General features: G+C 57.8%; 46 protein-coding genes and 6 pseudogenes (2 of these 52 only partly in view). 33 read left to right on the forward strand and 19 right to left on the reverse strand.

Features of this window, described 5'->3' with window-relative positions; all coding sequences use genetic code 11:
* From ACVWW3_RS00755 to ACVWW3_RS00765, 3 genes and pseudogenes are all read right to left on the reverse strand, one after another.
* Positions 1 to 639, reverse strand: the 5' portion of a protein-coding gene (locus ACVWW3_RS00755; RefSeq protein ID WP_456647454.1) for a MaoC/PaaZ C-terminal domain-containing protein. 267 nt of this gene lie to the left of the window's left edge; 639 of the gene's 906 nt are visible here — the first part of the coding sequence; it begins with the start codon at positions 637 to 639; its stop codon lies beyond the left edge, outside the window.
* Positions 640 to 674: 35 nt separating this feature from the next.
* A pseudogene (locus ACVWW3_RS00760) lies at positions 675 to 1,808 on the reverse strand (IS3 family transposase).
* Between the two features lie 542 nt (positions 1,809 to 2,350).
* On the reverse strand, positions 2,351 to 4,057 hold the full coding sequence (locus ACVWW3_RS00765) for a DEAD/DEAH box helicase (RefSeq protein WP_456647555.1): 1,707 nt from the start codon (positions 4,055 to 4,057) through the stop codon (positions 2,351 to 2,353).
* A 45-nt stretch (positions 4,058 to 4,102) separates the two neighbouring features.
* On the opposite strand from ACVWW3_RS00765, the gene ACVWW3_RS00770 reads away from it, so the two are divergent.
* A protein-coding gene (locus ACVWW3_RS00770; protein WP_247350894.1) for an IS3 family transposase occupies positions 4,103 to 5,289 on the forward strand; the annotation gives its coding sequence in 2 pieces (ribosomal slippage) (positions 4,103 to 4,355 and positions 4,355 to 5,289; 1,188 coding nt in all).
* A 144-nt stretch (positions 5,290 to 5,433) separates the two neighbouring features.
* Here ACVWW3_RS00770 and ACVWW3_RS00775 read toward each other — a convergent pair.
* The gene (locus ACVWW3_RS00775) at positions 5,434 to 6,288 is read right to left on the reverse strand and encodes a HamA C-terminal domain-containing protein (RefSeq protein ID WP_456647455.1); all 855 of its coding nucleotides are present in this window, start codon (positions 6,286 to 6,288) and stop codon (positions 5,434 to 5,436) included.
* A gap of 1,265 nt (positions 6,289 to 7,553) precedes the next feature.
* Here ACVWW3_RS00775 and ehuB point away from each other — a divergent pair.
* The 5 genes from ehuB to ACVWW3_RS00800 all read left to right on the forward strand — a co-directional run bounded on the left by ehuB (position 7,554) and on the right by ACVWW3_RS00800 (position 11,712).
* Positions 7,554 to 8,393: an ectoine/hydroxyectoine ABC transporter substrate-binding protein EhuB gene (ehuB, locus tag ACVWW3_RS00780; RefSeq protein WP_456647456.1), complete on the forward strand. Its 840-nt coding sequence runs from the start codon at positions 7,554 to 7,556 to the stop codon at positions 8,391 to 8,393.
* Positions 8,380 to 9,132, forward strand: a complete 753-nt coding sequence (gene ehuC, locus ACVWW3_RS00785; RefSeq protein ID WP_456671803.1) for an ectoine/hydroxyectoine ABC transporter permease subunit EhuC — start codon at positions 8,380 to 8,382, stop codon at positions 9,130 to 9,132. The genes ehuB and ehuC overlap by 14 nt, the downstream gene beginning before the upstream one ends.
* 1 nt (position 9,133) lies before the next feature.
* Positions 9,134 to 9,805 (forward strand): ectoine/hydroxyectoine ABC transporter permease subunit EhuD, encoded by a 672-nt coding sequence (gene ehuD / locus ACVWW3_RS00790; protein WP_456647458.1) that lies wholly within the window; start codon positions 9,134 to 9,136, stop codon positions 9,803 to 9,805.
* Positions 9,805 to 10,620 (forward strand): ectoine/hydroxyectoine ABC transporter ATP-binding protein EhuA, encoded by an 816-nt coding sequence (gene ehuA / locus ACVWW3_RS00795; RefSeq protein WP_456671804.1) that lies wholly within the window; start codon positions 9,805 to 9,807, stop codon positions 10,618 to 10,620. The genes ehuD and ehuA overlap by 1 nt, the downstream gene beginning before the upstream one ends.
* Before the next feature lie 354 nt (positions 10,621 to 10,974).
* Positions 10,975 to 11,712 carry a GntR family transcriptional regulator gene (locus ACVWW3_RS00800; protein WP_456647460.1) on the forward strand — a complete coding sequence of 246 codons (738 nt, stop codon included), beginning with the start codon at positions 10,975 to 10,977 and terminating at the stop codon, positions 11,710 to 11,712.
* Between the two features lie 201 nt (positions 11,713 to 11,913).
* On the opposite strand, the gene ACVWW3_RS00805 is transcribed toward ACVWW3_RS00800, so the two are convergent.
* The 8 genes and pseudogenes from ACVWW3_RS00805 to ACVWW3_RS00840 all read right to left on the reverse strand — a co-directional run bounded on the left by ACVWW3_RS00805 (position 11,914) and on the right by ACVWW3_RS00840 (position 23,293).
* Positions 11,914 to 12,678 carry a hypothetical protein gene (locus tag ACVWW3_RS00805; protein ID WP_456647461.1) on the reverse strand — a complete coding sequence of 255 codons (765 nt, stop codon included), beginning with the start codon at positions 12,676 to 12,678 and terminating at the stop codon, positions 11,914 to 11,916.
* Between the two features lie 189 nt (positions 12,679 to 12,867).
* Entirely contained in the window at positions 12,868 to 14,034 is a 1,167-nt protein-coding gene (locus tag ACVWW3_RS00810) for a M20/M25/M40 family metallo-hydrolase (protein WP_456647462.1), read from the reverse strand.
* Between the two features lie 586 nt (positions 14,035 to 14,620).
* Complete coding sequence (hutI, locus tag ACVWW3_RS00815) at positions 14,621 to 15,853, reverse strand: imidazolonepropionase (RefSeq protein WP_456647463.1); 1,233 nt, start codon at positions 15,851 to 15,853, stop codon at positions 14,621 to 14,623.
* A 99-nt stretch (positions 15,854 to 15,952) separates the two neighbouring features.
* Positions 15,953 to 17,038, reverse strand: coding sequence for an FAD-dependent monooxygenase (locus ACVWW3_RS00820; RefSeq protein ID WP_456647464.1), 1,086 nt, complete (start codon positions 17,036 to 17,038; stop codon positions 15,953 to 15,955).
* A gap of 567 nt (positions 17,039 to 17,605) precedes the next feature.
* Positions 17,606 to 18,950: pseudogene (locus tag ACVWW3_RS00825) on the reverse strand (IS1380 family transposase).
* A 204-nt stretch (positions 18,951 to 19,154) separates the two neighbouring features.
* Complete coding sequence (locus ACVWW3_RS00830) at positions 19,155 to 19,949, reverse strand: hypothetical protein (RefSeq protein WP_456671805.1); 795 nt, start codon at positions 19,947 to 19,949, stop codon at positions 19,155 to 19,157.
* A gap of 206 nt (positions 19,950 to 20,155) precedes the next feature.
* Positions 20,156 to 21,616, reverse strand: coding sequence for an N-6 DNA methylase (locus ACVWW3_RS00835; RefSeq protein WP_456671806.1), 1,461 nt, complete (start codon positions 21,614 to 21,616; stop codon positions 20,156 to 20,158).
* 544 nt (positions 21,617 to 22,160) lie between these two features.
* A protein-coding gene (locus tag ACVWW3_RS00840) for an IS3 family transposase (protein ID WP_456647380.1) occupies positions 22,161 to 23,293 on the reverse strand; the annotation gives its coding sequence in 2 pieces (ribosomal slippage) (positions 22,161 to 23,038 and positions 23,038 to 23,293; 1,134 coding nt in all).
* A gap of 303 nt (positions 23,294 to 23,596) precedes the next feature.
* Here ACVWW3_RS00840 and ACVWW3_RS00845 point away from each other — a divergent pair.
* The 12 genes and pseudogenes from ACVWW3_RS00845 (at position 23,597) to panC (ending at position 36,122) form a co-directional block, all read left to right on the forward strand.
* Positions 23,597 to 24,208: a flavin reductase family protein gene (locus ACVWW3_RS00845; RefSeq protein ID WP_456647468.1), complete on the forward strand. Its 612-nt coding sequence runs from the start codon at positions 23,597 to 23,599 to the stop codon at positions 24,206 to 24,208.
* A gap of 57 nt (positions 24,209 to 24,265) precedes the next feature.
* Positions 24,266 to 25,591, forward strand: a complete 1,326-nt coding sequence (locus ACVWW3_RS00850; RefSeq protein WP_456647469.1) for an LLM class flavin-dependent oxidoreductase — start codon at positions 24,266 to 24,268, stop codon at positions 25,589 to 25,591.
* A gap of 447 nt (positions 25,592 to 26,038) precedes the next feature.
* Positions 26,039 to 27,091, forward strand: coding sequence for an extracellular solute-binding protein (locus ACVWW3_RS00855; protein WP_456647470.1), 1,053 nt, complete (start codon positions 26,039 to 26,041; stop codon positions 27,089 to 27,091).
* Between the two features lie 613 nt (positions 27,092 to 27,704).
* Positions 27,705 to 28,577 carry an ABC transporter permease gene (locus ACVWW3_RS00860; protein WP_456647471.1) on the forward strand — a complete coding sequence of 291 codons (873 nt, stop codon included), beginning with the start codon at positions 27,705 to 27,707 and terminating at the stop codon, positions 28,575 to 28,577.
* The gene (locus ACVWW3_RS00865; RefSeq protein WP_456647472.1) at positions 28,574 to 29,416 is read left to right on the forward strand and encodes an ABC transporter permease; all 843 of its coding nucleotides are present in this window, start codon (positions 28,574 to 28,576) and stop codon (positions 29,414 to 29,416) included. The genes ACVWW3_RS00860 and ACVWW3_RS00865 overlap by 4 nt, the downstream gene beginning before the upstream one ends.
* Before the next feature lie 15 nt (positions 29,417 to 29,431).
* On the forward strand, positions 29,432 to 30,526 hold the full coding sequence (locus ACVWW3_RS00870; RefSeq protein WP_456647473.1) for an ABC transporter ATP-binding protein: 1,095 nt from the start codon (positions 29,432 to 29,434) through the stop codon (positions 30,524 to 30,526).
* 656 nt (positions 30,527 to 31,182) lie between these two features.
* Positions 31,183 to 32,511 (forward strand): LLM class flavin-dependent oxidoreductase, encoded by a 1,329-nt coding sequence (locus ACVWW3_RS00875; protein WP_456647474.1) that lies wholly within the window; start codon positions 31,183 to 31,185, stop codon positions 32,509 to 32,511.
* 82 nt (positions 32,512 to 32,593) lie between these two features.
* A pseudogene (locus tag ACVWW3_RS00880) lies at positions 32,594 to 32,760 on the forward strand (4Fe-4S ferredoxin); the annotation flags it as partial.
* Between the two features lie 561 nt (positions 32,761 to 33,321).
* Positions 33,322 to 33,606, forward strand: coding sequence for a helix-turn-helix domain-containing protein (locus tag ACVWW3_RS00885; RefSeq protein ID WP_456647475.1), 285 nt, complete (start codon positions 33,322 to 33,324; stop codon positions 33,604 to 33,606).
* Positions 33,603 to 33,851, forward strand: coding sequence for a hypothetical protein (locus ACVWW3_RS00890; protein ID WP_456647476.1), 249 nt, complete (start codon positions 33,603 to 33,605; stop codon positions 33,849 to 33,851). Before ACVWW3_RS00885 ends, ACVWW3_RS00890 begins: the two co-directional genes overlap by 4 nt.
* Positions 33,852 to 34,267: 416 nt before the next feature.
* Positions 34,268 to 35,150, forward strand: a pseudogene (gene panB, locus ACVWW3_RS00895) (3-methyl-2-oxobutanoate hydroxymethyltransferase).
* Between the two features lie 2 nt (positions 35,151 to 35,152).
* Positions 35,153 to 36,122 (forward strand): annotated as a pseudogene (panC, locus tag ACVWW3_RS00900) (pantoate--beta-alanine ligase).
* 24 nt (positions 36,123 to 36,146) lie between these two features.
* On the opposite strand, the gene ACVWW3_RS00905 reads toward panC, so the two are convergent.
* Entirely contained in the window at positions 36,147 to 36,296 is a 150-nt protein-coding gene (locus ACVWW3_RS00905) for a hypothetical protein (RefSeq protein ID WP_456647479.1), read from the reverse strand.
* 702 nt (positions 36,297 to 36,998) lie between these two features.
* On the opposite strand from ACVWW3_RS00905, the gene ACVWW3_RS00910 reads away from it, so the two are divergent.
* Positions 36,999 to 37,196 (forward strand): hypothetical protein, encoded by a 198-nt coding sequence (locus ACVWW3_RS00910; protein ID WP_456671807.1) that lies wholly within the window; start codon positions 36,999 to 37,001, stop codon positions 37,194 to 37,196.
* 26 nt (positions 37,197 to 37,222) lie between these two features.
* Positions 37,223 to 37,516 (forward strand): hypothetical protein, encoded by a 294-nt coding sequence (locus tag ACVWW3_RS00915; RefSeq protein WP_456671808.1) that lies wholly within the window; start codon positions 37,223 to 37,225, stop codon positions 37,514 to 37,516.
* A 408-nt stretch (positions 37,517 to 37,924) separates the two neighbouring features.
* Here the strand turns inward: ACVWW3_RS00915 and ACVWW3_RS00920 are convergent.
* The 4 genes and pseudogenes from ACVWW3_RS00920 to ACVWW3_RS00935 form a co-directional block, all read right to left on the reverse strand.
* Positions 37,925 to 39,238: pseudogene (locus tag ACVWW3_RS00920) on the reverse strand (IS5 family transposase); the annotation flags it as partial.
* A gap of 68 nt (positions 39,239 to 39,306) precedes the next feature.
* Complete coding sequence (locus ACVWW3_RS00925; protein ID WP_456671809.1) at positions 39,307 to 39,561, reverse strand: hypothetical protein; 255 nt, start codon at positions 39,559 to 39,561, stop codon at positions 39,307 to 39,309.
* 35 nt (positions 39,562 to 39,596) lie between these two features.
* A complete protein-coding gene (locus tag ACVWW3_RS00930; protein WP_456647481.1) occupies positions 39,597 to 40,640 on the reverse strand; it encodes a Fic family protein in 1,044 nt (347 codons plus the stop codon).
* 628 nt (positions 40,641 to 41,268) lie between these two features.
* On the reverse strand, positions 41,269 to 41,559 hold the full coding sequence (locus ACVWW3_RS00935) for a hypothetical protein (RefSeq protein WP_456647482.1): 291 nt from the start codon (positions 41,557 to 41,559) through the stop codon (positions 41,269 to 41,271).
* 406 nt (positions 41,560 to 41,965) lie between these two features.
* Between ACVWW3_RS00935 and ACVWW3_RS00940 the strand changes: the two genes are divergently transcribed.
* Together ACVWW3_RS00940 and ACVWW3_RS00945 are read left to right on the forward strand one after the other, a co-directional pair.
* On the forward strand, positions 41,966 to 42,259 hold the full coding sequence (locus ACVWW3_RS00940; protein ID WP_456647483.1) for a helix-turn-helix domain-containing protein: 294 nt from the start codon (positions 41,966 to 41,968) through the stop codon (positions 42,257 to 42,259).
* 130 nt (positions 42,260 to 42,389) lie between these two features.
* On the forward strand, positions 42,390 to 42,596 hold the full coding sequence (locus ACVWW3_RS00945) for a hypothetical protein (protein WP_456647484.1): 207 nt from the start codon (positions 42,390 to 42,392) through the stop codon (positions 42,594 to 42,596).
* 451 nt (positions 42,597 to 43,047) lie between these two features.
* Here ACVWW3_RS00945 and ACVWW3_RS00950 read toward each other — a convergent pair whose 3' ends face one another.
* Positions 43,048 to 44,388: an LLM class flavin-dependent oxidoreductase gene (locus ACVWW3_RS00950; protein ID WP_456647485.1), complete on the reverse strand. Its 1,341-nt coding sequence runs from the start codon at positions 44,386 to 44,388 to the stop codon at positions 43,048 to 43,050.
* Positions 44,389 to 44,512: 124 nt separating this feature from the next.
* On the opposite strand from ACVWW3_RS00950, the gene ACVWW3_RS00955 reads away from it, so the two are divergent.
* The 11 genes from ACVWW3_RS00955 (at position 44,513) to ACVWW3_RS01005 (ending at position 56,504) form a co-directional block, all read left to right on the forward strand.
* Positions 44,513 to 44,908 (forward strand): hypothetical protein, encoded by a 396-nt coding sequence (locus tag ACVWW3_RS00955; RefSeq protein ID WP_456647486.1) that lies wholly within the window; start codon positions 44,513 to 44,515, stop codon positions 44,906 to 44,908.
* Between the two features lie 111 nt (positions 44,909 to 45,019).
* Positions 45,020 to 45,949 (forward strand): TauD/TfdA dioxygenase family protein, encoded by a 930-nt coding sequence (locus ACVWW3_RS00960; RefSeq protein WP_456647487.1) that lies wholly within the window; start codon positions 45,020 to 45,022, stop codon positions 45,947 to 45,949.
* Positions 45,950 to 45,977: 28 nt separating this feature from the next.
* Positions 45,978 to 47,033 (forward strand): ABC transporter substrate-binding protein, encoded by a 1,056-nt coding sequence (locus tag ACVWW3_RS00965; RefSeq protein ID WP_456647488.1) that lies wholly within the window; start codon positions 45,978 to 45,980, stop codon positions 47,031 to 47,033.
* Positions 47,030 to 47,896 (forward strand): ABC transporter ATP-binding protein, encoded by an 867-nt coding sequence (locus ACVWW3_RS00970; protein WP_456647489.1) that lies wholly within the window; start codon positions 47,030 to 47,032, stop codon positions 47,894 to 47,896. Before ACVWW3_RS00965 ends, ACVWW3_RS00970 begins: the two co-directional genes overlap by 4 nt.
* Positions 47,889 to 48,764: an ABC transporter permease gene (locus tag ACVWW3_RS00975; protein ID WP_456647490.1), complete on the forward strand. Its 876-nt coding sequence runs from the start codon at positions 47,889 to 47,891 to the stop codon at positions 48,762 to 48,764. Before ACVWW3_RS00970 ends, ACVWW3_RS00975 begins: the two co-directional genes overlap by 8 nt.
* Positions 48,765 to 49,418: 654 nt before the next feature.
* Entirely contained in the window at positions 49,419 to 50,768 is a 1,350-nt protein-coding gene (locus ACVWW3_RS00980) for a pyridoxal-phosphate dependent enzyme (RefSeq protein WP_456647491.1), read from the forward strand.
* 3 nt (positions 50,769 to 50,771) lie between these two features.
* On the forward strand, positions 50,772 to 51,482 hold the full coding sequence (locus ACVWW3_RS00985; protein WP_456647492.1) for a VTT domain-containing protein: 711 nt from the start codon (positions 50,772 to 50,774) through the stop codon (positions 51,480 to 51,482).
* Between the two features lie 129 nt (positions 51,483 to 51,611).
* Positions 51,612 to 52,043: a hypothetical protein gene (locus tag ACVWW3_RS00990; RefSeq protein ID WP_456671810.1), complete on the forward strand. Its 432-nt coding sequence runs from the start codon at positions 51,612 to 51,614 to the stop codon at positions 52,041 to 52,043.
* Positions 52,024 to 52,506, forward strand: a complete 483-nt coding sequence (locus tag ACVWW3_RS00995) for a hypothetical protein (RefSeq protein ID WP_456671811.1) — start codon at positions 52,024 to 52,026, stop codon at positions 52,504 to 52,506. Before ACVWW3_RS00990 ends, ACVWW3_RS00995 begins: the two co-directional genes overlap by 20 nt.
* 80 nt (positions 52,507 to 52,586) lie before the next feature.
* Complete coding sequence (locus tag ACVWW3_RS01000) at positions 52,587 to 55,328, forward strand: putative bifunctional diguanylate cyclase/phosphodiesterase (protein ID WP_456671812.1); 2,742 nt, start codon at positions 52,587 to 52,589, stop codon at positions 55,326 to 55,328.
* A gap of 939 nt (positions 55,329 to 56,267) precedes the next feature.
* A complete protein-coding gene (locus tag ACVWW3_RS01005) occupies positions 56,268 to 56,504 on the forward strand; it encodes a hypothetical protein (RefSeq protein ID WP_456647496.1) in 237 nt (78 codons plus the stop codon).
* Positions 56,505 to 56,562: 58 nt separating this feature from the next.
* Here the strand turns inward: ACVWW3_RS01005 and ACVWW3_RS01010 are convergent.
* Positions 56,563 to 57,671, reverse strand: a protein-coding gene (locus tag ACVWW3_RS01010) for an IS3 family transposase (RefSeq protein ID WP_247396284.1) whose coding sequence is annotated in 2 segments (ribosomal slippage) — positions 56,563 to 57,440 and positions 57,440 to 57,671 — 1,134 coding nt in all (it continues 24 nt past the right edge of the window). Because the reading frame shifts where the segments join, the coding sequence is not laid out codon by codon here.

Consider the following 57,671-nt stretch of genomic DNA (forward strand, 5'->3'; position numbering starts at 1 on the left):
GAAGTCTGGATCGGAATGAAGCGGATTGAGATCGCCGTTTAGCCGATAGAGCAGCGCCTGGTCCGGTCGGGTGTCTAACGAAACCGACACATCCGGCTTGCGCCCGGGCACAAGGTGAGGCTCGGGTGCGCCCGACGACGGCCCGCCAAACCCTCCGTCACCGCGGGCGAAGGTGGAGGCGGTGAGGGTGGCAATCTTCTCGCCCTTGTCGTCGATCCACGTGGTCTCGTCGATGACAACCGCCCCCTTGTCCCCGCCTTTGTCGTAGGCGCCGATGGTGCGGCTAGTGGCCGTGAACGAGCCAGACGACGGCAGCGGCTTGTGTAACTCGACCTTCTGCTCGCCATGCACTAACATCAGCATGTTGAGGCGGCTGATCCGGATACCTGGCTTCTGCTCCATCTCAGGTCCGGCAGGACGCCCCTTGCAGGAACCTAGCACTGTGGCAGCTGTCGGCGCGACCCTGATATCCTTTTCGTATACGAACGACAACTCGCGCTCGTTCATTGGATCGCGGCCCATACCGATCCCGAGCGCATACAGCATCACGTCCTTCTCACTATAGGTAAAGTGGCGCTGCTCGGTCTTCTGCTCCAGGATGTCAGGGTAATAGAGAGCTGGTCCCGGTTGTCTGAACAAAATCTCCGCGTCGATAAGTGGAGCGTCTGCCGGGGTTAGGCCGCCATGCGGATTGGCGGCTGGTTGAAGTAGGCTTGATCCGGTGTGCTGCCGTCAAGGCTCGAGTGTGGACGTCGGCCGTTGTAGAAGTCGAGATAGCGGCCAATCGAAGCTCGCGCCTCGCCGACCGTTTCGTAAGCTCGCAGATAGACCTCTTCATATTTGACGCTGCGCCACAGCCGTTCGACGAACACATTGTCCCGCCAAGCCCCTTTGCCGTCCATGCTGATGGCGATGGCTTGGTTGGTGAGCAGGCCCGTGAAGGCCGCGCCAGTGAACTGCGAGCCCTGATCCGTGTTGAAGATTTCGGGCTTGCCGTGACGCGCCAAAGCATCCTCCAGGGTCTCGACGCAGAAGGCCGCCTCCATCGTGATCGACAACCGCCACGAGAGAACCCGGCGGGTTGCCCAATCCAGCACGACAGCGAGATACACGAAGCCGCGCGCCATCGGGATATACGTGATGTCCATCGCCCAGACCTGGTTCGGCCGTGTGATCTCCATGCCGCGCAGCAGATACGGATAGATCTTGTGACCGGGCTCTGACTTGGTCGTGCGCGGACGGCGATAGAGCGCCTCTATCCCCATCCGCCGCATCAGCGTCTTCACATGCCGGCGGCCGACCTTGCACCCCTCGGCAGCCAGCAGGCCGCGCAACATACGCGAACCGGCGAAGGGATACTCCAGATGCAACCGATCGAGCCGTTGCATAATCGCGAGGTCGGCGGAGGGCACCGGACGCGGCAGGTAATAGACGCTGCCACGGCTGATGTTCAGAGCTTCCGCTTGCCTAGTGATCGACAGATCGTGCTCACGGTCCGATCATCGCTTTGCGCTCAGCAACCCCGCCTTGGTGAGCGCTCCTTCTAAAAAATCGTTCTCCAGCGTCAGCTCTCCGATCTTGGCGTGCAACGACTTCACGTCGATGGCCGGCCCGGCAGATGCCGCGGGACCTGCCCCGAAAACGTCAGAGGCACCGCCCTCCAGTTGGGCCTTCCACGCCGTGATCTGATTGGGGTGGACATCAAAGTGCTCGGCCAACTGCGCCAGCGTTCGATCGCCCTTGATGGCGGCCAGCGCTACTTTCGCCTTGAAGGCCGGGGAATGGGTTCGGCGGGATCGTCTGCTCATCGTCGCTCCTGTCTGCGGCAACTATCGCCGCATTCAGGCAGAAACTCCACTTATCGCGATGTTCAGATTTCTGAGACCAGCTGTTAGATCGGCATGGAATGTCCTGCGGAATTTGTACGAAGATCGAGAATGCAGCCGAGCGGCAAACCGCACGCGACCGCGGGAAGCGCTACGGATACATCATCAAAATAGGCCCGTTTGGCCTTGAGCACGTCTTTCTGAGGTCATCCCGTCAATGCGCAAGCCTACACGTTTGTGGAACACCGTCAGAGCTAATTCACTAATGCCTCCACAATCCAGCGCTTCTCAAATGCTGTCAGCGTGGCGCGCGAGCTCTGCGCCTCTCGGATCAAGCGCTTGCGCAGGGTATCGATTGTGTCACCGCTCCGCAGATAACGCTCCGAGATTTGAACCGGGACGCCTTGTTCGTCCAGGTTCTTGAGCACTTCTGCCCTGAACCATCGAGGCATCTCCGCACTAAACAGGCTGTAGTTCGTTCCCGGTTGGATACGCTTTGCGAAGAGTTCGACTACTGAAAAGAGCTAGGGCAGTCCGTATTCGCAGGCACGTAGGAATTTGAAGACGTTATCCTGTCGCTGCGGATCCCCTTTGTAGGATCCGCTATGCCAACGGAAGAACCCTCGTAACGTGCCATTGTTGCGCAGGTTATTGAGGTACATGGCAAGTTGCTTGGCACTGAATACGCCGAACTCGTTTGCCTGGCGCACCTCGCAAAGCACCCGGCACACCGCAAGTACTTCACCGTATTTCGGAGATCCGGTCCAGTGGATCCGTTCGCCGCGCCGGGAAGCGGCCTGCGTACATTGCTTCAGCGCAGCAGCGTCTTCTAAGCCGACCGACGATGCCAAGCGGAGCTCTTCGGCGCTGAGCCCCATGGTGCGCGCGAGCTCGGCAACACGGTCACTTATAGCTGGGGTGTTATCGTCATCCGAAATGTGGACCACCAACTCGTCCGGAGCTTCATCCAAGTCGCCGAACAGTGGCGGCTCAACCTCTACCGTTTCCTGGGTCGGAGGCGCGTGGAACAGGTACACGGCTCCCACGTGGTGCTGACCGAGCCTGCCGGCACGGCCTCGTATGTTTGAGAACGTGAAAAAGTCATAGTCGCGACCGGCGATTTTCTTATCGTAGATTAGGACTGACTTTGCAGCCGTGTTCACTCCTTCAATAAGCGTCGATGTGAAGATCAGAATGGGGATCTCGCCGCTATTGAACATGCGGACGAATTGTGAAGCGAGCGAGCGCGGGATCCGGCCATGGTGCACCGCCACGCCTGCTGCGACCGCTTCACTCAAGTCCCAGCCCTCTCCAAAGTTATCGTCGATCCAGTTGGACATGTCGTCCACTTCTGCGAACCTGACATCCTCAGTCAGACTATTTGCGAGAGAGTTTGCGCGGTCGGGAGAGGAAATGAATACAAGAGCCGGCCAATTACCTTTCTTCGTCAGCTCCTGCGTAAGCCGCTCTTCTTTGTTTTTGATGCGGGTCAGATCAAAGGTGTCGACCGCGACCGTGGAGAACCGCGTGTGCAGGAACTCAAATTTCCAGCGAGTATCTGCAGAGTAACGAACGGCTTCAATGTTGGGTCCCAGAAAGAAGAACTGGTTAGATCGGCGAAGGAGCTGATAGACCGCCGCATTCAGCGTTGCGCTTCGGTCGTCTTGGCGAGTTGGATCGAGCTTATAAAATTCGTCGACTACGGCAAGATCAATCCGCCCAAGATCTTTTCGATTGATCAGTCGCTCTTGAGTACCGAGAAAGATCACGTTGCCTTCAGCCGGCGCGGGTTGTGAGTGATACATGATCAGCGCAAACCGATCCGCGAGGCGGCGCTCTATTCGACGACGGAACTCATCAAGCAAAGCAATCGTGGGCAGCACGATCGCTACACGGTGGTATCGACCGGACGCGAGGAGCGCGTCGATGAGCAGACTCTTCCCGAAGCTTGTTGGCGCGCTCAGCACGAGATTATTGCCCAAAAGCAATGTGTTCAGAGCGGCGATTTGCTCACGGTGAAAGGTGATGCCGTTGAGCTCCGCGGACGTGACCGCGTCTGCGACCGCGGCGTCGCGATAGTCCGCCGTATCCTTATCTATGTAGTTCCACAGACCGACAGCGCGCGCGAGCGAGCTAACGACTTCGCGATACGACTCCAGCTCGAGGTGCGTCTCTAGGAGACCAGCAAGTCGCGGAACGACATTGAGGACTCCTGACCTGCCCCTGCCGATTTCCTCCGGTTGAAGTTAGAGTCCGGCCTTCTGAAGGACGGACAGATGAAGCGAGCCAGGTTTACGGAAGAACAGATTATCGGTGTGCTGCGCGAACATGAGGCCGGTGCGAAGGCGGCCGATTTGGCGCGTAAGCACGGCATCTCGGAAGGGACGCTGTACAATTGGAAGGCCAAATTCGGCGGGATGGACGTTTCGGAGGCCAAGCGGCTGCGGCAGCTTGAGGACGAGAACGCCAAGCTGAAGAAGCTACTGGCCGAGCAGATGTTGGATGCCGCCGCGTTGCGCGAGCTTCTGTCAAAAAAATGGTAGGGCCCGTCGCCAAGCGCGAGGCTGTCGCGCATCTGCAGGCCGAACTGGGCCTGTCAGAGCGGCGGGCCTGCTCAATCGTTAGCGCCGACCGCAAGATGATCCGCTATCGGTCGTGCCGGCCGCCGGATACCGAACTGCGCGTCCAATTGCGCGAGCTTGCCAATGCTCGCAGGCGCTTCGGCTATCGCCGGCTGTTCGTCCTGCTGCGCCAACATGGCGAGCCGTCCGGGCTAAACCGAATCTACCGTCTCTATCGGGAGGAAGGCCTCAGCGTCCGCAAGCGCCGGACCCGCCGCCGCGCGGTGGGTGTTCGGGCGCCAATCCTGGTCGAGGCTCGGCCGAATGCCCGTTGGTCGCTGGATTTTGTCCATGACCAGTTCGCCAGTGGTCGCCGCTTCCGGATCCTGAACATCGTCGATGACGTGACCCGGGAATGCCTGGCGGCAATCCCCGACACCTCGCTCCCGGGACGGCGGGTGGCGCGCGAACTGACGGCGCTGATCGCCCGTCGCGGCAAGCCTGGCATGATCGTCTCGGACAACGGCACCGAGTTCACCTGCAACGCCATGCTGACCTGGTCGGAAGACCACCAGATCGCCTGGCACTTCATCGCACCGGGAAAGCCGATGCAGAACGGCTTCTGTGAAAGCTTCAACGGCCGGATGCGCGACGAGCTTCTCAACGAAACTCTGTTCTTAGGCCTCGATCACGCCCGGGCCAGAATTGCCGCTTGGGCCGCCGACTACAACAGCCAACGCCCGCATTCTTCGCTGGGCTACCTGACGCCTGCGGCCTATGCCGCCAACCTCACCGCAACGTGCGACCGGCTGCGCAACCCCGACCAGCTCCGCCGATCGCACGTTGCTCACCCCGCGCCAAACGGCGTAACATCCGCTGAGGCTCTAATCGCCACTGGATGAAACTTCGGAGGCAGGTCACTCCGGGATCGTCAACGGCTAGCTTCTGTATGTCGCGCGCGGTCTCTTGCAGGATAGAGAACACGCGTTTCTTCAGGGCCGCTCCCTGCAACACATCGATTTCATGCCACTGCTCCTGGGTTACTGTCATTGCAGCCCCTTTAGTTTCGTATCAAACGATGTGACGAATCCGTCCTTGTCAGCGAGAGGTACGTATATCAACACCACCCGGATGTTCTTCGTCAGTCCAGACTCTGCGAGCTTTTTTCCGATCTCAGCGAACTCTGTCTCCAGTGCAGCCCTGTACTTTGCATCGATTTTGGTCGCTGCATCGCACGCAGCGCCCGTCGACAGGATGCCGATCACAAATACGGCAGAAGAGATGAATTTATCTAAGCTCGCTTGGGGCTCGAACAGCTCCATCAGCTCGCCGTACCGAAGCGTGCTCTTCGGGATCTGCGGCCCAAGGATCAACTTCTGTTCTCTCAGAAACCCCTGTTGTAGATGCTCCGTGACCGACTTGATCGCCTCGGCAATCAAGTCCTTCGTGTCCTTATAGAGCTTGGATTCACCGAGCCAAAGCTCAACCCCACCACCACCGTCCGGAAATCGTGCGTGCACCATGTCGAATGCTTTGACCACGTCGTTCGATGCGCTTTTGTAGAAGACGCGGTTAGAAATTGGCAGTGTACCAAAGTAGTCGCGACAAATTGCGTGCAGCGCGATCTCTCCGGCCTCGCCACGCTTCTTGTACTTCTCGCTGGTGTAGACACGGATCGCCGCCTGCTTAAGCTTGACGTACATGTTGCCGTGATTAACCGAGAGCTCATCTTCCGGCAGCGCGTATTCAGGAAGCCACTCGATCAGGTGCTCTGCGAACGGCACACAGCGCCAGGCCTTCAATTCGAAACCGGCACAACAGATTCCATCGACTGGGTTGTCCCCGTCCTTGAAGTAAAGCCTCTCAAGAAAGCGCTTCGGTTTGTTGACGTATGTGGTCAATCCGACTCATTCCCCGCCCATTTCCATAGCATTGCGTATGGTTGTGTCGAAGGCAATCGAAGGTAGGGGCTGCAACAGCAATATTGGCCCGGCTAGCACATGTGGAAATCCGTTGGCTAGGGCACGCTGACCGGGGGATCGGGGCCGCCCGATGCAGCACCAAAACCCCTCGGTGCTGGCCTGGGATCGCCAAGATTATCGCAGAGAGCACGAACAGAAGCACGGAATCGCGCATGCAGAACGATTGCTCCAAAACAGCTTGATTGCAATTATATGAAACGGGTCGCAGAACCACGACGGCTCGTCGCCTCTATGCTGCGCATTTCCCCTCAGTTGCGCTGAAAAACTGCAATACATAACAAACAACAGCAGGAAGTGTGCGCCCAATTGGAATAATAATTGAGGCTCATCAGAGCGAAGCAGCTATCACCCGCTTCTGTTCGACGCAGCAAATGAGGGCGTCCATGTGCAATCATGACCTTGTCGCGGATAGCTTCTTGGGAATAACCGCAGCTGGGCTCGCACTACTTTGCTCCAGCCTTCTTGCCCTTGCCCTCATGTAGGGCGACACACTCCACTTCGGCACATCCATACCGTCCCCGAGCCGTCCGCTCCTGACGCAAGGTCCATAAGCCAGCTGTTGACAGCCATGCAGAGCGTTTGTGGTCACTCGCAGCCGCTCTTGATTCAGGCGCAGTTGTGGGGCAGCGCACGACAAGTCGACAACACGACCGAGACTTGGACGACCCCATTCGGTCAGGCCCTAACATGCGTGAACTCTCAAGCCTCGTGCGACGTTCCACACGACGAAGACTCTATGGTTCGCTCAGGTGCGCCCACACACATGTTGGCGCGTGCATGGAGCCCGTGCTACTGCGCTCCTTTCTCCACCGACATTTTGACCACGACATTGGTCTATATACATCGTAAATGGATTTGTATTATCGCCTTTACAATTCACCTCCTAACTCGTATGAATAAGGCTGCGAGGGGTGAGGCCGTGTCTTATGATGATCCTGAAGCGACGTCCGCCGGTCTAAGAGGACTGACGGATGAAACGGTCGCTGCTTAAGAAAGCTTTCCCGAGAAGCTGGCATGCGGTTCATTGCATCGAGTAAAAATATGCGAGCTCCCAGTGAGACCGCATCGAGGTCTGAATGAAGGCAAAGGTGGTTACGTCCTGAGTATGTCAGGCAAACACAATCGATCCCTGCAACAGGGGGCAGGTCAACTTAACCAGCCACGTTCAAAGAGGGAATGAATTTATGAAACTCAAGATTTCCGCATTCGTAGCTGCAGTACTATTCAGTCTGACCGCGACCGCTGCTTCCGCGGGACCGTTAACCAGTCGCTTAGAGTCGGGAGCAGCGATCCGTATAGGCTTTGCCAACTCGCCGCCCTATGCGTTCGTCGGGCCGGGTGGCGAGCCCGCTGGGTTCATGAACGCTTATGTCATCAACCTTTTGAAAAAGATGGGGTTCACTAAACTCGAGGTGGTGACTTCCGACTTCTCCGGCTTGATACCTGCCCTTCAAGCAGGCCGAATCGATATCGTCACATCTGGTTTGTACATCAAGAAGGACCGATGCAGCACGATCGCCTTCACTGACCCGATGCTGAAAACCGCTGATGCTTTGCTTGTTCCTAAGGGCAATCCGAAAGGCCTTCAGAACTACGAGGACATTGCCAAGAGGAACGCAACAATGACAGCAGTTGTTGGCTATGCAACCATTGACAGCGCAAAAAAGTTCGGCGTCCCCGCGGATCGTATTATGCAGCTTCCTGATGGGCCATCGGTCTTGGCAGCAGTGAGATCGGGACGCGCAGACGCCGCAGCAAATTCGGATCTATCTCTCCAAGCCCAGGCCAAGGGCGCCGACGGTTCCGTCGAGGTTACTGATTCCAGTAAAATGCCGGAATCAACGTTCAACTGGGTTGCATTCGGCTTCCGAAAAACCGATTCTGACTTCATCTCGAAGTTCAACGCCGCTCAAAAGGAGTTTCTCGGTTCGCCCGAAATGCTCTCTGCGGTCGCGCCCTTTGGCTACAGCGAAAAGCAGCTTCCTGGTTCGACTTCGCTCGAATGGATCTGTGAAAACCGCTGATCTGCCGGAATGGGCCATGAACGGGCAGCAGGCTCGTTCATCGGGTTTACTCGCTGAGCGTCAGGAGCATACATGTCCCTTTGGTTTTTTTTGGAGCAGTATGGGATCAAGATATCTCAGCGGCAGCTTGGTGACGGCCAGTCAATTTGTTCTTGCTTCGCTTGTAACAGTCGTACTCGCGGTCACTTTCGGGCTGTTGCTATTATCGAAAAATCATTGGCTTCGCGCATTTGCAGCTGCCTACATCGAATTTTTCCGCGGTAGTTCTTTGGTCGTACAAATATACTGGATCTTCTTTGTACTGCCGCTCCTAGGATTGAGCCTTTCTCCCTTTACCGCCGGCTTTTTGGCCGTGGGACTCAATACAGGCGCATATGGCGCGGAAGTCGTGCGGGGAGCGATTCTTGCAGTGCCGAAGGGACAATGGGAGGCGGCTTATGCGCTTTCGATGTCACCTGCAAAGCTCATGTACCGTATCATCTTTCCGCAGGCATTTCTGATTATGCTACCCCCGTGGGGCAACCTGTTGATTGACGTCTTAAAGGGCACCGCCCTCGTTTCCTTAATTGGGCTGGCGGAGCTCATGTTTCAGGCAAAGCAGATCAACAATCTTACCTTCCTTTCAGCGCAAGCGTTCGGCGCTGCGCTAGCGATTTACTACCTGCTAGCGCGCTTCCTTATTACACCGGCTGTGCGCGGTCTTGAGTCGAGATTACGGCGAAAGATGTCGAGGACGTGATATGGAGCTAGATTGGAGCTGGCGCTTCGCCTGGGAAATACTGCCCGATTTGCTCGCCGGCACATTAAAGACACTTGCCGCGGTTGGCGTCGGCTATTCGATCGCCATTGTTGGCGGCCTTATCCTCGCTCTTCTGCAAAGAACACGTAGCCGGCTCTTGTCGGCAGCCGTGCGCGAATTCGTCGAGTTCATCCGCTCGACACCGCTTCTATTGCAGATCTACTTCGTGTTTTTCGTAGGACCGCAATTCGGTGTTCAACTTTCTCCCTGGGCTTCAGGACTAATAGCAATTGGCCTTTACCGGTCGGCGTATCTTTCTGAAATCTATCGAGGCGGATTGGAGGCCGTTCCGGCCGGCCAGTGGGAGGCTTGCACCGCGCTTAATCTTTCCGGAAGAGATACCTATTTCAGAATCATCATACCGCAAGCTCTGCCGCCCGCTACCGCCGGCATGGGCAATGCTCTGATCGCGATTTTCAAGGACACGCCTATGCTCTCGGCGATTGGTGTCGCCGAGTTGATGCATGCCGCGACAGTCGTGGGAGCGAATAGTTATCGCTACCTTGAGCCCTATACACTCGTTGGTCTGATATTCCTTCTGCTCTCTCTGCCCGCTGCCTGGGTGATCCGCATCTTCGAGCGATGGTTGCGCAGCAAATTAGGAATGGTTTGATGGACAGTTCGCTGGACTATCCGCTTGAGTTAACGGGCACCAATGTACCGATGGTGCGGTTTATGAATGTGTCCAAGAACTACGGCGGTCTGAAGGTGCTGGACAACCTCAATTTGGACGTGGCCGAAGCAGAGAAGGTGTCGATAATTGGGCCTTCCGGCTCAGGAAAGACGACGGTCTTGCGTATGCTGATGACATTGGAATCGATCAACTCCGGCGTCATTTATGTAGACGGGAAACCGCTTACACACATGCCGAGAGGTGGAAAGCTGGTCCCTGCCGATGCATCCTATCTCCGACGGATGCGAGCAAGCATCGGCATGTGCTTTCAGAGTTTCAATTTGTTTCCTCATATGACGGCCCTCCAAAATTGCGTAGAGGGTCCCATTCAGGTTCTCGGTCTTAGCAAAGCGGAGGCCCGAGATAGGGCGGAGGAATTGCTGAGCATGGTAGGCATGATCGAAAAGAAAGACCAACATCCTGCGCGGCTTTCCGGTGGGCAGCAGCAGCGTGTCGCAATTGCACGGGCGTTGGCGATGCGTCCGAAGGTCATGCTGTTTGACGAAGTCACGTCGGCGTTGGATCCAGAGGTTATTGGAGAGGTGACGAACGTTATACGGAAGCTTGTCTCGGAATTTCGGCTAACAATGTTGATGGTCACTCATCAGATGGGATTTGCGGCAGACATTTCCGACAGGGTATGCTTCTTTTTCGGCGGCAAGGTCGAAGAACAAGGAGAGCCCAAGCAGTTATTCGGAGATCCGAAGCGAGAAAGAACACAACAATTCTTGTCTGCAGTAAAGGATGCTGTCTAATACGCTTTTGCAGAATGAGAATGTGTGAGATTGAATGGAAGTTCTTCGCCCGGGCTAGACGCCACCAGATCTGGAACGCTCGTTAGTTTGCATGCACGGGACGGACAATCCATTTGGTGTTTACTGTCAAGAGCATACTGGCGTCTGCTTGCGGGCTGACGTCATCTGCCTCCTCCCGCGGGCATCGCGATTGACAATGATAGAGGGGCTCATGTTCTGCGCTTCATGAGCCTGCCTCTGTTGAATTGGATTGAGGGGGAAAGCTGTCCAGAGGACGAGATCGGCTATGGCTGATTGTGCATCATTGGGCTAGCATCGGATGAGCACGACGATCATCATTTCTGCAAAGCCCTTATGAGTGATTTCGCTTACCATCCCTTTCCGAAATACCTGCAAATTCGAGAGATCGTAAGACGGCGACTTCGCCTGCTTCAGCCCGGCGACCGCCTGCCAACGGAGTCGGAGCTGGCGGCAGAGTTCGGAGTCAGTCGCGTCACGGTGCGGCAGGTGATGAAGATTTTTGCCACCGAGGGGGTCATCGAACGCCGGCCGCGAGTTGGCACGATACTCAGGGCTGTACCAGCCGCTCCGGCCGACGATAGGCTAACTGGACCGATCGAAGAGTTCAGTATCGCCGGTCTGGAAACAACGAGCGTGGTGATCCAGAAGGGCGAAGTCGCGGCGGAGAGGGATGTGGCGAGTGCCTTGCGTATCGGCGCACCGAGTACCGTTTACGAAGTGCGACGGGTTCGAATGCTTGAGACGTCACCGTTCGTAGTGCTTGAGGCTTTCTTTCCCCTGAACGTTGGAAAAAAGATAGCTGCTCGAGAATTCCCTGGCCTCTTTGTGCCTCTGCTTCGCAAGATCGTGGACAAGAATATTTGGGAGGAGCACCAGGAGATCGATGCGCTGGTCGCCGGGACTAAATTCGCCGCAGCATTGCAAATCCCTGTCGATGCGCCCATCCTCTGCGTTAAACGCTTATTCTTAGACTCCAAAGGACTCCCGGTAGTGTATTTCAGAGAAAACTTCCGGGCGGACCGCTATTTTTACACTATCCGCCTACCTCAGCCAACTTCACCGTCCGGCTGAACTCAGTTTATCGTGGCCGCTCCTCTGTTGGCTCTCGATGTCGGCTAAGGGTGGGGGCGACCGAGGCATTGCTTTCTACGGTTCGTACTATTGCCCCTGGCGCATCGTGTCGCAATCGTGCGAGGCGTATGGTCGCGCTTGTAAGCTCTCCAAGTCTCGACTTCCCATTCCTGTGTTGATGCCGCGCGTCTCGTCGCAAAATTAATCGCTACTTTTTGCAGACAAGTAGGTCAGCCTGCATAGCGAGATTATGTCGTATATCGGAAATCCCGTCACTCTTCGGATGGAGGAAGAAACCGTTGGGAAGGCGGTGCACTCGAAAAGCAACGCGGATATACCCGAGTGCTTTTCAAGGATGCGCCGCACGCAGTCCAGAACATCAGACTCGATATCCTCCGGGGTCGTGCGGGCAGGAGGGCGCCTCATCTCATTTTGCCACAGCCGGCCGCACTCCACGCCTCCTATCACGACCCGTTCAATGTCGGCTGGGTCATCGATTTCCAGTAAGTCGACGCCGAGACATTGCGAATCCGCGGTGATGATGGCCACCTTGCCAGCCGGAGGAAGTTGACGAAGGAGGACAGGCAGAAGGAGCAAGCTCGAGGTGGCGACCGGAACATCGACAGCTTCGGCAATCGCTTTCTGATGTCGGATTGTGAAACCACAATTCGCGCTAATTGCAATCGCTCCCCGATCGACCAACCGTTTCGCAGCGGTAATATAAGCTGCCTCCAGCGAAGGGTCCCCGCGGATGACGTTTTCTGCCCATGCCCCCTCTACCGTCTCAGAAATAATCGGAAAATCAAATGTTCCCGGGTAGAACAGGTGGCCAGGCCTCGGATCCACTGGCTCGGTGCCCCGCGGCAAACCTCTTTCCAAATTAAGAATGCCGAGAGATTCCGGTTGCTGCTGCGACATCGGTAGACCCCTATCAATCACTTGCTGCGCAGTTTTCATGAGCCGCATTGCTCATCCCAGCTAATGGCTGCCCGAGGACCGAATGAGGCGACCTCCGCCGGCATCGACTCTTTGAACGTTTCTTCTTACCTGGTTCCCGCCACTAAGCGACGCGATCGGCGACTGTCATAACATACCAAAGCAGAACGTTCGGTGAGACAAATGCGTCAAACACGTGCGAGCCGCAGGATAGTTGCCTTACAGCGGCGCCGACAATCGCTTTATTACGCCGGCTAGAAGCGCTCCTTGTTCAGTGATGCTGGACACTTCGGTCCGCTCCCGCCTGCTGCACATTTCATGCGTGATCGGGCCTAGGCCGTCCAAAGTCGGCGTACCGACCGAAGCGGCATAGTTGGCATCAGAACCTCCTCCAGAGAAAACCGGAAACATTTCGATAGCGAGTGCCGCACCAGTGTCCTTGGCTAGCTCGAATAGAAAGCGGCTTCCGTCGCCTTCTTCAAATGGGGGTCGCATCCTGATAGAGTGTTTGATTGTCACTCTCGGATCAGCCGCGGCAAGCTCTTCCGAAATACATCGCTCGATATTGTCGACTAGGGTTTCTGTGGCTGCCTTGTTCCGCGCCCGGAGGTCGGCATCAAACCAAGCATTCGCCGGCATCACTTGTCTGGCTTCCCCACCGTGCATCAACCCGACGGAAACACTTAGGCCACGCTCATCATCGCTCAAGCCCTCAAGACGCGTTACAAGACGAGCGAGCACCGAGAGCGCCGAGGCTCCAGCCTTCTTATTGTTCCCGACATGGGTTGTGATACCGAATGCCTCTACCCTCAGATGACCAATGGCTCCTCGACCGATAACAAGCCCTCTGTTGGGCCTGGCAGGCTCAAGCGTGAGACAAAAATCCGCAGCTCTTGCCTCAGTCTTGATCCAGTCGGCGCTTGCGTCGCTGCCGACCTCCTCGTCTGGTACAATCAAGAATACCACACGTTTGATACCATCGAGGCCCATTTGGAAGAGTTCGCGGAGGGTCACGATTGCCGTGGCTACGCATACCTTCATGTCCCCGACGCCGGGTCCGGTAAGAAGTCCGTCCTTCTGCTCGAATCTCCAGCCCTCGACAGTGCCTGTGGGCCAAACCGTATCGGCATGACCTAGGATAAGGATCGATCGGCCCGGACGACCTGACTTCCAACGAGCTGTCACTTGATCGCCAGCGCCTTTCCTGATCTCCCGGTCGACCTTAAATCCGGCAGCTATCAGCGCTTTTTCGAAGACGTCGTTTACCCGATTGACGCCCTCGCGATCATAACTGCCGCTGTCGATATCAACCGCAGCCTTGGTAAGCTCGATAATTTCGGGTAGTTTTGTCTCCAACTTTCGAAGAAACAAACGGTCCCAGTTCATGTGATGTGCTTTCGCTGTGGTGAGTAGAATTGCGCTCAGGCAGCCCCGGCAACGCTATTGTATCACTTTCATGGGACATTGCGGCCGCGCCGGCGCGCCGTTCGAACTTGAATGAGTAACAACCGTCAGAAGCCTCGCCTTAGTAGCCACTCAGATTTCCTAAGGGCTTCGATTGGCCCCAGATCGCTACCGCCGCCGTCTTTCCATGTGCTGGGAACAGTCTGGCTTCGTTACAGCGCGTCGTGGTAGCGATTGCCTCCCTGCGTCGAGCACGTCTTTTTAGCGAGTAGCAGGAACAATGTTTGCGCGGCCGAATGCTACAATCGCAATGCCGTCCCTCGGTTCCGACGATGCTATTCGATTCATCATCATCCAAATGGCCCTCAAAACCGCAAGTGCGAAGCGGCCCGATATCGGTCGAAGAACTGCAATGACCTGCGCGCCGCGTTCGAAACCAGAAGTCAAGTTGGCCAGCCAGCCATCTTCTGCAGGTCTACGGCCGGCCTCTGTAGCGCAGTTATTCAAGTGATGCCTCGCGGGTTTGGCTGGCTCGTGTACTTTCTTTCAGCGTTGCTGCTGATCATGTTCAGCGGGCATGATTCTCGAAGACCAGCCTTCCGCCTTTGACAACACCGATGCAGTAGTTGGCGCCGAGAAGATAGGAAAGGTCATCAGGATGCTCGATATCCCAAAAAGACAAATCCGCAACTTTGCCAACCTCAATAGTGCCGCGCTCCCTCTGCATGCCGAGCGCGTACGCAGCATTGACAGTGAACCCGCGTACCGCCTCTTCTGGCGTCATGCGGAATAGTGTACACGCAAGGTTCATTATGGCGGTTGGCGAATTTGTGGGCGAACTGACGGGATTACTGTTGGTAGCCAAAGCCATTTTTATCTTATATTTGCGGAACAATCCGATAGGGGGCACGCGCGTCTCTCGCAATGTATAGTTTGCGCCGGGAAGAATTCCTGCCACAGTCTCGGCTTCTGCCATCGCTACAATCGATTGTTCGGACGCATATTCGAGATGATCGGCGGTGAGCGCTCTGTGGCGGGCGGCTGTCGCCCCGGCGGACGCGTCGGAATATTGGTCCGCATGCAAACGCACCGGAATCGAGTGTGCTCGTGCGGCTTCGAACAATCGGCCTATTTGAGCGTCACTAAAACCAATGGTGTCCACGAATCCGTCAACCGCATCAACGAGGCCTTCGGATACTGCGATGGGCAGCACCTTTTCGATAAGGAAAGAAATATAGTCATCGGGCCGCCCTTTGAATTCCGGAGCCACTCCGTGTGCGCCGAGAAATGTGGAGACGATCGTGACCGGTAGATCCTGTTGTAGTGCGCGAGAACAACGTAGCTGCTTTAGCTCCGTCTGAAGGTCTAAACCAAAACCGGACTTGCTCTCGATGGTGGTGACGCCATGCGCGATGAATTCGCGGACACGCCGCGAAGATGTCGCGAGCAACTCCTCCTCGGAACAAGCTCTCGTCGCATTGACTATCCCGGGGACACCGCCCCCAGACCCATAAATCTCGTCACGGGTGGCCCCCCTGATCCGCATGCCAAAATCGCGGCGACCGTTGCCACTGTAGACAACATGAGTGTGCGGATCGATGAGGCCAGGCAGCACCCAAGCCCCGGCCACGTCGTGAATTTCGGTCGCATGCTCATGAAGTGCATTTGGGAGAGCATCGCTTCGGCCGACCCATGCGATACGTCCACGTTCTACCGCGACCGCACCGTTCTCAACGATTCCGTAGCCTTCCTTGTCCGCCATCGTTGCTAGGTGACCGTTGACCCAGATTGCATCCCACATGGTGTCACTCCCAGTCACTCAAAGCTGATGTTGCGGCGCGTGGCGACAGCACGAACACAGTATGGAAGCGGCAAATCGATAGTCGGACGCTTGCACGACTTACACGCCCATAGCTTCAATTTCGCGCTCATAGCGCACTACTATTGGGTCTACCTTGTTGCGTCCAAGGTAGCTTCCTTGCTGGGAGCATTTCACCACGTAGTAAGCGGCTTTGAGACGCTTATGTTCATAGGTAGCGAGAGCCTCATCAACATCGCTTGTTTCGGCAAAGACATCTCGCAGAACTCGCGAGTCAATGAGCGCTTGGCCGGCACCCTGCGCAAGATCAGGAACTGGTGGATGCGCGGCATCCCCAAGCAGCGTAATACGGCCGTGCGTCCATTTTTCAGGGAGCCCTTCCGGAACATCGAGAGAGCTTTGAATAATTGCATCCTTCGGGGTGAAGCTAAACGCCCTTGAAACAGGAGTGTTTGTCCAAGAGCTAAAGTAATCAAGGAATTCGTCCGGATTTTTTGCTCCACTTACTGAACCAAACCAGTATGCCTTTCCATTTCCTATGGGAAGAAACGCGATCCATCCACCCGGCGCGTAAAAGCCGGTTTGCGCTGCCGGATCTATGTCTAGCTGTTCAAGGTTGAATATAGCGCGCCAACGATATGCGTGATGCTCGTTGGGTTGGAAACGAACCCCACCTACCAATTTCTGACGGACGGCTGAAAAAATTCCGTCAGCAGCGATGATGAAGTCGCCCTCATAGCTCGACCCATTACTGAAGTGGCAAACTGCTTTGTCGCTGCCATTCTCGACAGACACGACCTCATGACCAAACCTTATGAGATCCGTTCCGTATGAGTCAGCTAGCATCGAGCTCAATGCCCAGCGATGCACTCCGATTGCCGGCGCACCATATTTGGCGGGCCAGTCACTTGTATCTTTCTCAAAGAGCAAATTGCCCTTGGCATCATAGTTATAGTAGCGCTCGATTTTGACCGAAATGGCATCAATCTGCTCCTTCAGTCCCAGGCCATATAGTGCCCGCACTCCGTTCGGCCAAAGCATCAAACCAGCTCCGGTCGCCCTGAGGACAGGAGATCGCTCAAACACAGCTACATCAAATCCCAACCCCTTCAGCCCGACAGCTGCAGAGAGTCCGCCCAGTCCGGCGCCACAAATCCCAACTCGCATCTCAAACTCCGCCAAAATCGCGCAATAGGTTGAGCCCGCACATCATTGCTCGTGCCCAGCGATCCCGAAACGAAAGGCCGACTATAGATCGATTGTCGTTTATTTGTAAAGCCAATGATACAAATCCCGGGACCTAATCTGTGGGGACAGAATTCCCGTCGCTCGATCGCTCCTGCCGGATGGTAAACTTCACACCAGAGGACATCCGCAAAGTCCGCCAAGAAGTATCGAGAGAAGGGGCCGGCCCAAGGCGACGTACACCCGCGAGATCCGGACACGAAGGCACGTTGCTTTGCTGAGCTTCGAGCGTCTGGCAGTGCTCCCGTGAGACGCTGCCTTAAGCCGCGGCAACATGAGCAAAATCACGAAACGATCGGGGAAGTGCTCGCAACCATCTAGCCCGTCCTATTCGTGAGAGTGCGGTTTTTTGGTCCGGTGGATACGGCCGCAGATCTCCTCTGACGAGGCGCACAGGATTGCCTCCGGCTTTTCACCGCCTGACGACCCGTACTTTACGACGCGCTTGAGGGATGGGGTTGGGCGAACGGGGGGCGGAGACTTCGCCGGTCAAGGACCGAGCGGCAGCAGCGCGCTGGGCAGGCAGCGGATCAGGTCGGCTTCCGGGCATGCCGCGGCGAACGCGAGGCGAATGCGGCTCGCGGTCTCGACGACCCGGGCGGCGATTTTCAGGAGACGAAGACGCAGCGTCGCGAACTCGGCAGTGGCCAATTCCCGGACGTTGGGAATGGCGTCGCGCACGGTCAGCATCAGCCAATAAGCGGCGGTATGGAGGACGAGACGGACCTGGTTGGCGAGCGCCGAACGGCAACTGGTGCGATCGGAGGCAAGCTGCGTCTTATGCAGCTTGATCAAATTCTCGGCCTGGCCGCGCGCGCAATACAGGCTGTCGTAGATCCACTCGCCCGAGCCGGAATCGAGGCTGGTGACGACGAAGCGGATGTCGAGACCGAGCATCGTCGCCTCAATACGGGCGACGGTGCGCCGTTCGCGATCCCAGGACTTTGCCTTGTGGCGCGTCTCGGTATAGCCGCGCAGAACAGGCAGGTTCTCGATGGCGCGTCGGGTACGGATGTCGTCGGCGACCTCGTCGACTTTTCTGACGAGCGGCTTGGTACCGGACAGACCGAAGATGTAGTCGATGCCATTGTTCTCGCACCACGTCATCGCCTCCGGCCGAGCATAGTGACCGTCGCCCCGGAAACGTAATTCGCGTCTTGTGCCATCGGGTGCGGATGTGCCGTACCAGGCGTCGAAGATGGGCACGCACCTCGATGCCGCCCGGCGTCTTGCCGGGCCGCAGCACGACCGCCACGGGCCGGCTCTTCTCCGTGTCATAGACGTGGATCGGCAGGAAACAGCGTTCGTCATAATGAGCGTTGAACAGCGAGAGCTGCTGATGGCCGTGGACGACATCGCAGGTGTCATCGATGTCGAGCGTGACGGATGCCGGCTCGCGCGGGTAGCTATCTATCCATGCGTCGACCAAAGTGTAGGTCAGGCGGATCACGTCGCGCAGGCGCGGCGCATTCTCCAGGCGCGAAAGGGTCGGTTGGGAACACAGATCCCGGCCCGTGTCGGGCAGCCGTCCGCAGGCCAGCTTGAATGCCGGATCGGACCGCAGATGATCGAGATCGTCGGCGTCCTCGTAGCCGCAGCAGATCGCGAACATGCGAGCGCGGAACATGTCGACAACGCTGTGCACGACCCGCGTCGGATCGCGCCGATCCGGGAACACCCGGGCCAAATTGTTGGCCAAGCCGAGACGCCGCTCGGCGATCGCCAGAAGCATCACACCCCCATTCGAGGTCAGGCGCCTGCCATCGAAGGCTGCTGTGACTTTCTTGGCTTGAACGGCTGGAAACGAGAACGGCAGAATCGTATCATCAGTCATGGCGGGCGTGGCGTTCGCGGTTGAAGGTGATGGGGTTGGCTACAGCAACCGAATCCTACGCCGCATCACCTCTTTACACCACGCTCCCCAGCCTCTCAGGCGCCCTCTGGCGAATAAGATGGGCTAGTTTAGCGGCTTCCCAAGGAAGAATGGCGAACGCCTCGCATAAACTCCGTCCCACATCGCGAACGAGCGGGCACAGATTTAGGTCGCTGGCGACGCGAGGCGAGCCTCGAAATCGAGCTCAGGCCAGTCTTTGGCTTCCGGCATTGGGCGCGAGAATACCGGCGAATCCGGATCCCAGTCGAGTCGCTTGGTAATCCCTCGATCGGAAAGCAGTGGGGCGCCGAGCACAAATCGCTCTTCGTACCGCCGGTACAGGGTCGCAAAGAATTGGCTCAAGTGCAGCGGGCTCTCGTCCGGCGGAAAGGAATTCACGACGTCTCCCGCCTGGTCCCCGCGAGGTTCGATAAGTGCTATTGTCATGGCTTCATATCGGCTGATTTCGTCGCGCAAACCGCGGCGCGAAGTCATTTCGCGGAGCGCAGCGTGAAAACGAACGATACCCTCGACGATGCTTCCGTCTTCCAGGATCGCGATGTCATTAGCCTTCAGCGTTTCGACCTTCTTTGGTGTCAGTTCGGTAGGTTCGAGCTCGGAGTCAGACTCGGCTTCGACCTCAGTTGGGGTGTCTTCTACGTCCAGATCGGGCGCTGCGAGTGCATCTTCGATGGTGCGGTTCGCGCGCAGAATTGAGAAGTATCCGACGACCATCGCCGGATAAGTAATGTGCAGATTGGTGCATTCGCCGATCGTCTCTTCCATGCGATTCGTCAGATTCCGGAACGCCTTCGTCACGCCCTTGCATGAGATCGCGAGAACGGGGCCGACGCTCTTTTTATCTACGACGACGTCAACGTTCTTTGTCTTGAGACCGCCGAGGATAACCTGCTCGCCGGCCCGACCTTCTTTGGAATCATACTTCAAGATATTGCGCACGCGGCCCTTGCGCCCTTTCTTCGTCTCGACAACGAAGGGCGGGCGCGGGCGTAATGTCGTTCGGATGGAATCCTCCTTCGAGCACCAAACGGCACGCGATGTACCAGTGGAGCGGCTTAATGTGGCGGGCGCTTTGCGTTTTGCCCTCGTGTGTCGCAAATTCTCTGAATGCCTGGTGTCCGCTAATCCAGCGGCAGGGCGAAGCGTCAGCTTTCGCCATAGTGCCTCCAGGTACGCAGGGTGTGGACGGCCTGTGCGATTTCAGCTGCTGGCACCCGCTCGATCGCACGACGCGTAGGAAGCGCGACCTGCGCCGCTTCCCGTGGCTCAAGCTTGAGCATTCCGCCTCCGAGCGGATGACCTTCGAGTTCGCAGCTGAGCTGCACGAACTCGCTTCCCCACGTCGCGAGGTAGCGTCTTGCGGATACGCTCTTCAGCCGGACACTATGCACGGAGTTGGTGCACGTGCACTGAGCATCGTTGCGGACGAGGCTCGGCTCCAGTCCGGACATGTATGACAGAAAATAGTCCGGCACCTGCACGTCAGGGACCGAATACCACGGATCGCGTACGCGACACTTGTACGCCTGGCGGGCCTCACGGCCTGCATCGGTGTCGAGATAGCGCCGCACGCTGCGCGGCAGATCGTCCGTCTTCGACAACTTGAGCAATAGCATTGGGTCGTCGTTTGCCTTCCAACGCTCAACCAGGGCGGTCGTGACGCGTATAGCTGGGAGCGCACGCCCATTCCGGACGGTCGGATGAAGGAGTTTGCCGGGAACATCCCACTTTTCCGCTTCGCTTGGCCGCAGATGGAAGAAGTCGTTCGCGCCGCTGACGTAACCGATCCCGACATTCGCCAACTCGCCGAGGCGATGTGTGTCGCCGCCCGTCGCGACGTGTCGGTAAAGCTCCCGGCCGTGTTGAGAAATTAGGTAGGGGCGCAGGCGGCGGTTCCACTCAGAGCGCCACTCCTTAACGCTGACCCGCGTAAACTCCCGGGGCGGGCGGCTGGAGGGGCGGAAGTGATCAAGCACCGAAAACCTAATCTCCTGCGTCTTGCCTTCAAATCCGTCGGTGTATAGCAGCCAACAGTCCTCTGAGAGCTCCGGGAAGAGCTTCGCCCGGACCGCTACGACATGAACTGTCTTGAACCGGTCAACCAAAAACTCCAGGAGCGGTGCGGCGTATGGTGCGTGTCCGATTTCTGCGGGGACGACGAAGGCCATTCGACCGCCCGGCTTCAGGAGTGAGGCAGTGCAGACCAGGAAGGGTGCCCACGACGATGCCAGGCCCGAAAAGTGCGCGCCAAGGGACGCGCAAAGAGCGATTGCGCAGGCCCGAATCACCCCATTGAAGCTCTGATATCGAATAAATGGCGGGTTGCCCGCCGCGCACTCGAAGCGTTCGGCCGTCTCGGCCGCCCAGGAGAAGAAATCGCCTTCATGGACAAGCGCCCAAGGCGCCCGAGCCATTGCCACCTGCGTCGCCTGGAGATCCTGCTCAATGCCGACGGCGTTTCGGTGTCCGGCAATAAAGCGCCCGTCACCGCATGCCGGATCAAGCAGGCGGTCGTCCTCTCGGCGGACCGCCCACTGCAACAGGCTCGAAACGACAGGGTCGGGGGTATAATAGGCGCCCGCTTCCTTTTGGGTTAAGCGCCGCACGCTCTTTCTCCTCGCGAATCGGTTGTAAGTCTACACCGGAGCATGCTGAGTAAAGCACCCTCCGGCACTTCTCCAGATGATTCACAGGTCGGCCGAGCAACTGAGGACTGCCCGATCGTTAGCGCGTGGGGCAAACCGGCGGGGGCGGCTCATCCACTCGTACCGGTGTGGGCCTGCCCCGTGACAAGCGCGCGATGCCGTCCGCCCACGAGCCGCCTGTGGCCAATTTGGTGTCCGGCCGCGCCGCCTAGAGGGGACTTTGGCGTCTTTCGATGGTTTCGTGACGTCCAGCCTGGACCAAGCAAGGCTAGCTGGTGCGGCAACGGGGAAGCTGGAAAAGGCCTTTTGTTCTATCGGCACCGGCTACGGCGATAGTGGGATGGTAACGGGTCATCCTGCTGCCACGGTTTGCAGGGGGGCGGTCGTGTGATGTGGCCAGCCGTGAGAAGACCATCAGCAACTGTTGGCTGCCGAGCCGAGGCTAGAGCTGGTCCCGGTTGTCTGAACAAAATCTCCGCGTCGATAAGTGGAGCGTCTGCCGGGGTTAGGCCGCCATGCGGATTGGCGGCTGGTTGAAGTAGGCTTGATCCGGTGTGCTGCCGTCAAGGCTCGAGTGTGGACGTCGGCCGTTGTAGAAGTCGAGATAGCGGCCAATCGAAGCTCGCGCCTCGCCGACCGTTTCGTAAGCTCGCAGATAGACCTCTTCATATTTGACGCTGCGCCACAGCCGTTCGACGAACACATTGTCCCGCCAAGCCCCTTTGCCGTCCATGCTGATGGCGATGGCTTGGTTGGTGAGCAGGCCCGTGAAGGCCGCGCCAGTGAACTGCGAGCCCTGATCCGTGTTGAAGATTTCGGGCTTGCCGTGACGCGCCAAAGCATCCTCCAGGGTCTCGACGCAGAAGGCCGCCTCCATCGTGATCGACAACCGCCACGAGAGAACCCGGCGGGTTGCCCAATCCAGCACGACAGCGAGATACACGAAGCCGCGCGCCATCGGGATATACGTGATGTCCATCGCCCAGACCTGGTTCGGCCGTGTGATCTCCATGCCGCGCAGCAGATACGGATAGATCTTGTGACCGGGCTCTGACTTGGTCGTGCGCGGACGGCGATAGAGCGCCTCTATCCCCATCCGCCGCATCAGCGTCTTCACATGCCGGCGGCCGACCTTGCACCCCTCGGCAGCCAGCAGGCCGCGCAACATACGCGAACCGGCGAAGGGATACTCCAGATGCAACCGATCGAGCCGTTGCATAATCGCGAGGTCGGCGGAGGGCACCGGACGCGGCAGGTAATAGACGCTGCCACGGCTGATGTTCAGAGCTTCCGCTTGCCTAGTGATCGACAGATCGTGCTCACGGTCGATCATCGCTTTGCGCTCAGCAACCCCGCCTTGGTGAGCGCTCCTTCTAAAAAATCGTTCTCCAGCGTCAGCTCTCCGATCTTGGCGTGCAACGACTTCACGTCGATGGCCGGCCCGGCAGATGCCGCGGGACCTGCCCCGAAAACGTCAGAGGCACCGCCCTCCAGTTGGGCCTTCCACGCCGTGATCTGATTGGGGTGGACATCAAAGTGCTCGGCCAACTGCGCCAGCGTTCGATCGCCCTTGATGGCGGCCAGCGCTACTTTCGCCTTGAAGGCCGGGGAATGGGTTCGGCGGGATCGTCTGCTCATCGTCGCTCCTGTCTGCGGCAACTATCGCCGCATTCAGGCAGAAACTCCACTTATCGCGATGTTCAGATTTCTGAGACCAGCTGTGCTTGCTCGGCGTATCTTAGGTTACGACTAATGCTCGATCGGTGAGCGCGGACCACTCACTCAGCTTACGCCTCAAGCAAAGCGCCTTCGTCGAAGAGGATGCTTTCCGTCAACACCGGCCGGAGCCGCTTAATAGCCGCAGGGAGGACGGCGTCGATACGACGGTATCCATCGAGCAAGGAGTGTCAAACGCGGGATTTAAGCGCGAGATGCGGATGAATGCATAAGCCAATGATGAAATGGCGTTATCGTTGGAATGCAGTAAGCGCGTCTCTAATCTTCGACCAGATCAATCGGGAGGCCGTCTTGATCTTCGCAGACAGGGCTACAACGGACCAAGTTCCACAGATCACTTCAGACCTTTTCAAAAGCATAATGGCCGCTGCGCCAGGTCCTGCCACTGTGGTGACATCGTTCACTAAAAACGGCGTTCCCTGTGGTTTGACAATGACAGCCGTTTGCTCGGTTTCGCTAATGCCGCCGCTCGCTCTAGCTTGCCTAAGCAATAACTCGAATACCCTTGCCGCCCTGAAAGAAACTGAGGCTTTTTCGATCAACTATTTGACCGCGGGTGCGGAAGATATCGCGATGCATTTCGCGAAGAAATCATCATCAAAGTTCGGTGACACTGAGTGGTCTCGGCCGGCGCGCGGAATTGGCGGCCCAGTCCTTTTAACTATTGCAGCGTACGTGGCATGCAAAGTTGTAAACATCTTCGACGTTGGCGATCATGCTGTTGTCATTGGTGAGGTAGTCGAAGGCGGGGTCCGCGCAGGCGCGGTTGCGCTCGCATACGCAGATAGACGCTTCTTTTCAGTGGCTAGCATCTAACGAACTAGCAATCGGATACCTACAAGGCGCAATTTTCTAGAGCTTTTGAGGGCGGCGATGTCCCGACAGATGAACATTGGGGTTTTCGTTATTGGAACGGGCAATCATGTCTCCGGCTGGAGGCTGCCAGGTGCCTTCAAGAGCCATGAGGATTTTTCATCTCTCCTGGAGATCACGAAGCTTGCTGAGGACGCAAAACTGGATTTTGTGTTCTTCGCAGATGCTCCTACAGCGGAGCTTGATGGGCACCCTGGCCAGGCTGTTCGCCTGGAGCCAACAACATTGATCTCTGCTCTGGCGGCCAGGACCTCACATATTGGGTTGGTCGCGACTGTATCTACGACCTACATGGAGCCATATAATCTCGCCCGTCTCGTTTTGTCCGCAGACAAAATCAGCGGCGGCCGAGTTGGCTGGAATGTTGTCACCACTGCACAGCAGTCTGACAACTTCGACAGGACACTTCCGCCACATGCCGTTCGGTATGAGATCGCGGCAGAATACCTGGACGTCGTCCAGGGACTATGGGACAGCTGGGAAAGCGATGCGCTACTCTATGACGTGAAGACCGGCCGCTTCTTTGATCGGTCCAAGGTTCATGCGGTAAACCACCAAGGCAGATTCTTCAAAGTGAAGGGACCTCTGGGCATATCCCGCTCGCCACAGGGGCAACCGGTTATTGTCCAAGCTGGATCGTCAGCCACTGGCCAGCATTTTGCAGCCAAGTACGCGGAAGTCGTGTTTACGATCCAGCAGGACATTGAGGAGGCAAGGGCCTTCTACAAGAAGTTGAAGGATCAGGTTGAGGCGGCCGGTCGCCCGCGGGATTCCTTAAGAATTCTCCCAGGCTTCTTCCCGATTGTCGGACGCACCGAAGAAGAGGCCAAGGCTAAGTATGACGAGCTCGTGGCGCTGATTGAGCCGGGCTCGGCGCTTAAGATCATGTCCGATCGGTTGGGCCACGACATGTCGAAGTTTCCCATGGATGGGCCCTTACCAGATTTACCCTTGTCTGACGAGGTGCAGAGCTTCCTCACAGTGCTCCATGCGAAATCGCGTCGAGAAACTCTGACGCTGAGGGACATTCACGATCTTTTTGCCGTGTCTCGGGGATACATCCTGGTCTACGGCACTGCGGCTAGCATTGTCGACGTCATGCAGCGATGGGTCGAGGCCGAAGCGTGCGATGGCTTCATGATCACACCTGCCGTATTCCCGAATTCGCTGATCGACTTCAAGGAGCTCGTTGTACCGGAACTGCAGCAACGCGGCCTTTTTCGCGCTGAGTACAGCGGCTCGACACTGCGCAGCCGCTTCGGGTTTTCGACGCCTGAAAACCGCTTCACACAGAGCAATAGGCATGCAGCGGAGGAGGGACATTGAAGTATCCTGCGGCCTCCGGGAGGTGGGAGGCGGGTTAAGCGCTCTGGCGATGGCAACGGCTGATTTCGCTCGCGATAGCTTGACCAGCCCAATGGCATCACCCAGCGCGTGCACGGATTTCTCGCGCCTCTCCCAAGTTATTGTAGACGTCGGCACGATCACGCGATGTAACGAGTTGGCGTGACATCCGTTGCGCCGCTCTCAATGGTTCAACAAATCGTGCGGCTTGCCGATTGCGAAGAACTATCCCAGTGGGCCTTTGGTCGTGGACCTCGACGACGTGATAGCAGTGGGCCGCGCAAGCGCGATTGCAGAAAAACGCCGTGGCGGACCAACTTGACGCACAGTTTCGGCCAAAGGAGCCACCAGATTTCGAGAATTCGGCTTTCAGGCCGCCTAAGGTCGGCTGCAACGAACAAAAGTGCTCAGACACTAGGAGGGTGGAAAATGCAACGCCGAACATTTTTGAAGATCGCGGCTGCGGCAGGGGGTACAGCTCTGGCTGCACCATACGTTCAGGCCCAGTCAAAAACGTTTGCCGGCATCACCTTGCGCGTGAACTCGTGGGGGGGGCTGTTTGAAGAGGCAATCGCGAAAAACGTAAGCATGCCATTGTTCGAAAAGTATGGGCTCACGGTTGAAGTGGTCCGCGGCGCTCTCGCCTCTCAGCTGATCAAGCTGATCTCCCAGAAAGACGAGCCTGAGGTCGACTTATTCATGGGCGACAGCTCAGTCATGCCCGATCTTATCAAAGGCGGCGTCACCGCAGAGATCAAACAGTCGGACGTAGCCGGTTTGAAACGGATCCTTCCTGCTTTCCGCGAGTTCGGAGACTATGGTGTGCCCTTCAGCCTCGCAGCTCAAGGAGTTGGATACAATCCGGACTCTGTCAAGGAGCCCCTCACTTCGTATTCGGACCTCGCCCGATCAGACCTGAAGGGTAAGGTGGTGCTTTTCCCCGCGACTACACCAACCTCCAGCCTTTATCTTCTCGGTTGGGCAGAGGAAAACGGCGGCTCCGTGACCAACATGGAGCCCGCGTGGAAGATCCTAGAAGCGACGAAGCCGAATCTCGTCGCGGTGGCGCAGGGGCAAATCCCCCAGATGCAGATGTATCAGAGTAAAGAGGTCCAGGCGGGTCCCTTCTGGAACAGTGCCTACTTCGAACTGAAGGGCAAGGGTTTCCCAATGGATTTCGTCATCCCGTCCAAAGGCATTTGCGGGGCGCTCACCTATATGAACGTCATCAAGGGAACGAAGCACCCGGAGGCCGCGTACGCCTTCCTGGAACAGATCCTATCCGATCAAGGTCAGCGTGCATTGCCTGAGAGCGTGGGGTACGAGCCGACCACAGACATCAAGTTGCCGGAAGAACTGCGGAAACGTCTCGTGTTTGCATCGCCAGAGCGCGCCGCCCTGAGAAGAACCGTCGACTGGGAAAAGTGGTCGGCGGGCCACAGTGCGCGGATCGAGCGGTTCAACAAGATCATCGCCGCGTAACACTTGATGCCCTGATCGTCACGGACCTCGATGCGACGCGAGCTGACCAGCTGGCCTACAAGGTTTCTGATCGACTACGTCGCGCCGCCGCCCTTGCTTGGGCGCCCATCATCTCACAACAGGGAGAGCAGCACTGTGTCGCGACCGCCCACGATTGTCGCGTCCATAGATATGGAACGCTTCCTGGTGCGGGAGTTGGCGTTCGATCGCGACCCTATTACAAACTTGGTCGCCAGATTGTGCGCTCCTACCGCGGCCGCCGACCAAATGCGAGAGAAACAGCGCGGGAAGACGACCACGCGAGCCGCGAAGCCATGTGATGGATCGCGCTTGCCGATCGTGATCTGGAGTAGTGCACAATTGTCCTACACCCGAGGCGACTCGAATCCGCCCGATCCAGGTCGGCCACTGACTTCATGACCGGCAAATCGGAGTCCGGAGTTTAAGGGGATAGCCAAGACTCAAAGCGCGCCAGCAGGTTGACTCCAGAGCGGGCCGTTCGAGCTCCACGATTTCGTCGAATACATGGACGGCCAACGCTGAGGCTAGGATGGGCCGAGGGCGTGATGCCGTAGCGGAACCGTAATGCAAACAGGATGAGGAGAGCGGTGCGATGAAGCAGGGTATTGAGAGCTACCGAAAGTTGACACCAGCGCTCTTGCTGGCGCCGATGCTCTTGCTTCTCGCCGCCTTTTTTGTGGCGCCGCTGTTGGGACTGCTGCGAGCTAGCTTCCTAAATGGGAGCTACCTGTTTAATGGAAGCGGCTTCACTTTAAAACAGTATTCAGACTTCTTTGCTGACCCCTATTACGTCAGAATATTGTTGGAGACGTTCGTCGACGGACTCATTGTTTGTTCGCTCTGCCTAATTATAGGATTTCCAACCGGATATTCGCTAGCTCGGCTACCAGCATCGGTGCGGCGGTGGCAAACCATTATCGTCATCATGCCGATGACGCTCAGCCTTGTCGTCGTCGTATTCGGCTGGTTGATCGTTCTCGGCCGCAACGGGTTCGTTAATTCGTTCCTCGTAAGCCTCGGGGTGTTCTCGTCGCCGGAACGTTTGCTGTTCAATCGACCTGCTGTCATATTGGTCCTGGTGCAGGAGTGTCTTCCCTACATGATCTTGTCCATCATGAGCGTGGTCACTCAGATCAATCCAGTGCTTGAACACGCCGCGGCAAATCTACGTGCGAATCGCTTCGTCACCTTTCAGAAAATCATCATTCCCCTCGCCCTACCTGGCACTCTTGTTGGGCTCAACCTTGTGTTCGTACTCTCTATCTCGGCCTTCATTACACCTCGCCTCATTGGGGGCGGTCGCACGGCCATGCTCGGAGGGGTGATCTACGATCGCATAATGACCGAATTGAACTGGCCTTCAGGTGCGGCCATGGCTTTTGTCCTCTTCTTGAGCGTACTTAGTTTCACGGCAATGATGAACCTCCTACTAGGGTCACGCTTCCTCAGAAAGGTGAGGACATGACGCATCTCGACCTATTGGCTGGATTGCGGCGGATGAAGATGCGCGCTGATATGATCGACATCCTGATGTCCATCAGCGGGAAATTTATTCGCGGCCTTGCCTTCTGCATGCTCGCGCTACCGGTGATTCTGGTCGTTGCGGCATCGTTTACCAGCGGTGAAACGATGGAATTCCCTCCCGTTGGCTATTCCTTGCGCTGGTACAAGGCTGCGTACGAGAGCGACGTTTTTAGGTCTGCGCTCTGGACCAGCACCTACGTCGCCGTGCTGGTCGCGGTTATTGCGCTGGTGATCGGGTTTTCGGCCGCGTTCGCCATCAACCGATATCACTTTCGCGGAAAGGCACTTCTGCAGGGTCTCGCCTTTTCACCTTTGACCGTGCCGGCCGTCGTTCTTGGGCTCGGACTATTGCACCTGTTTGCATTCCTGGGTCTTGGGCGAACGATAGTTCCTTTGCTCCTGGGCCATCTCGTTCTTGCGATCCCGTATACCGTTCGAACGATCCTCGCCAGTCTGACCCTGCATGATCGCGTTCTCGAGGAAGCGGCGATGAACCTCCGCGCCACGCCATTGCAAGTCATCCGGCGTATCACAGTGCCACTCATTCTACCGGGCTTGCTATCGGCCGCAATCTTTGCCTTCGTGACATCGTTCGGAAACGCGACAGTTTCCGCGTTTCTCACGTCCGGCGGTCGGATCACGTTGCCCATACAAATATTCATCTATTTAGATACCGTCTATGATCCGACCGTCGCGGCAGTATCAGCCGTCATGATTCTGGTGACATTGATCGTGATCCTGCTCATCGAGCATTTGATCAGCGCGGAACGACTGGTGTAATCGGGGAGATTAGACTTGGCTTTGTCAGAACACCATATCCCGTCCTTGCAGCGAGCGGACGACGCAGTTGTGGAGTTGCAATCTGTCTCCAAGCACTATGGTGAAGCGATTGCAGTCGCCAGCGTTTCGTTCAGTGCACGCCGAGGCGAACTCGTATGCCTGCTCGGCCCATCGGGCTGCGGCAAGACAACAACGCTGAGGATGGTTGCCGGGTTTGTAGAACCGTCCTCGGGCTCTATCCGCATAAACAACCTGGACATGACGCGCCAGCCTCCCTATCGGCGGGATACTGGAATGGTGTTCCAGAGTTACGCCTTGTTTCCGCATATGACGGTCGCCCAGAACATCGCTTTCGGCCTAGAAAACCTGAAGTGGCGCCGCAGCGACGTAGAAAAGCGCGTCGGCGAAATGCTCAAGCTGGTCGAATTACCGCATCTTGCCGAGCGGCTGCCAAGTCAGATTTCAGGGGGCCAGCAGCAGCGCATTGCACTGGCACGCGCTTTGGCGATGCGGCCAGCCGTGCTCCTTCTCGATGAACCCTTCTCGAACCTTGATGCACAGCTGCGCGTGCGCATGCGCGAAGAGCTGCGCGAGGTCATTCGCGGAGTAGATGTCACGACCTTGTTTGTCACGCACGACCAGGAAGAAGCACTGACCTTATCCGACCGCATCGTAGTCATGAATGCTGGTAAGATCGAGCAAGTGGGTACGCCCGGCGAGATCTATGAGGAGCCGGCCACTCCTTTCGTCGCAAAGTTCATCGGCTGGTGTTCCGCGATTAGAGGATTTGTGGGAAGCGACGGTGCATTCACGTCGACCTCCGGCCTGCGTTTAGCGGGTAACTGGACTCCCGGCCCCGGCAGCGCGGTGATTCGACCTGAACAAGTCAGGCTCTCAACAGATGGCTCTGAGCCTTCGCGGCAGGCGCGCGTATTGCAATCTAACTACTACGGTGGAGCGACGCGGATCCTACTTGATGTTGGCGGTGAGCAAATGATGATGCAGGTGCATTTCCCTTTTGGTCGCCATCCGAGTCCTGGTGATCTTCTCAGTATTGCGATCAATACCCAGGAGGTCCGAGTGATCCCAGATGATCACGTGCGTTCGTGAGGCGAAGCAAGTTTACTGAACAAGATCTCAGATCGACATAGCACACGGACGTTCGCAACGACGCATGTATTGTAGAAGGCGCCTGCAACGCAAAAAGCCGCGGTCGATAGCTGAGGCCGAGGCGAAAGAGCCGTCGCGGGATGCAACGTCCAGACCAACACTGACCTTCACGACAACAAGCGAATCGACTGGCGACGGCACGAGCTTCGGCACCTTCTTTGCCATGTACGCCGGCGCAACATGCCCCATAAGCTCGTTTTGCCGACTGACGCACAACCCTCTCGCCCACCGAACGCATTGGACCCAGCGGGCTCGCATTGATCATCGCACAGAGCTCAGATCACTAATGAGCTGAACCACAAGAGTTCACGCCTCGGGGCAACAAGAGATCGACGGCACCAAACTTCTAGATGGTCAGGCATTTTGGCCGGGGCGCTGCAGAACGCTGCGCCGGAAATGTTCGCCGTAACGCGCGAGGTGCAGCTTTTATGCACCTCGGTACTGACATATGCACTGAAACTCAATTGTGTGAAGATATCATCGCTTTCTGTCGAGCGAATGACACCAGGGGGGCCAAGCATCTCTTTTTGCGCAGGCAGCCCTCCGTCGATGCCGCGAGATCCGCAGAATATGCGAAAGTGCGAAGGAATATTGCAGTGAAGCAACTCCATCTCGGCTACGCTCTCTACAACTACGGAACACACCCGGCGGGGTGGACGCCCCACAGCAGCGATATTGCCACGAACATCGAACATTTCCAGCATTACGCGAGGATCGCCGAAGCTGCGAAGTTTGACATGCTCTTCAGGGCTGACGCGCTTTTTGCTCATACGGATCATCTTGAGGCATGGAGTCGCAATCCATACCACATGAATTCGATTGAGCCTCTGACTCTGTTCTCCGCGCTGTCTCAGGTAACATCCAAAATCGGCTTGGCAGGTACCATCAGCACGTCATACTCGGAACCATACAACGTGGCTCGTCAGCTCGCGTCGTTGGATCATCTGAGTCACGGCCGTGCGGGCTGGAACGTCGTAACTTCGGCGAGCAGTGAAGCTGCCAAGAATTTTGGCCAATCAAAACTTCCATTTCATGAGGAGAGATACGGCCGCGCCAGGGAGTACATTGAGGCGATCCATGCCTTGTGGGATACCTACGAGGAAGACGCCTTTGTGCTTGATCCATCCTCGGGATATTACTTCGATCCCCACAAATTCCATCCCGTATCCCATGCGGGAAAATATATCAGTGTCGAAGGTGCACTAAATATTGCCCGCCCACCACAAGGGTATCCCGTCCTAATCCAAGCCGGGTCGTCTGGACCCGGCAAACAATTTGCAGCCGAATTCGCGGAGGTCATATTCTCGTTGAATCGAGACAAGCGAACCGCTCAGGCCTTCTACAAGGACATGCGGGATCGCGTGTCGGCTGCCGGCCGCGATCCTGCCGGACTCAAAATCCTTCCCTCGCTAACGGTCGTAGTAGGGGAGACAAAGGCGGAAGCCGAAGCTCACTATGCTAGCCTTGAGACGCGAGTGCCCAACATCGTCAAGCTTGAGCAGTTGACGCAAGATCTCGGAGTGGACCTAACGAAGTTGCCGCTCGATCGTCCCGTTCCGCTCGAATTGCTACCCAAGAACACTGAATATATTCAGAGCGTATTTCAAATGGCAACGGAACTCGTACGAACAGGCAAGCCGCTTGGTGAAATACTGCAATTCTATCGTCTTTCTGGCTGGGGGACTCCGCTTTGCGGCTCTGCTGCCGAGATTAGCGATTGGATCGAAGAGTGGGTTGCAGACGAAGCCTGCGACGGATTCATGATCATAGGTCCGTCAGAGCCCCACGGCCTCGAAACCTTCTGTGCGAGCGTAATACCTGAGTTACAAAGACGCGGTTCGTTCCGTCGTGAATATGAAGGTAACACGTTAAGAGATCATCTTCGCTTGCCCCGCCCGAAGAGCCGTCACTCAAGGAACGTTTGATGTGAAGCTTAGCTTGGCGGTGTGTCACAATCCACGCGTCGACTCTCTAAACCTTGGCTTCGGAGCGAATGCCGGCCGCGAAATGATCGAAATCGTCGATACCGAGCGCTGTACTCCTTCGACATCTGCGTGAATGTCTGTCCGATAAACAAGTTCGACCAAACAGGAATTTCCGGTCATCGCCCGCCAGAACGATTGCCAAACCTGTTTCCTCTCCGAACTCTATTGCGCGAGGATGCGCTCTATGTCTGGCGTTTCGCGGAGGAAACCCGATCAGGCGACGTGTTTCGCAATGAAGTCATCGATATTATAAGAAGCAATCGTCGGGGCCATCGGCTGGATGGATGCCCGCGATGAGGCTATCGAGCATCTGGTCGTCTTGCTGGGGCGGATTGTCTCCGGGCGATCGGTAAGGCCAGTTGCGCGTCAAGACCCCAACGGGGTCCGCTTTTCGGTCGTTTTCGGGGAGGACACGTCCATCCAAACCACAATACATTCGGAGGACGGCTCGAGCTATCGGCCGCGATCCGGTGATGAGGTAGCCTGGCAATTCGCCTGTACCGGAAACTTACCTGACCTAATCAGAGATGATCTGCGTTTTCGCCCGCGGGGCAAGTGAGCCGTGTCATCAGCCGAAAGGGAGAGGCGCCTGAGGTCCTCCCCGCCGAAGCCCAGGTCAAGCGTCGATCGCTCAAGACTGGGAAATCCGTGACTGTACGCCGGTGTTCCCCGAAGGTTATTGGCCTGCAAAGGCCGGGTCCAGGTGACAGAATGGTCCGCGAACATAACATGCCTCCGGCTTCCGACTAAATGCTCAAGGATCTCGGCACACTCTTTCGAACGGCGCACACGGCTGCTGGTTTGTGGCAGCAGCAAATCGCCCAGCGGGCCAACATCAGCAGACCTCGATATCGGGACATCGGAACGGGTGTTGCCGCCGCCCGTGCAACGACGCTCGTCAACGTCGCTCGCGCCCTTGGCATGGAAATGATGTTGATCCCGCAGCCGATGGTGCCCGCTGTTCAATCGATGCTGCAGCCGGACGATGATGATCGTCCAGCGTTCACGTCAGACGCCGAAGAGGACGGCGCATGAACCCGACCGTCCTGGCAGCAGATCGCATCCAGTCGCTCAATATCTCGTTGAACGATCTTCCAGTCGGCACGCTCGTGCGCACCCCGGGCGACTACAACGCGTTCAACCTTTTGCGCACTTTTCGGAGCTTGAACAAACGTGCCCGTGTTATCCGCGCAGCCCCAGTCGGTGCCATGAATGCGCACCATATCGCGATGGGCGCGCTTTATGAACGAGCGCTCAACCGTGCGACGGACAAATATTGAAGCGACCAGCGCAAGCCCGCAAATGAAATAGCTGTTCGAAAGGCTCCAAAATCCACCGACGGCCACAACGGTGAAAGTGAGTGCCGCGGCGGCGTTGCAAACCTTGTTCACCATGAGCTTGCAGCCTCCCATCAGAATTGCTGACGCATTATAGCGGTTCAGCCGGGGCGATCAGCGGCGTTTTTGGTCCGTATTCGCCGCTTCGCGATCCATGACTGGTAGCGCGATCTCCCTCTCACCCGCATAGAAGCACCCCCACGATGGTTGCGCGATCATTGGAACGTTCGGTGCGTCCTTCCTACAGTTTGGAGGGAAAGCTTTCTTTGTCTACCGGGGCATTGACCCTTATCTCTCCTCTCGCCTAGGAAGCGCCGGGCCGTAGAAGTGCCGGCCTTAAGACACGGATCAGGATCGACATGAGCCACACGCCGCAATCGTCTACCGTGCGAGTTACGATACCGCTTGTTCAGCAGTGGAAGGAGGAGGGGCGGCGTATCGCAATGACGACCGCTTACGACGCAGTTGCAGCGCGTATCGCTGATCCGATCGTGGATATTATCCTCGTTGGCGACAGTGTTGGCAATGTTTGCCTCGGATTCGACAATACCTTGCCAGTCAGTGTCTCCATGATGAATCATCACCTCGGAAGCGGTTGCGCGGACAAGACCTCGTGCCCTGCTCATTGCCGATATGCCCTTCCTCAGTTTCCATGTCAGCCGGCAAGAAACCATCCGCAACGCCGGCGGCTTCCTGCAGCGTGGCGCCGATGCGGTGAAGCTCGAAGGCGGTGCAAACCGCCTCGATATGGTACGCGCCCTGGTCGACTGCGAAATCCCCGTAATGGGACATCTCGGCCTCACCCCGCAGAGCGTCAATGTCATGGGTGGTTTCAAGGTGCAGGGTCGGACTGCCGATGACGCCTTGCGGCTACTGGAGGACGCGCATCGTCTGGAGGAAGCTGGTTGTTTTGCTCTCGTGCTGGAGGGAATCCCGGCGGAGCTAGCAGTGCGGGCGACGGAGATCCTCAAGATCCCGACCATCGGAATCGGAGCCGGTCTTGGATGTTCGGGACAGGTGCTCGTGTTCCATGACGTCGTGGGTCTTACGGACGGTAAGCCGCCCAAATTCGTGCGCGCCTATTCGAATGGATTTCAGTTGATGCAGGAGGCGCTCTCGCGCTGGGCGGCCGACGTCCGTGACGGTGCATTCCCAGGAGGACAGGAATCCTATCGCCTCCCGGACGCGCTCAAGGAGCTCGTCGCAAACTGGACTCCGCACGAACCAACCTCACGGTCGTGATCATGCGAACGATAAGATCCGTTACTGAACTGCGTCGGGCTTTGGCTGAGGCTCGGGCGCCAGATAGGCGCATCGGGTTTGTGCCCACAATGGGCTGCCTGCACCGGGGCCACATGGCCCTCGTCGAAGAGAGCCGGGCTCGTTGTGACGCCACGGTCGTCAGCATCTTCGTTAATCCTACGCAGTTTGGCCCCAAGGAAGATCTCACCACCTATCCTCGTGATTTTCTCCGCGATGAACAACTGTGCCGCGATGCAGGGGTCAATATCGTCTTTGCACTGGAGGCGCAGGAGGTCTATCCGCCGCAGTTTGATACCTTCATTGAACCTGGTGCGCTCGCGCAGTCGGCTGTGCGGAATCTTCAGGCCCGGCCATTTCCGCGGCGTTGCGACCGTTGTCTGCAAGCTGTTCAACATGGTCCAGCCGGATGTCGCGTTCTTCGGCCAGAAGGATTTTCAGCAATGTGCAGTCGTACGTCGCATGTCAGTTGATCTCAACCTGCCGATCGAAATCGTCACCGTTCCAACAGTCCGCGAGCCGGATGGCCTCGCAATGAGCAGCCGAAACCGCTATCTCAGCGCCCCGGAGCGCAACCGTGCATTGGCGATCAGCCGAGGCCTGCTCGCGGCAGAAACCGAGTTTCGCGCAGGAGAGCGCGATCCCGTCCGGCTGCTATCGATTGTCAGGCGCCACCTGGAGCCGCTGGATGAGTTGCAATACCTCGAGATCGTGGACGCTGAAACGCTAAAGCCGGCTACGAACCCGTTCTCGCGTCCGGTCGCCATTTGTGCAGCAGGCTATGTTGGCTCGACCCGGCTTATCGACAACGTCGTGCTCGATCCGGACGCCCGCCAGCAGATAGGACGCTCACAATTGGTGGGTCTCTCACAGTGGGACAGCAAGCAGGTGCAGAGAGGGGCTCGCGGAGAAGAAGCGAGTAACCGCTGGAGGGGCGCGACCCGACGAGCTTAGTGCGAGCAGGCGTGGAGCGCGTCCTTATTGAGATGGCGGATCCGGTCGCTCAGATTTCTGTATCTTGAGGGCACGGCGCTTCATCGTCGCGGTCACTTTTTTCGTTTTCCCACCAAGTACTTTGCCGACGAGCCTGCCACCTTTTGATCTCTCGTTTTGCTTGGTCTGCTTCATCGACATTCCCTAGATGCATTCGGCATAATACGAGGACCTGGGACACGGGTCATGAGATGGCCAGTCACAAACCAGGGCCTAATGGCGTGGGAGCGAACGCGGTGACGGACACCGCTCGCCAGCTCGGGGTGACGAAACCGATACAGGCGGGCCCCCATGGCGCGCTTAGCAGCAGAAATAACACCCTGTTCGCGTCGTATCTGGCGGCGGCTCGACTGCTTCGTGAGCCTGCTATAACCGGCGTGCCCGCGCTCGTGCTGACGGACCATGACCAGCTTCGGCCACGGCGCTTAAAAGAAATCTCGAAGAAGGAAAAACGATCGGACATAAACACCGATGGTCTGTCTGTACCGGAAGGCCCGCTGCGGCTGCCCCGGAGATGGATTCGCCGCGTGGCGGAAAATAGACACTCTGCTGAGGGCCGAGACATCGCACGGCCATCGCGGCGAAAACCGTCAAAAAGAGCGCCTCGAGCGCTGAATTCCATCACGGAGGCGGTTCCTCCAGCACTGGCGTGGCGGAGCGAGACCAGCACAACTATCCTGCTTCGAAGGCACGGCAGCAACGTCTTGGGCAATCAATGAGCAACGGAGACTGTGGTGAAGTTCATAGTCGACTGCGGAATCAGCTAATACTTTCTTTGAAGGGTTCAGCGTGCTTCCTCTGCTACCATTCTTTGCGCCTTGCGGAGTCGCCAGGTGTTTGGACGCAACGACCACTGCGCTTTTGCGTGCTGTTCTTGAGGAGGTTTGCGACGGCCTGCCTCGCAGCGAAACCGGCACTCGGGCCCATGTCGCTTCCAAGATCTTGGAGGCCGCCAACAAAGGTGAGATCACGGCGGAGCGCCTTCGGCAGGTCGCAATGCAAGCTCTTCGCTCCGCGCCAACTATGTGGCGCTAGATGCGGACAAGACCGATAGTGCTCATGTGAATTTCCAGGTCACGGTGTTGAAGATCCTTGTGAGCTACCCGGACGGGTTCGCATCCATGCCGGATCTCAAGCGAGACATGGCCATTTTGGCCACGAGCGGTCCGGATTGGGCGGCGCGCACCAAGAGAATGGGCGCCCGCGTGCCCGAGCTCGACCTTTTCTCGCAGCGGCTCGTCGAGCGCTTGAATGGAGGGTGGCGCATCACGGAAAAGGGACGAGCGGTGCTCGAGCTGATGGAGCCGCGCCCTCACACGCACCAAGTCCAGCCAGAGGGACACGAGAGCTCCTGAGCTGCTATCGGCGGTGCCGGCAGGATCCCTTCCTGTCGAACTACGCCGGCGCGAACCCGACCGACTGGGCCGGCGCCGGTCCTCTAAGAGCTGAACGTGCGCGCCGGACTCTTAGATCCGGCTATGTAGGCCACGCCCGACAACCAGGTTACCGAAGGAGGACTTTCGGTCGGTTGTGGCCTTCGAACTCTTTATTGGGCAGCTGGAACGAGAAGTGCTGATATCTCAGCCTATATCGGGGAAAGGTGCTGTTGTTTCGATCCGGTCCAAGATCCCGGGCTCCGCAGTGCGCCATTCATGTACGGACCTCGATTTTCTGTTTCCATCGTGCGAAACGGTTTCCTGACGTGTCCATAGTGGAGCGTGAAGAACCCTAATTTCGGTTGGACTGGCGATCGGCTCGGTGAAGAGCGCGGCCAGGATTTGGCACAGCAAAAGCTTGAGCCATCGGATGAGACGGCGGAAGTTGTAGCCAGCGGCGGCGAGGACGGCGTTGTTGGCGTCGCCGTGCTTGAACCAGAGATAGTTGCGGCCCATGCGGTGCTCGGCCATGAGATGGCCGATGACGGGTTCGACGGCGGACCTGCGGCGCAGTTGGCGCTTGATCTTCGGCGTCACTCCTCGCTTCTGGCCGGAGAGGAAGTTCCTGAACTTGTAGTCGGGCGGCGCATTGTGGCCGCGGTATCCCTTGTCGAGGAAGGCGCGCTCGATGGTATTGCCGACCAGCGCCTCCATCTCCGGGATGACCGTCGCCAGCGTATGGCCGTCGTAGGGATTGCCCGGCAGCGCCTTGACATGGGTGACGAACTGACCACCCGCGGCGTGCTTGAGCATGGTGGCGACGGAGACCTTGACACCGAACTCGTAAGGCCGGTGAGCCTTGCCTTTGCCGATGCATTCGACTTCCGGCCCATGCAGCGAATAGACCTTCGGTCCGCGTTGGCGCTGCTGCTGCTCGTGCACCCGCCGCGCCAGCATCAAGAGCTTCGCAAATTTCCCATCGAGCGTGGCATTGCCCTCGATCTTGCGGCCGATGTCACGGATGACACGGCCGAGATAGGTGCGCAGCCTCTTCAGCATCCGGTTGGCGCGCTTGAACTGCTTGGCATGGGCATAGCGCTGATGCTGGATCAGGGCGAACTTGCCCACCCGCGCATAGGACTGGCGCAAAGACACCCCGCTCAGCTTCGCCAACCGCACCAATTTCTCGCGCGCCCGGTTCAGAAGCTTTGCATCGGTGGGGAACGTCACGTTCTTGGGCTGAACGGTGGTGTCAACAATCACCTGGGATAGGGCGGACGGCTTGATCGCCCTGGTCATGGCGGCCACCGACAGGCTCTCCTGGATCAGCGCCTGCAACCGCTCTTCGCCCATGCGGTTGCGCCAGCGCGTCAGCGACGAGCGATCGAACACCAGCCGGTGCTGGAAGAACTCCTCGCCGCAGAAGTACTGGTAATAGGGGTTCTCGACCCAGCGCTCGCAAAGCACCTCGTCGGACAGGTCATAAGTGTGCTTGAGAATGGCCAGCCCCGCCATCAAGCGCGTCGGCAGCGGCGGACGGCCGGGGTCATCGGTGTAGACCGCTCCGAACTTCGCCTCCAGAAATCCCCAATCGATCGTCCGCGCCAGCTTCACCAGCGCGTGTTCCGTGTCGATGATCTGGTCAAGCCGTGAACGAAACAGATCCTGATCGCCGCTCTCCCGACGCTCCCGTGGCCGCATCGAATCCTCCGCTCGTCACCGCCAGCAGCAGGGAATCACAGCGCGAGATTCGAGGGAATCACAAAACATCAATTTGCAAGAAAACCGCCTCCCAAGCACCGGTTGCTGGCAAATCCAATCCCGCAAATTCCGGCATTTTCCTTTTGCCGCTCAATTGCTTCAGGATTTTTCACGGACGACTCCATAGCCGGTATCGGCGAGGCGTGACCGATCTGCCGCTCTCGGGGCGGATCGTCCAGCTCCTGGTAATCGCCCGCCGCTTTCCGCTGCGATGCCGTCCTATGCGGGCGCCAGAGAGGTTTGCCGTTCTTCGACAGAGCCATGATAGCCGCGTTGCAGCGCGTTGTCGGCGATCTGCTTACAGCTTCGGGCTCGGTGATTCGTCCAGGTCAATTTCGGGGAGGACTTCGCCGGGCTTCTTGCGGCGGGGCGGGGGAGGCTCATGTTTAGCGCAGTCCGCCACGAAGCGGGCGAACGGTTTTATGTCTCCTCGAACGCTCGCATCGTCCAGCGCCCGCATGTATTCGTCGCGGCGATCCACTGGGATGATCGTCCACGGGATGCCGGCGGATGCGAGCATTACGTTCATGATGAACCTTCCGGATCTGCCATTCCCATCCGGTAAGGGATGGACAAAGGTAAAGATGAAATGACCTAGGATCGCGCGCACACGTGGATCCTTCTCACTGTGGAGACACTCGAAGAAGGCATCCATCGCATCCGGTACCGCTTCCCAACTGGTAGGGGCGTATACGGAGCCGTTGATGCCTACGAAATGCTGTCTATATCCGGCTAAGTTCTCGGGCTTCACGATGCCTGCCGCGAGCGAAGGCTGGAACATCGCGCGGTACCAATTCAGGTGCTCCTGCTCGACGACTTCCGCGGCATCTTCGTCATCCAGAACCCGCGCTACGGATTTACGCACTTCCTGAAAGGCGTCCCAATAGCCCTTCGCTGCCATCGCATTCCTGGTCTCGCGATCGCCTTGTTCGCCGTCGGGGTTCCACGCTCCCGTGCGGACCTTCTCAATGAGTGCTTCGCTAACCGAATATCCTTCGATCGACAGCGAATGATAGGCATCAGACGTGTACCTGTCGTCCATGGATGCCAGGTAGCCGTCTTTATCGTTGATCAGGCGGGGCTCGATGCCGAAGTCCTGCAGGACGTGTTCCCGCATCTCGGCCCACGTTAGGCGCACCCTGGTCACAATCGGAGAGACCGGACGTACTCCGGCGAGTTGCATCGGCACGGGCGCTTTGAATGGATCTTCGTCTTCGCGTACCTTGTGACCGGCGCGATCCATAGTCGAAACGATTTCGTCTGCGACGCGTGCGTTTTTCAACAGTCGATAAGCGCCGGCGATGCGTCCCGCAGCCAGCGTGTGTCCGCCTTCAAGCAGCACACGCAGAACGGTCGTCGTACCGCGTAACGACCAACCAGATAAGTGCCCCAAATGATCATCATCTCGCCGACTCGTTCCGAGCGCTTGCGCTCAGGGTACGTTGACCGGCGGCATGGCCGCGGTCGGGCGCAACACGAAGTGCTCTTGCTGCTGCCCGCGCGCTGCCAAGATGATTGCAAAAACCACGAGGAAAATCAGAGACCCACGCATCACCAACAACTACTTCAGAACCCATATCGCAATTGTGAAACCCCTCACATCCGGGCCAAACGACGCGCGTCGCGGGCAGAATATCGCGCCGCTCTTCAGGTCCCGTTTGCTGAGCCGAAAGCAATAGCGATTATTCGTGCCGCAACGCGGCCCGAGTAGGCTTGTGCGGTGCTCAAAAAATGCATTTGCGAGCCGCAACAGCCGGAATTATGTGCACAATCAGGATAAACTCTCACCGCGCAGGCGCAGGAAAGGGCCCTGTTGCACTCCAGGACCGCAATCAGGGGCGCTCATGCGCAAACATAATTGTGCTTCCGGCGGCCTCCTAGGGCTGGCGGCAGTTCGAGCCTCTTCGCCTTCGCCTTCTTATAGAGCTTAAGTAATTTAAGGCCTCGTATCGCCTCTGAGATCAAAGACATCAATTCTCTTTCGACTGCCGACTTGCCACCCTGGCCACCTTGATTTGCCTCGCGAACGGCTCTTCGGCTTCTTTTCTGACGAAACGATTTGAAGGCGCCTGCTGAGCAGTATGATCCTGATGCTTTGGAGCAACCGAAAGACTAAGCGCGTGCGTTTTGAACGAGAGCATTGGGTCACCCTTTTGTGCGCAAATGGAAAATGGTGGCGCGATTGCGTTCTCGTTGAGGTTTCCGAGATTGGCGCCCGTCTTCGCGTTGACGGGTCTCCAGACGCGCTCAAATCGCGACATTTTTTCTTGCTACTTTCCCGAACTGGGTTGGCCTTTCGCCGGTGCGAATTGGTCAGGCTAGATGGCTCGGAAGCCGACGTTCAGTTTGTGGTCCGTAACACTGCTCATTTGAGCACTCTTAGAGTTGGCGGCATGTGACAAGGTGAACTGCAAGCCGTCACGCTGTCGCTTGAAATGAAATGCGAGAACCCGCTGCATCAACGGGACAACGTCAGAGGCCACGCAGCTTGCATCCTGCCGGTGCTCTGACGAAACGGGTAATTTTTTGCAGGAGTGGGACGACTTGCTCGGCGAAGAGATCGAATGCGCCGTGCCCGCATAATGTTGAATCGCCGGCCGCATCGGCAGAGGTGGCGAGAGGGCCGTCCCCATCCCAGGATACGTATACGTTTCATCTCGACCGCCTATGATGATCTGTTTAGAGATCATCCTCTGGAAAATGATCCGAGAACATATCATGCCTCCCGCTTCCGACCAATTGCTCAAGGATCTTGGCATGCGCTTTCGAAAGGCGCGCATGGCTGCTGGCTTGTCGCAGCAGCAAATCGCCCAGCGGGCCAAAATCAGCAGACCTCGATATCGGGACATCGAAACGGGCGTTGCCGCCGCCCGTGCAACGACGCTCGTCAACTCGGGCGCAGTTTCAGTTGGAAGCGACAGAATGCGTGCCCGCGGACCTCATTGCGTACTGGTACTTTGATGACCCGACAATTCCGACCACCAGCAGGGATACCGCGGCCACTGCTATCGCTGCGGCAGCATCCCTGCGACTTGCGTCAGCACTCGGTCCCACTGGTGGCGCCAAGTATCGAGACTTCGCGGAACGTACCGTGACCCAGCTGGTCTCTGGATATCTAACGCCTGTCGGTCCTGACGACCAGCGTCCGCCTGGAATGCTCACCGAGGGATGCTTCACCCGAAAAGCGGTCGCGCGGGATATCGACACAGCGCATGACGCAGAACTGATATTCGGTAATTACTTCCTGTTTGAATCTCTTGTGATCCTGACCGGCCTCGTGTCTGCGGGGCGGATCTAAGCGAGGGCGATGTTCCGGGTGCGGTCGAGGGCAGGGCCGCCCAGCGCCACGAACCTCATTCTTGATCGGTACATGCCTCCTGGTCGGGCTCAACCGCTTTGCCGTCTCGGTTGGCTGGCTGTCTAGGCTCGGTGCTCGGGACGCTGCTCGAGCTGTTCGGCATTCCGCTTTTACGGATCGGCGACCGTGACAGGCGATTGGAGAAAGGCGAGAAAGACCGTGCTGTGCTGATCACCGTGGACAGAACGTGACGAAAATGTACGTGAGTACAAGGTAAATCAACAACTTAGAAGATATTCACCGCGTTCGGGGCGCAGTGACACAGTGTAGTGCGGCCGGGCGAGGCGCCGAACGATTGGGCGCGTACAAGTAGTCTCGCGCTCAACCAGCATTAAGAATGAAGCGCCTACGAGCATTGCGCCGAAACCGGGTGCTCCATTGCCAGTTTCAATCAGGCGATCGCCTGAATGGAGCTCGAGAACACGCTCGCCGGACGATCCAGGCCGTAATGATCACGCAGCGTCCTGCCGGTATAGTCATGGCGGAACAGCCCGCGTTTGCGCAGGATCGGCACGACCTGCTCGGCGAAGAGATCGAAGCCGCCGGGCAGCCAAGGCGGCATGACGTTGAAGCCGTCAGCGGCTCCGTTTTCGAACCAGGTCTGGATGTTGTCAGCGATCTTTTCCGGCGGGCCGGCAATCACCCAATGGCCCCTCGCGCCGGCGAGCCGCTGCACGAGCTGACGGATGGTCGGTTTCTCGCGATCTACGATGTCGATGACGAGCTTGAAGCGGCTGGCGACGCCATGCACGCCGTTGGTGTCGATCAAATGACGCGGGAAAGGACCGTCCAGGTCGAAGCCGGTGAGATCAAGTCCGGTCATCTGGCGGAGCTGGGTCAGCGAAAATTCCGGCTGGATCAACGCGTTGAATTCCTCCTGGAGCCGGTCGGCCTCCACTTGCGTGCTGGCGATGAAGGGCGAGATGCCAGGCAGTATTTTGATCTGATCGGGTCTGCGGTCGAACGCACCCGCCTGCCGCTTGATGTCGCTATAGAATTCCTGCGCGCTCGCGAGCGTCTGGTGCGCGGTGAAGATAGCTTCGGCAAAGCGCGCGGCAAAGGCACGGCCGTCCCCAGACGAGCCAGCCTGAACATAGACCGGCCGTCCCTGCGGCGGCCGCGAGACGTTGAGCGGACCGCGCACCCGAAAATACTTTCCGATGTGATCGATGGTGTGGATCTTGCTCGTGTCGGCAAAAACGCCGGAGACGGGATCATTGACCAGCGCGTCGTCCTCCCAACTGTCCCACAGCCTCGTGATGACGTCGAGATATTCCCGCGCCCGCTCGTAGCGTTCGCGATGCGGCGGATGCTCGGGCAGGCCGAAATTCTGGGCCGCCTGCGGCGAGCTCGTGGTCACGATGTTCCAACCGGCACGACCGCCGCTGATATGATCAAGCGAGGCGAACAGCCGGGCTAGATTGTAGGGCTCGCTGTAGGTTGTCGAAGCGGTTGCGATCAGACCGATGCGTTTGGTGGCGGACGCGATCGCGGTGAGGAGCGTAATCGGCTCGAGCCGGAAACGCTGGGCGTAGCGGACATTGTCCGCCAGCGCCGGGCCGTCGGCGAAGAATACCGCATCGAACTTGTGCGCTTCGGCGCGCTGCGCCAACTCCTGATAGTAGGTCACATCGAGGATTCGGTCCGTCGTCGACGCCTTGTGACGCCAGGCCGCCTCGTGATGACCATCCGGATAGATGAAGAAATTCAGGGAAAGTTGCCGCTTGCTCATTGGCTGGCTCGCAAATGTAGTCGCTGTTGGGTGTCGCCGTGGCGCTTGGGTGTCGTTCAACTGTATGTCCGCAAGGACCAAACTGTCGATGAAATGAATTTGCGTTGTTGCGTAGCAAGCGAGCATGAACGTTGTGAATCCGTCGCCGTTCAGAAATGAGGGCGTTGATTCGGCTGACGAAATGGAGTGGGTCAGGACTTCTTGTGCGCTGATTGACCTGATTTGCCCGCTCTCGGCTACGTCAAAAGGTCTCGTCGACCGTTATCATCGCAAATATTTCTGTGCCCGCGCGATCAACGAAGCGATCATTGCGCGCTGCGAAAAACAAAGCTGGTTTCGTTTCATTGACTGGACCGCGGTCGCTTTTACGATCTGCAAGGTCAAAGCGGGGTCGTTCACCATGCGACAATTCGATCTACTCGTAGTTCGCCAATCAGCCCGGCTGATACTTGCGCCGTGTTTCGCCGAGACAATTGTGGAGAGCTGTACCGTCGAGTCTCGTGCACGGCTTGTAGCCTAGCAGCCGCCGGAGCACGCGGTCCAAAACCCCGAATCCAGAAAAGTATCTACCGCCGGCATGACCGGCGCATGGCGGCGCTTTGTCGATAACATCACAGGAAGGATCAGGATCATGAGTCATACGACCAGCATCGACAGTGTCATCCCGCGCGCTGACATCGTCAAACGTGCGGCGCGCCTCGGCGCTGAGATCAGGAACATCAAGCTCTCGGGCGACCTATCCCGCGACGCCATTCGCGCGATCAATCAGGTCCTGCTCGAGCACAAGGTGATCTTCTTCCGCAACCAGGGGCATCTCGACGATGCCGAGCAGGAGCGTTTTGCCATAAAGCTCGGAAGGTTGGTGCCACACCCGACCGTCGGTGCGACCAAGGGAACCTCGTCGATTCTGGAGTTGGACTCCGGTCGGGGCGGCGGCCGTGCCGACCAGTGGCACACCGACGTCACCTTCGTCGATGCCTATCCAAAAATCTCGGTTCTGCGCGGCGTAGTGATCCCGTCTTTCGGCGGCGACACCGTGTGGTCAAACACGGCGGCAGCCTATCTCGACCTTCCTGCGCCGCTGCGCAAGCTCGCCGACGAGCTCTGGGCGGTCCACAGCAATGCCTATGACTACGCAGTCAAAGCGCGTGCGACGGACGCCGATCGAAAGCATTTTGATGAGGTGTTCACCGGTACGGTCTATGAAACCGAGCATCCTGTGGTGCGGGTTCACCCCGAGACCGGCGAGCGCACGCTGGTACTGGGCAATTTCGTGCAGCGCTTTGTGGGCTTGTCAAAGTACGACGGCCAAAAGCTGTTTGAGCTCTTCCAGTCTCACATTACCGCGCCGGAAAACACCGTGCGCTGGACTTGGCAGGCCGGCGACGTCGCCATCTGGGACAACCGCGCGACCCAGCACTATGCTGTCAATGACTATGGCGATCAGCACCGCATAGTCCGCCGCGCCACGATCGAGGGTGAGGTGCCGCTCAGCGTGGACGGCCGCCGCAGCGTGAGCCGCATCAAGACGCCAAAATCGTCGAATGCCAAGGCGGCTTGAGTCCCACTCCACTGCGAGGATTTGCAGAATGAACACTCTGTCCAGTTTTGTTCGCGCGCGGCAGATCGCCGCGCGCAGTGCGGCGCAGTTGCTGCTCGCCGGTGCATTGGCGTTCGGCCTCGTGACTTCGGCCTTGGCCGAGCCGCCGCTCGACAAGACCGAGATCCGCTATCAGGGTTCGACCGGGCAGGTGACGTTCATCGAGCTCGCCGACGACCTCGGTTACCTCGCGCCGCTGAAGCTCAAATGGATCGGCAACACTATCAGCGGTCCCCAGGACATCCAGACCGTCGTGACCGGTGATATTGACATCGGGGGTGCCTTCTATGGCGCGATCCTCAAGCTGATCGCGGCGCGGGCGCCCATCAAGGCCGTGGTCGGCTATTACGGCTCCGACGCAAACACTTATCAGGGCTACTACGTCAAGGACGATGGTCAGATCAAGACCGCGCGCGACCTAATCGGCAAGAAGGTCGCGGTCAACACGTTGGGCGCTCATCTGGAGTTCGTGCTGCGCGAATATCTGGCGCGGAACGGCCTCAGCGCAAGCGAAGCCAGGCAGGTCACGCTGGTCGCCGTCCCGCCTGTTACGGGCGAGCAGGCGCTGCGTCAAGGACAGGTCGAGGTAAGCACGCTCAGCGGCATTTTGCGCGACAAGGCTCTGGAGCGCGGCGGAATCCACGCACTCTTCAACGACACCGATCTGTTCGGCCAGTTCACCGGCGGCTCCTATGTGCTGCGGGAGAAGTTCATCAAGGAATATCCCGATGCGTCGCGCAAGCTGGTCGAAGGCATCTCGCGCGCGATCGCGTGGGCACAGGCAGCTCCTGCAGAGGAGGTGAGAGCAAGGTTTGAGCGGATCATCAGGGAACGCAAACGCAATGAGGACGGATCCTCGATCAAGTACTGGAAGAGCACGGGCATCGCGACCAAGGGGGGCCTGATCTCCGATGGTGAGATCCAGCTATGGATCGACTGGCTGGTCAAGGATGGCTTGTTCAAGCCCGGTCAGATCAAGGCATCCGATACGTACACCAACGAGTTCAATTATTTCCGTCCCGGAAAGGCGGCTGAAGCAAAATGACTTCGATTAAGATCAGCTTCGACCACGTCTGCAAGGAATTCGTGACGCGAGGCGAGGGTCGCGATCCGACGGCTCGCTTCACCGCGCTGGAGGACATTACGCTGGATGTTCGTTCCGGCGAATTCCTGGTCCTGGTCGGCCCGAGCGGCTGCGGGAAATCGACGTTGCTCGATCTGCTGGGAGGATTGACGATGCCGACCCGCGGCCGCATCCTCCTTGATGGCCGGCCGATCGCAGGGCCAGGGCGCGACCGTGCGATCGTGTTCCAGCAATACGCCCTGTTTCCCTGGCGCACCGCGGCGGAAAACGTCGAGTTCGGGCTCGAAATCGCCGGGCTCAAAGCCGGGCAAAGGGCGGATATCGTTCGCCATTTCCTTGATTTGGTCGGTCTGTCGAGCTTTGCCGACCGCTACCCGCATGAGCTCTCCGGCGGCATGAAGCAACGTGTCGCGATCGCGCGAAGCCTCGCCTACGATCCGGAGGTCCTGCTGATGGACGAGCCCTTTGCCGCGCTCGACGCGCAGACGCGAGAGACGCTCCAGAGCGAGCTTCTGCGGATCTGGCGCAGGACAGGCAAGACGATCGTTTTCATCACGCATGGCATCGACGAGGCCGTCGTGCTTGGGCAGCGGGTGGCGGTCATGACCTCACGCCCGGGGCGAATAAAACAGGTCGTCGAAGTCCCCGAAGGATTGAGCAGCCAAGATGAGGACGTACGTTCGCTGCCGGAATTCGGGCATATCCGGCATGAGGTTTGGAGCCTGCTGCGCGACGAGGTGCAGAAGGCTCAGCAAGGACACTTGACGCACAGCACCGGCGCACGGCGCGCCGAGAGTGAAGTGAAGGAGGTCGCTCATGTCTAGTCTGGAGATGTTCGGGTTGCTTGATTTGGCACAGCGGCGTCAAAAAGGGCTCGTCGCCTCAGGGGAGCGGCAGTCGCCGTTCCTCGGTTCGGTTCGTTCCGCAAGCCGGTTGTTGACTGACCTCGGACAACGATCTCTGTTGTTATTCGCCCTCTTGCTCCTGTGGGAGGCGGCTCCGAGGTTCGAACTAATAGATCCGGTGTTCCTGCCACCGTTCTCGGAGGTGATCGCCGCGGGTTGGCAGCTCGCATTAACCGGCGAGCTTTACGACGACGTCTCCGCGAGCCTGCTGCGCGCATTGAGCGGATTTCTGATTTCCTTGGCCTTGACCGTGCCGCTTGGTCTGGCCGTCGGCTGGTATGCCCGCCTTGGTAATTTCCTGAACCAGTTCATCGAAATCTGCCGCAACACGGCTCCGCTCGCGCTGCTGCCCGTGTTCATCCTTCTGCTCGGGATTGGGGAGCTGTCGAAGATCAGCATGGTGGTCTACAGCTGTGCCTGGCCGCTAATGCTCAACACCATCAGCGCGGTCAAACAGGTCGACCCGCTCCTGATCAAGTCGGCCCGGACGATGGGGGCGACGCCGCAACAGTTATTCCGCAAGGTCATCCTTCCGGCGGCGCTTCCGACCATCTTCGTCGGCATTCGTCTCGCCAGCGCCTCCGCGATGCTGGTGCTGGTCGCATCGGAAATGGTCGGTGCTAAAGCAGGTCTCGGCTATCTCATCATCAACAGCCAGTACAGCTTCCTGATCTCGCAGATGTATTTCGGTATCTTGGCCATTACAGCCATTGGGCTGAGCTTCAACGCCGTGCTCCAGGCTCTGGAGCGGCGCTTCATGAGGTGGAAGTCGCCGGCGTCCGCTTGATTTTGCGTTCATCACCAGAACTTCATCGAGTGCACGGCCATTGACTGGGTGGGCTGAATAGCCGACCGGGCGGACAAGGCTGGAGATCGCGTCACGACGGACCAAGAGCCATAAGCAGTGTGCCAGGCATGCCAGCGTCCTCGGTATCCAAGACATCGAGATCGACGGTCGGGCCGGCGACGGGGCTCGCCGCTGGTGGATTGAAGCCAATAAGGAAGGTCCTGGTCAAAGCGCCAGTGCTCGCTTGAGGTCGTCGTCCTCGAATGCCCTGGCCACGCGGTTGATCTCGGCTGCGCGTGCACCCATCGCCTTGGCAGTGTCAGGCCATGTCGCGGTCACGGTCGCAACCCTCTTTGATGATCGAGCGAGCCAGCGCCAGAGTGAGTCCTGCAGCAATGCTGGCGCGCAGGACAACGCGCCAGCATTTCACGAGAAGGGTCCGGTCTGGATTTGATCCTGAGCACGCCTTCAATGCGTCTCCGTTAAGCAAAGTTTTGAGTATTTCGCCTCTGAGCGCGCATGCGGATTGGAATAGGGTTAAAAAAGCGTTAACCTGAAGCTACACCGAGTAGCATCCAGGCAATGAATCTCTCTCGTCGGAACTTCATGCAAGCGGCCCTCCTAGGAGGTGCCGCGTTGAGCGGAGGTGCCGCGTTGAGCGCGGTCGGTACGCATCAACGTCGCCCCCTCCCGTTGTCGCCGCTCCCGCAGGCGGCCGATCTTGCAGGGTTGGCTCCCTCGTCCGCAGCGTTGAAATCGCAATCCTTGGCGCTCGGTAGATTCTTTCCGTCCCTGCTGGATCCCGATGCCGCAGGCGGTCCTTTCATCGGCAACACGCTCTCAAGCAATTATTCTTTTGCCGATTACATTCGCCAGGGCGAACCCGGTAACGCGGTTTTCCTGAGGCAGGCTGACGCCCGCGCCACCATTCCATGGACACCCATTTTCTTGAGGGAAAACAACCACCTATTGCAGTTGCCGTCATCTGTGACGCGACAAATAGACTGCTCTGATCTTTTGGTGATGAATGAGAGCAGTGCGCGTTATCCCGTCTTTGGCAACAAGGCGCGCAAGTACGAATTCCTGCTCCCGAACCTGAAGTGGTCCGGCTCCAAGCGTTTAGGGACGGTTGGCGCGGTCTCCAGCAATCATGCTCTGCAGTTTGCCCTAGCCAATCGTGTGGCCGATTTGACCGGTAACCAAGAGCCGCTGAATTGTGCCCTGGACTTGGTGCTTTTCGAGGTGCCGGGAGCTACCACGGACATGGCGCGGCTGGCGATTTTGCGAGGGCTTGTTGAACACGTTGCCATAGCCAAGAACAACGTCGAGTTGGTGAGCGAAGCTTCCCAGGAATATGCGAGAAACTGGTTACATCCGGATACGGATTCGCTCGTTCCCCCAGGCGGCTCGAACGAAGTGAGCGTGTTGGGACATATGAATGCGATTGCCGAGTTGGCGCAGTTCCTTGGCGCCGCTCAGGCGTGGAGTGCACCGCCTGATGTGATTTTTGTCGCTATGGGCAGCGGCTCGACGGTTTTGGGCCTTCTCCTGGGCGTCCATTTGATGGGATGGAAGACCAAGGTCGTGGGAGTGGCCGATCAGGACAAATCATATCTGACGCGATGGCTTGTCAACCGGCAACCCTCCTTGCCGTTTGTGGAGGGGAATGTTGCCAAACTCGCTCGCAGCACGGTTGAGTGGCTGCAGAAAATCCGCTTTCCAGGCATCTCTCCTGATGTGCTTCGCGTGATGCAAGACGAGATATTCGTGCCGGATTCCACCAGCTGGCAGCCCGGCTACGGCTTGGTCGAAGCCACCGACGTTGCTTGGGCGAGCGAGTTGGAGGAAGCCGGACTCAGCCTTGACCCAGTTTTTACTTTGAAAGCATGGCGCTCGTTGCTCACCATGTCTAAAGCGGGACGGCTGAAGAACAAAAAGGTTCTTTTCTGGAATACCTACAACAGCTTTGATTACATGCCGCCTCTTTTATCCAGCTTGGGATAGCGGATGCGCGGTTACCAGCCACTGATCGTCTATATAGCAGTCGTCATGTTTCTGACGCTGGCATATTTTGCATCACCTATATCGCGAGAGGCCTTTTGGCAGGTGTTTCCTGGGCTTGAAACAATGGCCCAAGCGCATCCACTCGCCACCGCTGTGGTGTTTCTGGTCACATCCACTGTCCTTGCATTTCTGGCCTTTCCCTCCATGCCAATGATTTGCCTGGCGGCCGGTTTTTACATGGACGGGTTGGAAGGAGGCGCCACCGTGCTCCTCGGCAGCGCCTTTGGCGGTTTGAACGCGTTTCTCTTCTATCGAAAGCAGATTCAACGTCCCAGCACTTCGTTATATCAGCAATCTGCTGTGAGACTCTGGTTGACCTTGCTCGGACTGCGCCTCTCGCCGCTCGTGCCCGCACCACTGGTAAATTTCATTGCCGCGCTGCTTGACGTCACCCCTCTTCAGTACCTGACGACCAGTATGTTGGGCGGCGCGCCGCTGGTCCTGTTTTATGCGCAAATAGGGCAACAAGGGCATCACTTATTGTCCGGCGAAACTCCGCATTGGCAGCAGTTTTCCGGATACTTGACCATATTATGCTTAAGCACGCTGTTGAGCGCGATGGGTCCGTGGCGGTCGGTGCTGAACGACCTCAAGAAACTGAAAGGCACGCCCGGATCAGACAATCTTCCGCTGCACTCAGCACCTGGTGTGTAATCAATCCTTTACCGACAAACTGGTTTTTCCGAAAAATGGAATCGACTTTGTTATATCTGGCCATCCTTTCTTAAACTCACAGCTATAGATTGCAGGCGCTTCTTCTGGCACAAAGATAAAGACGCCTCCATGTCCCTGAAACGCTTCTTCCTTGGGTCGCTGAGCGGCGCCGTGGCCTTCCTTTTCGCGACTTCAGCCTGGGCAGCTGATCTTGCAGAGATCAAGCAGCGAGGCGAAATCCGCCATATTGGCATCCGCTACGCCAACTTTGTGACGGGCGCGGGCGACGGTTTGGAGGTCGAGCTGATGCAGGGTTTCGCCAAAAGAATTGGCGTCTCCTACAAGCTTGTCTACTCGGATTTTTATTCGGTCATCCGCGACCTGCTCGGCAAGGATGTGGTGCGCAAAAATGGCGAAGTGACGCTGGCAGGTGACTATCCCATCAAAGGCGATGTGATATCGAGCGGCTTCACCGTGCTGCCGTGGCGCGAGGCAATCCTTCTGTATTCCGAGCCGACCCCTTCCTTCGCAGGTTCTGCTGGTGGCACCAGCCGATTCTGATCTTCAGCCGATCGAGGACGGCGCCGGTCTCGCGGCAGACATCGTCAACACCCGGAAGGCGATCGGATCCAAGAGCGTACTCGTGATGGAGCGCACCTGCTTGGATCCATCCAATTACGGCTTGGTCAACGTCGGTATTGATTTGAAGGCTTACAACAAGAGCGCCAACCTGAACGAGATGGTCCCGGCCATGCTCAACAAAGAAGCCGAATTGACACTGCTCGACGTGCCAGATGCCATTCTGGATTTGCGGAAATGGGCGGGCAAAATCAAGATTCTCGGGCCGATCTCTGAGCGGCAAACGTTGGCAACCGCCTTTCCGACGGACGCGCCAGCTTTGCGCAATGAATTCAACGCGTATTTAAGCGAGATCAAGGCCTCAGGTTTCTATGACCGGCTGGTGGACAAATATTATCCCGGCATCCGTCGATTTTTCCCGGAATACTTCGCGAAAACGAATTGATGATATCTTCACTGATCAGATTCAGTCGATCGTTAGCTCCACGCTGGCTCTTGATAGCAGCAGGGGCGTTTCTGCTGTCGATGTTTTATCTGATTGGCAATCTCTATACGTCGCAAGTGGAGTTGCGGCAAAACGCCGATGCGCGTCTGGTGTCGCTCGGTGAAGGCCGCGCCGCCGAGGTCAGCGATTTCTTAGCTGAACGGCGGCAAGCCGCCGCACGGCTCGCAGCCAGCGAGGACATTTCCAACTATTTCAGCAATCTCGATCTCGGAATGTCCGTCAAATATGGCCTCTTCGCCAATTTGGCTGCAATCGAGCGCCGCTTTCAGGCGACGATGGGTGAGGAGAAATATCAGGGCCAAGCCGCCTATTTGCGGTTGGCTTTCTTCGATCGCAACGGCGTGGCGCAAGTTGATGTCGGCTCGTCCAGCGCGACAACAGCTTCGACGGTGCGTAACGCCCTGGCCGAACCATATATTCAGATTGACGACAAGCGCCGCCTGATTGTGGTCAGCGTACCGGTACTCCAGAAGGGCAAGATAAGGGGAACGGTCGAGAGCGTGAGCAGTCTCAATCTACTTTCCTCATTGGTGTCTACCAACGACCTCGGCCAGCCGCGTGAATTCCTCCTGAGAGACGATGGGGAGGTGCTGCTCCCGATCGAACGAGAGCACTCGGCCGTTGTCACCGAAGGCCCCACGCTGGCCAAGCTTCCGTCTGGCCGCATACAACCTCTGTCAAATCTCAGCGCTTCTGAGCTGAAAGGATATCTCGCACTTCGCTCGCCGGTTACCGGCACTCGGCTTTCCGTGCTGCGGCTGGCCAGCGAGGATGAACTATACGGCCGTACGCTTTCACCCGTCTCCGTTTTTTATCTTGGCCTCTTCGCTATCGTGCTATTTATGCTGGCCATCGGCTTCGAGCGAATGCGTCAAAATGCGGCGCGGTTACAAATCAAGTTCGTGGAGTCCAATCGACACCGAGCGGAGCTGGCCGAAAATAATCTCGCTCTCTCGGAAGAGATCAGGCGTCGCGAAGCCATTGAGGCCGACCTGCAACGGGAGAGGGAGGCTCTGGATAAGTCAAATTCCGAATTGCGCATAGCCGCGGCTGCCTTCAATGCTCAGGAAGGCATGATCGTCACCGATACCAAAGGCGTAGTCCTGAGTGCCAACCGCGCCTTCGTGGGGTTAACCGGCTATACGACCGAAGAATTGGTGGGCCAAACCGCGAGACTGTTCCGGTCTCATCGGCGTGATGCCCAATTCTACCGCAGTATGTGGGATTCCGTTCAAGCGACTGGCGGCTGGCAAGGTGATATGAGTCTCAGGACCAAGAGCGGAGAAAACTGCGCGCGCTGGCTGACCATATCCGCTGTGAAAAACGAGACGGGCGAGGTCACCAACTACATCGGTGCCTATTATGATATTTCTAAACTGAAGCACGCTGAGGAAAAGATCCAAGAACTCGCTTTTTTTGACCAGCTAACAGGCCTGCCGAACCGCGTCCTGCTGATCGATCGCGTGCGCCAGGCGGTCAATGCGAATATCCGTAGCAAATCCTACGGCGCCTTGCTCTTCATCGATCTCGACAATTTCAAGACACTGAACGACTCACTGGGTCATCACATGGGCGATATGCTGCTGAAATGTGCGGCTCAGCGCATCTCCCATTGTGTGAGGGCGGGTGACACAGTTGCTCGCTTTGGCGGCGACGAATTTGTCGTTCTTCTCGCCAATCTGGGTACACAGAAAGCAAAGGTCGCAGCCTTGCAGGCCGAAGCGATAGGCGAAAAGATTCTCGCGGCCTTCGCCGAGGTCTTCCAACTCGATACGTATCAGTATCCCTGTACCCCAAGTCTTGGCGTGACCTTGTTTTCGACTGATGATTGCAACGTTGACGAGTTGCTCAAGAGAGCCGATCTGGCAATGTACGATGCGAAAACCGCGGGGCGAAATGGCCTCCGGTTTTTCGACCCGGCCATGCAGACCATGATTACAGCTCGCGCTGCCCTCGAGACCGATCTACGAGAAGACCTTAAGAAGGAACGGCTTTTGCTGCACTACCAGCCGCAGGTAGATCACGAAGGAAAGCTGCTGGGGGCAGAAGCGCTGGCGCGCTGGCCGCATGTGCATAAAGGGATGATTTCTCCTAGCGAATTCATCCCGGTGGCAGAAAGCACCGGCCTCATCCTTCCGCTCGGCGCCTTGATGTTGAAGACTGCGTGCCGTCAGCTAGCTCGCTGGTCGGCCGATCCGGCGACCGAACGCCTGACGATCGCGATCAATGTCAGCGCACTGCAGATGCGTCAGAAGAATTTTGTCGAAGAGGTCCGCGCGATCGTTGAGCAAACCGGCGCCAATCCCCATCGCCTCAAAATCGAACTCACTGAAAGCACATTAGTCAGCAACGTCGACGATGTGATCGCCAAGATGGGCAAATTGAAAGCGATTGGCATCGGTTTCAGCCTCGATGATTTCGGAACCGGCTACTCAGCGCTTTCATATCTGAAGCGTTTGCCGCTAGACCAGCTGAAGATCGATCGCAGCTTTGTCAAGGACGTTCTGGTCGACTCCAACGACGCCGCGATAGCCCAGATGATCATAGCGCTTAGCAGGAGCCTTGGACTTTCAGTCATCGCCGAAGGCGTCGAAACGGAAGAGCAATATGCGTTCCTGGCGCGACATGGACAGCTCAGCTACCAGGGCTATTTGTTCGGACGGCCCATGCCGTCGGAGGATTTCGTGAGTCTCGCCCGAGCTTTCTCGCCGCGTCACGGTTTCAAGCGGGTACGCGGGTCGGTCAATCGGGCTTCCGCATAGGCCGTCGGCGGGAGACGCCAACAGCTGTTGTTTCCTGCTCGTTTGAGTGGCGAAGCAGCCGTCCGAGTGCAACCCGACGCAGCCAACGCCCAAGCGAGGCCATAGCGGCTCCCCATCGTCCAAATCGGCCGCGCCGGTCGCCGGCTTCAGGACGGAACGATCGAGTTCTTCGTACCTGAGGGCAAAAGTCAGGTGTCCCTCAAGCGAGGCCTGGGGAGCATGGCGAGGCGTGTAGATGCCCACCCATCCCGTTCAATGATGCCGTGTCTGGTTCCGATGGCCGAAAGCGTGCGGGGGACCGGCCGGCCAGCTTGTAAGCGCCGATGAGCGCGGCATAGTCTGCCGGGACGGCGCGCTCAGGCAACCGCCTATCGTGAAGACAGTCACCGCTCCTGAAAATTCTCCGCTCAACTACACTCTTATGAAAAACCGTTTTCGTCCTCGAATTTTCCTCATTCAGGGCGTCGGTTTCAAAATCGCATCATGCCACGTGAAAAATAATCTCTCCATGCTATTCTCGTGACGAACTCTCCTGGCATTCGGACCCACTGCGATGAGGCCGGGACGGTCCAACCAATCGTACGGGATGACCTGCGAGGCGCTGCCGCTCTTCAAGATCGAGACGGGCGTCCAGAAAGGCGGAGGTCACATCCTGTCAGTCGCGGCTTCGAGCCTGACCGCGAGAGAGATGCCGTCACCGGTGACATCGGTGTAAATAAGCGCCGAACTTTGGCCAGGTGGTCAAACCGTGCGCCAAATAACAAGTACCGCCCGTGAGTTCGACAATGCGCCAGGAACGGCGGGTTTTCACCGCTGCTTATCCGTCAGCAAGTGCCCCGCGCCCTTCGCAACCAAAGGTTCGCCTGAGTTCCATAGAGCTACGCTTGATTAGTTGTGACATGTGACACACATTCAGCGACACGTGACGCGAGGGCTACTATGACTGTCGCAGCCGAGAAACCGGCTCCAAAGGAGCCAGGCAATGATCTGCAGAAGGTGGCCGATTTGCTCGGCGGGCCGCGCATCCTGTCGCGCCGGATCACAAGCGCCCTCGACGCCCACGAACTGCTGCTGGACGGACAGCCAGGCTTTGCGTTGACCCACTTCGTCCGCCACCTCCTCTTCATTCAAACGGACTCGCTGGAAAAAGCATTCGGAATGAGTACTGTTGAATGAGCTGGTCCCGTTTGTCTGAACAGAATCTCCGCCTCGATAAGTGGAGCTTCTGCCGGGGTTAGACCGCCAAGCGGAATGGCGGCTGGTTGAAGTAGGCTTGATCCGGTGTGACGTCGTCAAGGCTCTGGTGCGGCCGGCGGCCGTTGTAGAAATCGAGGTATCGGCCGATCGAGGCACGAGCCTCGCTGACGTTGTTGTAGGCCCTCAGGTATACCTCCTCGTATTTGACGCTGCGCCACAATCGCTCAACGAACACGTTGTCACGCCAGGCGCCTTTGCCATCCATGCTGATGGCAATGCCGTTGCTGGCGAGTAGGCCGGTAAAGTCCGTGTCGGTGAACTGCGAGCCTTGATCGGTGTTGAATATCTCCGGCTTGCCGTGACGTGCCAGAGCATCCTCGAGCGTCTCGACGCAGAAGGCCGCCTCCATCGTGATCGACAGTCGCCACGACAGAACCCGGCGGGTCGCCCAGTCCAACACCACAGCGAGATAGACGAAGCCACGCGCCATCGGGATGTACGTGATGTCCATGGCCCAGACGTGGTTTGGTCGCGTAATTTCCAGGTCGCGCAGCAGATACGGATAGATCTTGTGGCCGGGTTCGGGCTTCGTGGTGCGCGGCCGGCGATAGAGCGCCTCTATCCCCATCCGCCGCATCAGCGTCTTGACATGCCGGCGGCCGATCTTACACCCCTCGGCAGCCAGCAGGCCTCTCAACATCCGCGAACCGGCGAAGGGAAACTCCAGATGCAGCCGGTCGAGACGCCGCATCATCGCCAGATCGCCGTCCGGCACCGGCCGCGGCAGGTAATAAACGCTGCCGCGGCTGATCTGCAAAACTTCCGCTTGCCTGGTGATCGACAGATCGTGCTCGCGGTCTATCATCGCTTTGCGCTCAGCAATCCCGCCTTGGTGAGCGCGCTTTCTAAAAAATCGTTCTCCAGCGTCAGCTCTCCGATTTTGGCGTGGAGCGACTTCACATCGATCGCCGGGATCTCCGGCGCTCGGCCTCCCGGTCCGAAAACCTCCGAAGCGCTCCCCTCGAGCTGTGACTTCCAGGCCGTGATCTGATTGGGGTGGACGTCGAAATGCTCGGCCAGTTGGGCTATCGTCCGATCACCCTTGAGGGTCGCCAGTGCCACCTTCGCCTTGAAGGCCGGTGTGTG

The sequence above is a fragment of the Bradyrhizobium sp. LM2.9 genome (assembly GCF_054056555.1).

Bases quoted from the DNA above. Each gene is read 5' to 3' on its own strand.
- ehuB (WP_456647456.1), top strand. From the start codon at position 7,554: ATGAAACTCAAGATTTCCGCATTCGTAGCTGCAGTACTATTCAGTCTG.
- ehuD (WP_456647458.1), top strand. From the start codon at position 9,134: ATGGAGCTAGATTGGAGCTGGCGCTTCGCCTGGGAAATACTGCCCGAT.
- ehuA (WP_456671804.1), top strand. From the start codon at position 9,805: ATGGACAGTTCGCTGGACTATCCGCTTGAGTTAACGGGCACCAATGTA.
- ACVWW3_RS00800 (WP_456647460.1), top strand. From the start codon at position 10,975: ATGAGTGATTTCGCTTACCATCCCTTTCCGAAATACCTGCAAATTCGA.
- ACVWW3_RS00805 (WP_456647461.1), bottom strand. From the start codon at position 12,678: ATGCGGCTCATGAAAACTGCGCAGCAAGTGATTGATAGGGGTCTACCG.
- ACVWW3_RS00810 (WP_456647462.1), bottom strand. From the start codon at position 14,034: ATGAACTGGGACCGTTTGTTTCTTCGAAAGTTGGAGACAAAACTACCC.
- hutI (WP_456647463.1), bottom strand. From the start codon at position 15,853: ATGTGGGATGCAATCTGGGTCAACGGTCACCTAGCAACGATGGCGGAC.
- ACVWW3_RS00820 (WP_456647464.1), bottom strand. From the start codon at position 17,038: ATGCGAGTTGGGATTTGTGGCGCCGGACTGGGCGGACTCTCTGCAGCT.
- ACVWW3_RS00845 (WP_456647468.1), top strand. From the start codon at position 23,597: ATGCATAAGCCAATGATGAAATGGCGTTATCGTTGGAATGCAGTAAGC.
- ACVWW3_RS00850 (WP_456647469.1), top strand. From the start codon at position 24,266: ATGTCCCGACAGATGAACATTGGGGTTTTCGTTATTGGAACGGGCAAT.
- ACVWW3_RS00855 (WP_456647470.1), top strand. From the start codon at position 26,039: ATGCAACGCCGAACATTTTTGAAGATCGCGGCTGCGGCAGGGGGTACA.
- ACVWW3_RS00860 (WP_456647471.1), top strand. From the start codon at position 27,705: ATGAAGCAGGGTATTGAGAGCTACCGAAAGTTGACACCAGCGCTCTTG.
- ACVWW3_RS00865 (WP_456647472.1), top strand. From the start codon at position 28,574: ATGACGCATCTCGACCTATTGGCTGGATTGCGGCGGATGAAGATGCGC.
- ACVWW3_RS00885 (WP_456647475.1), top strand. From the start codon at position 33,322: ATGCTCAAGGATCTCGGCACACTCTTTCGAACGGCGCACACGGCTGCT.
- ACVWW3_RS00890 (WP_456647476.1), top strand. From the start codon at position 33,603: ATGAACCCGACCGTCCTGGCAGCAGATCGCATCCAGTCGCTCAATATC.
- ACVWW3_RS00905 (WP_456647479.1), bottom strand. From the start codon at position 36,296: ATGAAGCAGACCAAGCAAAACGAGAGATCAAAAGGTGGCAGGCTCGTC.
- ACVWW3_RS00925 (WP_456671809.1), bottom strand. From the start codon at position 39,561: ATGGCTCTGTCGAAGAACGGCAAACCTCTCTGGCGCCCGCATAGGACG.
- ACVWW3_RS00935 (WP_456647482.1), bottom strand. From the start codon at position 41,559: ATGTCGCGATTTGAGCGCGTCTGGAGACCCGTCAACGCGAAGACGGGC.
- ACVWW3_RS00940 (WP_456647483.1), top strand. From the start codon at position 41,966: ATGATGATCTGTTTAGAGATCATCCTCTGGAAAATGATCCGAGAACAT.
- ACVWW3_RS00950 (WP_456647485.1), bottom strand. From the start codon at position 44,388: ATGAGCAAGCGGCAACTTTCCCTGAATTTCTTCATCTATCCGGATGGT.
- ACVWW3_RS00955 (WP_456647486.1), top strand. From the start codon at position 44,513: ATGAACGTTGTGAATCCGTCGCCGTTCAGAAATGAGGGCGTTGATTCG.
- ACVWW3_RS00960 (WP_456647487.1), top strand. From the start codon at position 45,020: ATGAGTCATACGACCAGCATCGACAGTGTCATCCCGCGCGCTGACATC.
- ACVWW3_RS00965 (WP_456647488.1), top strand. From the start codon at position 45,978: ATGAACACTCTGTCCAGTTTTGTTCGCGCGCGGCAGATCGCCGCGCGC.
- ACVWW3_RS00970 (WP_456647489.1), top strand. From the start codon at position 47,030: ATGACTTCGATTAAGATCAGCTTCGACCACGTCTGCAAGGAATTCGTG.
- ACVWW3_RS00975 (WP_456647490.1), top strand. From the start codon at position 47,889: ATGTCTAGTCTGGAGATGTTCGGGTTGCTTGATTTGGCACAGCGGCGT.
- ACVWW3_RS00985 (WP_456647492.1), top strand. From the start codon at position 50,772: ATGCGCGGTTACCAGCCACTGATCGTCTATATAGCAGTCGTCATGTTT.
- ACVWW3_RS00990 (WP_456671810.1), top strand. From the start codon at position 51,612: ATGTCCCTGAAACGCTTCTTCCTTGGGTCGCTGAGCGGCGCCGTGGCC.
- ACVWW3_RS01000 (WP_456671812.1), top strand. From the start codon at position 52,587: ATGTTTTATCTGATTGGCAATCTCTATACGTCGCAAGTGGAGTTGCGG.
- ACVWW3_RS01005 (WP_456647496.1), top strand. From the start codon at position 56,268: ATGACTGTCGCAGCCGAGAAACCGGCTCCAAAGGAGCCAGGCAATGAT.